Below are 57,671 nucleotides of genomic sequence, written 5' to 3' on the forward strand. Positions count from 1 at the left end.
GGGGCCTTGCTCCTCATGATTCGCTTCATTCCTCGCTTCGGCTGGGGGCATGGAATCTTTAACTCCATCTTTGTCGCGATTTCAGCTTTTTGTAATGCGGGCTTCGATAATTTTGGGGGCGATAGTATGATGAGTTTTCAGACCGATTGGCTGGTGAACCTGACCTTGTCTGCCCTTATTATTACTGGGGGCTTGGGCTTTATGGTTTGGTTTGACCTCGCTACCAAGGCCCGTAACCAATCAGGACGGCGGACTCTTCGCTTCCATACTAAGGTGGTTCTCTGGTTAACAGCTGCGATCCTTCTCTTTGGGACAGTAACCAGTCTCTTGACCGAGTTTGATAATCCGGCAACCATTGGGGCCCTCCCCTTGGGAGAGAAAATTTTAGTCAGCTTTTTCCAAACCGTCAGCATGCGGACAGCTGGTTTTGCTTCCTTAGATTATACAGCAGTCCGGCCAGTGACGCTCTTCGTCTATCTCTTGCAGATGTTTTTAGGTGGAGCACCAGGAGGGACAGCAGGGGGCATGAAGATCACCACCTTCCTGGTCCTCTTGCTCCTGGCTCGGAAGGAACTATTGGGGCTACCACATACCAATTTAGGAAAACGTACGATTTCACCAGACATTGTTCAACGTTCCTTTGGGACGGCGGTGATTTTCCAGTTGACCTTCTTAGTGGGGCTATTAGGAATCTGTTTGGTGACGCCGGATGGCCAACGCTTTATTTATTTGGTCTTTGAGGTGGTATCCGCTCTAGCGACAGTGGGAGTGACCGCCAATGTAACCTCAACCTTAAATGGAGCGGGACTAGGCATTATCATGGTCCTCATGTTTATCGGACGGATTGGTCCTTTGACCCTCATGGTTAGCTTGAACAATTACCAAGCCAAGAAAGCAGATACCTTGCAGTATGCCAAGGCAGACATCATTATTGGATAGGAGAAACTTATGGAGAATCGAACCATTGGAATTTTAGGATTAGGAATTTTTGGACAGAGTATCCTGAAAACTCTGCAGGATCAGGATGTGGATATTATTGCAATTGACGATCACGCAGATGTGATCAACCAATATGAATCCATGATTTCGACTGGAATTGTTGGAGACATTACAGAAATGGACCTCTTGGATGCGGCTGATATCGGTACCTGTGACACAGTCGTGATCGCGACGGGAGAAAACTTGGAGTCCAGTGTGCTGGCGGTCATGCATTGTAAGGCCCTTGGTGTTGAGCGAGTCATTGTCAAGGTCAAGAATGAAGTGACCAAGGAAGTCCTTGAGAAGATTGGGGCTGATTTGGTCATCCTACCAGAGGTAGAAGCGGGGATGTCTCTGGCCAAGATGATCCTTTTCCAACACGGGATTGAAGTCTTCCAGTTGGATGAAGCAGTGGTGGTGGTCGAGTTTACAGTTCCAGCTAGCTGGGTAGGAAAAAGCATTCGAGACTTGGAAATCAGAGACCAATATCAACTCAATATTATTGGCTATCGAGATGCGGAAGATCAGCCTTTGCGAAGTCAGATTGGTCCCGACTTTATCTGGCCAGAAGGGGTGCGCGTGATGGCGGTGACAGACAACCAGTATCTGGATAGAATCCAAGACCTCTTAGAGGAAACAAACTAGGAAAACGACCGAAAGGTCGTTTTTAGGTTTTATAAAATTTCCAAAGTATTATTGGAAACAACAAAAAATTGACAACATTAATTTGTTAGATTATAATAAAAAAACATACCATTAGTATGATAAGGAAGAGTTATAATGGCAAGGAATAGAAACTCACATGAAACTAGAAAAAAAATCCTAGAGGTCTCTAAAAATCTATTTTTAGAAAAAGGATTTGATAATACGTCAATACAAGATATCATAGATGGCTTAGGTGGATTAACAAAAGGTGTTATCTATCATCATTTTGAGTCTAAATATGATATACTGCAAACAATCATTAGCGAAAATAATCAAGAAATTTTAAATTATAATTGGAGAGGAAATACTGGATTAGAAAAGATACAAAATTCTTTGATGGACTCTTTCTCTAATTTTGAGCACCAAAGGCTCGTTTACTCTGCCTCAATCATGCTAAGAAGTCCACGTTTGTTAGGAGAGCAGTATCTAGGTCTATTTTCTGATTTTTTACTCGAAATTAGAGAAAAAGTTCACGAAGGTGTTAAAGATGAATCAATAAAAACCGAATACCCAGAAGAACTAGCAGATTTAATCATTTTAACTCTAGATGTTTGGATTGGATTCCAAATTTCTGTTTTTTCAGTAGAAGAATTAAAGCGGAAAATGAATTTCATTAAACTTACTTTTGAAGGGTTAGGAGTGCAGTTGATTACTGATGAAATGATGGAAGTAATTTTCAAATTATTTGATCACTTAAAAAGTAGTAAATAAGTTTTACGTATAGAATTTTAAAATAATACCATACTCTAGATATGGTATTAAAAATTTTATTATACATACCTTTAGTATGTATAATTTTTAAGTTTAAACATACCAGAAGTATGTAAAGTGTTTTTTGAATAGTGTAATTAATATTAACAAAATTTTTTGGAGGAAAAATCTATGTTGTCGCTTATTAAAATAGAATTAAATAAGGTTTCAAAATCTAAATTATTTTTTGCTTGGTTGTGTACTATATTTATAGTATTAGGTATTTCAGGAATCATAATCATGGGGTTAGCTACATATAATAAACTGGGTGAATTTGTAGGGCAGAGTTCTAAGAATTTTAGAATTGCTGATAAATGGGAAGGTTGGGCAATTGCAGCTTCATTGTTTTCATCTTTATTTACAAAAGCAGCATTTTTGATTTTCGAATCTTATTTATTATCTAGGATTATTATTGATGAATTTAAACGAAGAATAATTTTTCAGTTGTTTTCTTACCCTATTCCTAAAAGAAAGTTACTATGGGGAAAAATTATTTCAGTCATTCTAATAGCATGTATTGCCCAATTTTCTGCATATTTAGTTATTCAATTATTAATTAAATTAGTAGCAATTTTAACTGAATCAAATTATATTTCAGTAGCTAATCAATTGATTAACTTAGCTGGAATAACGTTTGGAACAGTACTAATAGGCTTACTACCATTTGTTTTAGGTATGATTAAGCATTCGACAGCTATAACAATATTTACTGGACTTGGTTTAGCAGCATTACTTTCGAATGCCAGTCCAGGAAGTTTATCTAATAATATTGCTGATAACCTATTCTTTTTGATATTTGCAAGTTTCATAAGTTTAATGATTACTTCTTTTTTAATCTCTAGTATTTCAAGACAAGATCTTAGTATCAAGTAGCATACCTGAGTTTAATTGAAGAAAAGTGATAATTCCTTGATGATTTCTATAAAAAAGAGACTGTATAAGTTGGTATTTATGCACCGGAAGAAAAATCCTGGCATTTAAAGCTAGATATAGAAAGAGAGATAGAAATGAGAAATATTGTTGAAATAAAAGAAGTTTTTAAAACAATTGATAAAGAAGAAATTTTAAGTGGTATCAACCTTCAAATTGCTGAAGGAGAAATCTATGGTTTTTTAGGACCGAATGGTGCTGGAAAAACAACGTTAATGAAATGTATGTTATCCTTATCAACAATTACATCAGGTAGTATTGAAATTTTTGGGAAAAATCTACAAGAACACAGAGAAGAAATCCTAAGTCAGATTGGAAGTATTATTGAATCACCAATTTTTTATGATAATTGCACTGCAAAAGAAATCTTGGAAATTCACGCTCAGTATATGGGAAAAAATATTATTGAATCAGATATAATAAGAGCCTTAAGAATGGTCGGATTAAAAAATACGACTAAAAAAGTAAAAGATTTTTCGTTAGGAATGAGGCAAAGGCTTGGTTTAGCTCGTGCCTTTCTAACAAAACCTAAATTGTTAATTTTAGATGAACCAATCAATGGTTTAGATCCAATAGGGATTCAAGAAATTCGAAATCTTTTGTTGTCGCTTTCTAAGGAGCATGGAATTACTATTCTAATATCTAGTCATATATTATCGGAAATTTCACAGATAGCAGATAAAATTGGTTTTATCAAAAATGGAGAAATTGTAGAACAGGTTTCTATGAAAGAGATTAGGAGAGAGAATATTGACTTAGAAGAATATTTTATGTCACATTTTCTAAATGAAATTAAGAATTATGAGGTAGATTAAGGATGAAACAATTGATAAAGAACCATCAGAAGGCTTTTTATGCTTTCATGATATTTAATATACTGGTCCCTTTAACTAACGTTGCTTTTGCTTATTCTATTAAAGGTATTATTGATAGTGGCATGTCCCAAAATAAAGAAGCCTTAACTCAACCAGTACTAGTAGGAGCTACTGTTATTTTCGTCTATGCAGCACTCAACTTTATATCTCTTCGATTGAGAAATAAACTTGTTAGGCAAATCATGTCAAGATACAAAAACAAGGTGTTCCAATCTATTTTAGATAGCGATTATAGAGACTTTTCTAAAGAAAAATCAGGGAAATTTATTTCTGTATTAACCGAAAATATGAAGAAAATTGAGCAAGATTATCTACACCAGTATTTTAATATTTCAAAAAATTTTTCCTTAATGATTTTTTCACTCCTAGCTATGTTTATAGGTAATTGGTTTTTGACATTATTGGTTATCATTGCTAGCATCATTCCAATGATGATTTCTGGATTCATTGGACAAAAATCAGCGTATATTCAAAAGAGAACTATGCTTACCGATCAGAAGTATTTAGCGAAGGTTAAAGATATTTTAGCAGGGTTTCTAGTTATAAAAAGTTTTAATGTGAAAGAGGCTATCCGTCAAGATTACAGAAATGAAAGCGAAAAATTGGATGAGATATATTTTATGAAAGGAAAATTTGATGTCTTAGCTAATGTTATTTCGCAGCTTTCAGGGATGATTGTTTTTTTGGTAGCCTTTGGTGGAGGAATGTATCTTGTTTTTAATGGCTATACCACAATTGGAAGTGTGACAGCTATTGTTCAACTGGTCAATTTTGTAGTAATGCCACTAAATGAAGTTGGTATGGGAATGAGTAAATTCCGTGAAGGTCAGGCAACACTAGATGCATTTGAGGTAAAAGATGTAATCGAACTTCAAACTGGTAAAACGAAAGAATATTTCGATGATGTTATTTCTTTTTCAAATATAGATTTTTCTTATCCTAATACTGAAGAAAAGATTTTTAATCATTTATCTTTGAAGATTCAAAAAGGGGAAAAAATTGCAATTGTAGGAATGTCAGGGAGTGGAAAATCAACTTTGCTCAATCTATTGCTGCGTTTTTATGATGTAACAAGTGGACATATTTCAATTGATAATCAAGATATACAAGCTATTTCAGCAGAGAGTCTTTATAACTTGATGACGATTGTTCAGCAAGATGTTTATATCTTTGATGATACTTTAAGAGCAAATATTACTCTTAATCAATCCTTCACTGATGAGGAAATAAAGAAAGCTGTACAGCAGTCAGGTTTAGAAAGTTATGTTTTAGAAAATGAATTAGGTCTACAAGCTTTATGTGGAGAGAATGGATCGAATTTATCTGGCGGACAAAAACAAAGAGTTAGTATTGCGCGTGCCTTGATTCGAAAAACACCAATCTTATTATTGGATGAGGCTACTTCATCTTTGGATAATCAAGTAACTACTGAAATTGAAAGTTCAATCTTGGATATTCAAAATTTGACTGCACTTGTAGTAACCCACAAGTTGAATGAGAACATTTTGAAAAAATACGATAGAATTCTCTTTATGAAAGATGGCGTTATTGTTGAAGATGGTTCTTTCAGTGATTTGATGGATAGGAGAGGTGAGTTTTATAGGTTGTTTGAGTTGAGTGTGTAATGATAATATATATTTCAAATACCAATATTACTAAATCGGATGAGCTCTACATAGAAAATCGTATCCCACTTAATTTTTTGAAAGAAGTGAGAAAATATAAATAGGTTCAAAACTAATTCATGTAACTTCGAAGAAGTTCACTGATGTCCATACTCACACAAGGAAAGTTATTAAGAAGATTTATCTTCATGTTGAAATAACAGAAGGTTTTTTATAAAAAAATTATTACTAGCTAAAAATTAAATTTATTTTAAGCTATTTCTTTTATAGTAGAACTATCAAAAACACTTCCATTATGGGAATAGAAGGATGAATGATGAAAATTTTAAAGTTGATACGACCTGAAAAGCCTTTAAAAGAGCTTAATTGGTTTGATATCGCTATTGTGACTGCGATCATGTTTGGGCAGTTTATTGTTTGGTCTACAGAACTCTTCCTTACCAGTCTTCAGCCAGTCGCCCAAACCGTCACCGCAGCTACTGAAACGGCTACCAATACAGCTAGGGATGGGGCAGCATACTCGAGCAACTTTACCCTGCAGATCATCTTATTAACTCTCGCCTTGGCCTACTTGATTCTACGGAATTTCGATTTTAAACAGCTTCCGATTCGCTTTAAATGGTCCGTCCTCTTTTGGGTACCCTTGATTTTTGCCATCGTCGGTCTGTTTGGGGATATCGTGACAACGGTGAGTGGAGAGTATGATTACTTCAATATCAATCTCCTCCCATTTATCGATCCCATGCAGATTATTCACAAGTTCTTAGCGCTTAGTCCCATGGCGATTGCTTATGCCTTGCTGAATGGTTTCTACGAAGAGTTCTTCTTCTTAGGAGTCATGACATCTGTTAATCAGAAGTACAAGTGGTGGGCACTGGCTTATTCGACCTTGATTCGGATTTCCTTCCATACCTACCAAGGTTTGCTTTGGGCAGTGGTCATCGGAGTGATTTATGGACTCTTCTACTATGTCCTCTACAAGAAGGTGATCAAAAACCTTTTGCCATTCTTCCTCATGCATGCTTTGGCCGATATGTTTGGCTCTAGCATACTCTATCTCTTGATCAACTGGGGAAGCTAAAAAAATAGTTGAAAAGAGAGTGGGACAGAAATCGGTAATTCGATAGAATTCGATTTCGTTGTCCCACCTCCGCACAGTTGAGTAGGGCTGTAAAAGCTGATGAAAATCAGCGTAGAAGAGCCCACTCAACCACTGCGTCTTGCTCGATAATTCAAAGACAATTGATAGGCTAGGATTTTTGTCCCAGCCTCATTTTTATCTGCTTTGACTTGCTTGAACTCTAGGAAAATCCCTGTAGAAAAGGACTAAAGATGGTATAATAGAACTATCATTTTACAGGAATCATAACATTATGAAATTAGTCTATACAGATATTCGAACCCCTTTAACCCAGGTCTTGGTGGATGAGGCCAATCGATTGGTTGAAGAAGGGAAGCGGGTCTTTTATATCGCACCCAACTCTCTATCTTTTGAGAAGGAGCGCAAAGTCTTGCAACTCATAGACCAGAAGGCTTCTTTTGCCATCACCATTACGCGCTTTGCTCAGATGGCACGCTATTTTACACTTAATGAAAGCCACCAGAAGCAAGCGCTAGATGATATCGGTCTTGGCATGCTCTTTTTTAAGGTGCTTTCTCAGATGCCGGATGAAGAGCTCAAGGTTTATGCCCGTCTTAAGAAGGATCCCCAGTTTATCCAACAATTGATCCAGCTCTTTCATGAGTTGCAGACAGCCCAGATGACAGCATCCGACTTGGATTCCTTGCCTGATCAGGAGAAGAGAGAAGACTTGATCCATATCTTGAAGGCTGTTCAAGACCAGTTAGTTGCAGGTTCTTTTGAGTCTGAGTCTAAGTTGGCTAGTTTTGCCTCTCATCTTATCAAGGGAGATTTGGATGAGGAGTTGAAAGACTTGGCCCTAGTAATTGACGGTTTTACGCGTTTCTCAGCCGAGGAGGACTACCTGGTTCATTTACTGCACGACAAGGGCGTCGAGATCATTATTGGGGCATACGCCAGTGAGAAAGCCTATCGCTCGACCTTTCGTGAGGGAAACCTCTACCAGGCCAGTGTCGACTTCCTGCTAGACTTGGCTAGGACCTACCAGGTCACGCCAAGCTATGTTGGTCAAGGAAAAGAGGATGCCTTTAGTCGTATGACGCGGATCTTGGAAGCTCGTTATGACTTTACAGAGGTAGAAGGTGAGCTGTCTGATCAAGACAGAGAAGCAGTAGAGATTTGGACCTGTAACCATCAAAAGGAAGAACTTGAGGCTGTAGCCCGCTCCATTCGTCAGCACCTGTATGAGGGCGCTCGTTACAAAGATATTCGAGTCCTCTTGGGGGATGTGGATGCTTATCAGCTCCAGCTCAAGACCATCTTTGACCAGTACCAGATTCCCTTTTATCTTGGAAAGAGTGAGTCCATGTCCCAGCATCCCCTGGTCCAATGGGTGGAATCCTTGGACCGTCTTCGTCGCTATCGGTTTTTGACCGAGGATGTGGTCAATCTCTTGAAGACGGGGCTCTATGGGACGCTAACACGAGAGGACATCGACCATTTTGAACAATATGTTCGCTTTGCAGAGATCAAGGGTCTTGCTGCCTTTTCACGTGACTTTACAGCCAACCACCAGGATAAATTTGACCTAGAGCGTCTCAACCAGATTCGCCAGCAGGTCATCGGTCCCCTTCAGGATTTTTATAAGACCAAGAGCCAGACCAGCCAGGGCCTATTGAAAAAGTTTGCCCAGTTTTGTCAAGATGCCCAGTTGACGCAAAACATGCAACAGTTAGCCAGTCGTGGCTCTGAACAGGAAATGGAACGCTATGATCAGGTATGGAAGTCTTTTAGCCATGTGCTAGAACAATTTGTCCAGGTCTTTGATCAAATCAAGGTGACCTTAGATGATTTTCTTAGCCTTCTCTTGTCAGGGATCTTGTTGGCAAGTTATCGAACGGTCCCGGCGACTGTGGATGTAGTGACAGTCCAGTCCTATGATTTGATTGAGCCTTTATCAGCTCCTTATGTCTATGCCATTGGCTTGACCCAGGAGCGCTTCCCTAAGATTGCCAAGGACCAATCCTTGCTGACAGATGAGGAGCGTCAGGTCTTGAACCAAGCTTCAGACCAACAGGCTAATCTCCAAATTGCCAGCCAGGACAACTTACGGAAGAATCGCTTCGTCGCCCTATCTCTCTTCAATGCGGCCACCAAACAGTTAGTCTTGTCCAGTCCTATCCTTGTCAATGAGGTGGACGATAAGATGTCCCCTTACTTGTTCGAGCTGACCAAGGCACCGCTTGCTCTACCCGTCATTGAGAAGAAGGCAAGGACTTCTAGTAAAGATATGGGGTCTTACCAGGCCCTCTTAGCTCGACTGATCGAATTGCACCAGGGAGAAATTGACCAGGAGTTGAGCAAGGAAGAAGCAACCTTCTGGGCAGTTGCCATTCGCGTCCTTCGGAAGAAATTGGCTTCAGAAGGCTTGAATATCCCGCAAATCAGCCACAGTTTGACGACCAAGGTCTTAGAGGATGAGACGCTGGAAGTCCTTTATCCAAAAGGGCAGGCTCTGTCTTTATCTGCCTCAGCTCTCAACACCTACTACCAAAACCAATATAGCTATTATCTTCACTATGTCCTAGGTTTGCAGGAGGAGTGGCACTTGCGCCCAGACGCGAGAAGCCATGGGAATTTCTTGCACCGTATTTTTGAACGGGTGCTGAAAGATCCTTCAGGAGGGGATTTTGATGAGCGTTTGACCAAGGCCATTCGCGAAACCAGCCAGGAGACAGAGTTCGCTCTCCTTTATCAGGAGAATGCCATGGCCGCTTTTTCAAAAGAATTGCTCCTGGATACAGCTCGGGCGACTGGTCGTGTCCTCGCCCACAATGACAGTATTGAAACCATTGGAGAGGAAGCTCTCTTCGGCCGAGAAGATCGCCCCTTCTTAACCTTAGAAGATGGTCGTCCGCTCTTGGTCAAGGGCAAGGTTGATAGGATTGATCGGCTGTCTGAGACAGGGGCCTTGGGAGTGGTGGACTATAAGTCCAGTGAGACTAAGTTTAACTTTGAGAAGTTCTATAATGGCCTCAACTCCCAGTTGCCAACTTATCTGTCTGCTATCAAAGACTTTCAGGCGTTTGATCCTGACAAGGGGATTTTCGGTGCCATGTATTTGCAGATGACGGATCCTTTGGTGCCTCTCAAGGATACCAAGGCGGTCGAAGATGCTGTCCAAGCGGTTCTAAAATCCCAACAATACAAGGGGCTCTTCTTGGCAGACCAAGCCAGTCAATTAGGGGAGAGCTATGAGAAAAACAAGGCCATGTTGCTGAGTCAAGAGGAGCTAGATCTGCTCTTGCTCTACAATGCCCATCTCTATCAACAAGTAGCCCAGGGCATCTTATCGGGTGACTTTGCTATCAACCCTTATACTGAAAATGGTCGAAGCATTGCTCCATATGTAGAACAATACAAATCGATTACGGGATTTGAAGCCAATCGCCACCTAGGACAAGCCCGTTTCTTGAAGAAACTGGACCTAAGTCAGTATGACAAACGCCCAGTCGGTGACAAGCTCCGTCAGGCCTGGATAGAAAAAATGAAGGAGGAATTGAATCAATGAAACCAATTGAATTTTTAAGTCATAGTCAGATTCAAGACCTCCAAATCCAGGAGGCCCTGTCTGACAAGGAACAAAAACGGACCCCTGAGCAAATAGAAGCCATCTATTCGTCAGGAACCAATATCCTAGTATCAGCTTCGGCTGGTTCTGGGAAGACCTTTGTCATGGTCCAACGGATCCTGGATCAATTGCACCGAGGGGTTTCCATCCAGCAATTGTTTATCTCGACCTTTACGGTTAAGGCAGCAACTGAGCTCAAGGAACGCTTAGAAAAGGAGTTGGAGAAGAGCCTCAAGTCTACCAAGGATGAGGAGCTCATGCGCCACTTGGCTCAACAAATCGCAGAAATACCAACTAGTGATATCGGGACCATGGATGCCTTCACGCAGCGACTGGTCTCCAAATACGGCTATTTATTAGGCCTCTCGCCGACTTTCCGCATCCTTCAAAGTGCGAGCGAGCAGTCCTTACTCAAGAATGACTGTTTTGAACAAGTCTTTGAGCGCTTTTATGAGGAGCAAGGTCCTGACCGCCTCTTTAGTCGTCTAGTTAAGAACTTTACAGGAAAGGGCAAGTCGCTAGCTGGCTTTAAGGAGCAGGTTTATGCACTAGTAGACTTCCTCCAATCCACTGCGGATCCCCAATCCTGGTTGGAGGAGTCCTTCCTCAAAGGTTATCAGGATCTGGACTATAATGAAGCCTTGGACAAGTTGGCCCAAGAAGTAAAAGAGCAGCTTTTTGAACTGGAATCTTTCTTTACCTTCCACCTGGCTAATGAAGGCCAAGCCTTTTCAGGTGCCAAGTACCAAGAGAATGTCACCGCTATTCAAGACTTGATCGCTAGTCTCAATGAGAAATCCAGCCAGGAAACCATCTTTGAGGTCTTGGAGCGGGTGGTCTTGATCTCCCGTGCCAGCGGAGGACGAAGCCTGACCATCACGACACGAAAAGAAGACCTGAAAGAGCTAGCTACGGCATTCAATGATGAACGCAAAGAACGCATCGAAGCTTTGCGGGTAGCAGCTTCCCAGCACTACCAGCTAACCTATCAGATTCGCTTCAAGGATGAACCCTTGCCTTTGCTGGTCTTGCTCAGGGACTTTGTCCAAGCCTTTTCAACCGATTATTTAGAGAGCAAGAAGCAGGAAAATGCCTTTGAATTTGGCGACATCAGCCATTTTGCCATCCAGATTCTTGAAGAATTCCCCCATATCCGTAGTCTCTATCAGGAGCGTTACCACGAGGTCATGGTCGATGAGTACCAGGATACCAACCACACCCAAGAGCGGATGTTGGAGCTCTTGTCTAACGGCCACAATCGCTTCATGGTGGGAGATATCAAGCAGTCTATCTACCGCTTCCGTCAGGCAGACCCACAGATTTTTAATGACAAGTTTAAGGCCTACCAAGAAGAAGGGGCAGATGGCAAGTTGATCCTGCTCAAGGAGAATTTCCGGAGCCATGTAGAGGTTTTAGAAGCGACCAACCATGTCTTTGAACGCCTCATGGATGAGGAAGTTGGAGAAATTCTCTATGACCAGAGCCATCGCTTGATTGCAGGAAATCCGGATAAGAAAGAGCCGACACCGGCCTATGAGACAGAGTTTCTGCTCTATGATGGCAGTCAGGAAGTGGATGAAACAGGTGAAGACGAGGAGCAAGAAGGGGATAGTCTATCCTCAGGTGAAGTCCTTTTGGTCATCAAGGAGATCATCCGCCTCCACAATGAAGAGGGGGTACCTTTCAAGGATATGACGCTTTTAACGGCTTCTCGGACCCGGAACGACAAGGTTCTTTCAGCCTTTGAAGCCTATCAGATTCCTATCGTTGCGGACGGGGGAGAGGAAAACTACCTCCAGTCCGTTGAGGTCATGGTCCTCTTGGATACCCTCCGCACCATTAACAATCCCTTACAGGACTATCCTTTGGTGGCCCTCATGAAATCAGCCATGTTTGAATTTGACGAGGACCAGTTGGCCCGTTTAGCCTTACAGAGAGGTGAAGGCAAAAAAGCAGAAAATCTCTATGAGAAACTGCAACATGCCTTAGACCAGACTGGAAGTGCTCCTCAGTTGATCGATGCGAGCTTAAAAGAGAAACTCACTCGCTTTATGGAGACACTGGATGCCTGGCGTGACTATGCCCAGACGCACTCCCTTTACGATCTGCTTTGGAAGATTTACCAAGATCGCCACTATTATGATTATGTGGGTGCCTTACCAAATGGTGCCCAACGGCAGGCCAATCTCTATGCCTTGACCCTTCGGGCAAATGACTTTGAAAGCTCTAGCTTCAAGGGGTTGCCTCGTTTTATTTCCATGATTGATAAGATTTTGGAAAATCAGCACGACTTGGCCAATGTTGCCCAGGCAGTTCCTAAGGATGCTGTCCAGCTTATGACCGTTCATAAGAGCAAGGGGCTTGAGTTTCCTTATATCTTTATCCTCAATACTGACAAAAAGTTTGTCGGCAAGGAACTGTCTACCAATGCCGTCATCAGCCGGAAGAATGGAGTGGGCATCAAGTATATTGCGAATCTTCCTGTCGAGTCTGATCAAGCAGGTCTCCCTGAGTCGGTACGCTTGGTCATTGAGACCCTGCCTTACCAGCGAAATGTCGAGGAAATTCGTCTGGCAGCCTTGTCGGAGCAGATGCGCCTCCTCTATGTCGCTATGACCCGGGCAGAGCGCAAGCTCTACTTGGTCGGTAAGGGGCGGCAGGATAAGTTGGAAGAGAGAAAATGGGGAGCCAGTGTCAATGGACGCTTGAGCCCAGCTCTTCGCAAGGAGATCAATTGTTTCCAAGACTGGCTCTACGCTATTCAGGCAGTTTTTGCCCAGCAACACTTGGCCTATCAGACCCACTTTGTGACCGACCAAGACTTGACGCCGGAGCAAATCGGTCACTTGGAGTTGAAGACATCTCTCCCAGTCGATGACCTCAAGGACAACCGCCAATCAGAAGAGATTCGTCGTGCCTTGGATGTCTTAGAATCTGTGGACCGGCTCAATACCCAGTACCAAGCTGCTATCCAACTCCCTAGTGTACGGACACCGAGTCAAATTAAAAAATTCTATGAACCCATCCAAGATATGGAAGGAGTGGATCTCATGGAAAAAGCGGACGTCCCATTACCAAGCTTTGAGTTTCCAAACTTTGGCAAGGAAGAAGCTGTAACAGGAGCAGCAGTCGGTAGTGCTCTACACGAACTGATGCAACGGATTCCATTAACGATGATGCCAACGATGGAGAGCCTAGCAATGGTTCTCAAAGAGGTCAATGCCAGCCCAGCAGTCAAGGAGCGGATCGACCTCAAGAAGGTCTTGGCCTTCTTCCAGACTGACTTGGGCCAACTCATGCTCAAGGAGGCAGACAAGGTCCATCGTGAAGCCCCATTTGCCATGCTCAAGACGGATCCAACTAGTGGTCAGGATTTTGTGGTCCGGGGGATCTTAGACGGTTACCTCCTTTTGGAAGATCAGATCCTTCTCTTTGACTACAAGACAGACCGTTACCGCAACCCTCAGGACATGCTGGGTCGCTACCAAGCCCAACTGCAACTCTACGCAGAAGCCCTCCGTCGCTCCTATGGTGTAGACTGCATCGAATCGTATTTGATCCTACTAGGAGGAGAGCAATTGCAAGTCGTTTCTCTATCAGATAGAAAGGAACAATCATGACCCCTATCGAACGAATCCAAGAGATGGAAGGCCATCTCAACGCCTACCAAGGCTTAATCGAAGAGCTTGAAGCCTGTTTGCAACGAGTGGAAGCTGGCCAATCTCGCTATATCGCCCTTCGCGATTACTACACCAGCCAGGTCTATATGGAGGATGTCGAACTGTCCAATCAACCAGACTTTCCTGAAGAGGTCTATTGTGGTGTCCTGTCGGAAGATGCCGTCTACGATTTGTTGGACGAACACTACCAAAAGGCAGTGGAGATGCTAGACCTTGCGACTAAGATGTTAAAAGAACGATAAGAACACAAAAAAACTCCGGTTTCCCGGAGTTTTTCTTTTGATTAGTGTGATACACGACGACGTGCTGCTTTTTTGCGGTTTTCTTCGATGAAAGCTGCTTTTTGTTCTTCAGGCTCGATTACTTTTTTCTTGAATGTGTAAACTGCACCTGCTACAGCCGCAACTGTACCAGCAACACCAGTAACAAAACCTTTACCAAATCCTTTAGCCATGAGAATTTCTCCTTTTCTGAACTTTAAATATTTATGTTATAATATATGGTAACGAAAAAATGCGATTTTTGCAAGGAAAAACGATGAAAAACAAGATAATTGTGATAGTGGGGCCGACCGCTGTTGGAAAAACAGCCCTCGCTATCGAGGTGGCCCAGCGCTTTCAGGGCGAGGTCATCAGTGGGGACAGTCAGCAAGTCTACCGTACACTAGATATTGGAACGGCCAAGGCTAGTTCAGAGGAGCAGGAAGCAGCTCCCCATCATCTGATTGATGTGCGTGAGGTGACAGAGACCTACTCAGCCTATGATTTTGTCAAAGAGGCCAGCCAAGCCATCGAAGAGATTCAAGAACGGGGCCATCTTCCCATTATTGCTGGAGGGACAGGTCTTTATGTCCAAAGTCTGCTAGAAGGTTATCATCTAGGAGGGGATGTTGCTCATGAGGATATCCTAGCCTATCGGGAGTCCTTGTCTCCTCTTACAGATGAAGAACTGTTTGACCAAGTAGTGAAAGAGGGAATGGAGATCCCGCAGATCAATCGTAGACGGGCCATGCGAGCTTTGGAGATCGCCCATTTCGGTCAGGACTTGGAAAATCAAGCTCCAGCCTATGAGCCCTATATCATCTGTCTAGACGATGATCGCCAAGCTTTGTATGACCGCATTAACCGACGGGTGGATCTTATGGTTGAGCAGGGCTTGCTTGAAGAAGCCCAGTGGCTCTATGACAACCATCCTGAGGTTCAGGCAACCAAAGGGATTGGCTACAAGGAGCTCTTCCCTTATTTCAAGGGGGAGCAAAATTTAGAAGAGGCCCTGGAGCAACTCAAACAAAATACACGCCGTTTTGCTAAACGCCAGTTGACCTGGTTCCGCAATCGGATGATGGTCCATTTTTACCAGATTGGAGAAGAAGGCTTTAAGGAGCGGGTTCTTCATGATATAGAAAGATTTTTAGATGATAGAAACTGAGAAAAAACAGGAGCGGGTCCTCATTGTCGGTGTCGAGCTCCAAGGGATGGAAAACTTTGACATGTCCATGGAGGAGTTGGCCAGTCTAGCCAAGACAGCCGGGGCAGAAGTCGTAGGTGTCTACACTCAGAAGAGAGAAAAATACGACAGCAAGACCTTTGTCGGTTCTGGAAAGCTAGAAGAAATTGCCCAAATGGTCGATGCAGATGAGGTTTCGACAGTTGTTGTTAACAACCGTTTGACTCCTCGGCAGAATGTGAATTTAGAAGAAATTTTGGGTGTTAAGGTCATTGACCGGATGCAACTGATCTTGGATATCTTTGCCATGCGGGCAAGGAGCCACGAAGGGAAGTTGCAGGTGCACTTGGCCCAGCTCAAGTACCTCTTGCCCCGTCTCGTTGGTCAAGGAATCATGCTCAGCCGGCAGGCCGGGGGGATTGGTTCCCGTGGTCCAGGGGAAAGTCAGCTGGAGTTAAACCGCCGGAGTGTCCGCAATCAAATCACTGATATTGAGCGTCAACTCAAGGTGGTCGAGAAGAACCGTGAAGTGGTCCGGGAAAAACGCCTAGAATCCCCCATCTTTAAGATTGGCTTGATTGGCTATACCAACGCTGGCAAATCAACCATTATGAATGCCTTGACCAGTAAGACCCAATACGAGGCAGATGAACTCTTTGCGACCTTGGATGCCACCACCAAGAGCATCCATCTAACAGGCAATCTACAAGTAACTCTGACAGATGCAGTTGGTTTTATTCAGGACTTGCCGACAGAGTTGGTGACCAGTTTTAAGTCGACCCTGGAAGAAAGCAAGAATGTGGATCTCTTGGTCCATGTCATCGATGCCTCTGATCCCAACCATGAAGAGCATGAAAAGACAGTTCTTCAGATTATGAAGGATTTGGAGATGCTGGAGATTCCACGCTTGACTCTCTACAATAAGGCTGATAAGGTCGAGGACTTTACACCGACCCAGACACCTTACCGCCTGGTTTCGGCCAAGGATCCCGATAGTCGGACTAAACTGCAGGACATTCTACTTGAAAAGATGCAGGAGCTCTTCCATCCCTTTACGATTCAGGTTCCTTTTGATCAAGCCTACCGCATCCATGAATTGGAGACCATTGCCATATTGGCTGAGCGTTCCTATGAGGAGACTGGTGAGGTCATAACAGGCTACATCGCCCCTAAAAATGCATGGAGACTAGAGGAGTTTTATCATCATGGATTATCTTAATATCGCTCTCAGCTATGGGGGCTATACCAGTCTAGACAAGGTCTATTTGGAGCGGGTCTTAGCGGGATTGACAGAAGAGCAAAAGCTCCAGTTTATCACGCCACCGCCCAGTGTAATCAATGCCTACTTCGCTGAGCTTTACCAAAAGAAGAGCCCCGATGCAGCAACAGACTACTATGAACAAGTCACTGAGGTCTTTGATCTCTATCAGACCAGTCCCAGCTTCGAGGAGGACAAACCCTTTGTCCGTCTCAATCTCTCTGGCAAGGCCTATGGCTTTTGCTACCGAGAAAAGGGATTAGCTCAAGTCTTTGCCCAGCAAGCAGAAGCCATCAGCATGGACCTCTTGTTTGAGATTGCGCAAATCTTCCCTCACTATCTGGTATATGATGAGGAAGGCTTCATCTTGATGCGTCATGTTACGGATCAAGAGGTGGTGGATACCAAGGAGTTGTCACCTCTATCTAATCTTGAAGAGTTGGCAGATGGCAGCATCCGCCTGACTGGCTACAACCAGGACGAATTGGCTCAATTAGCTAAGGCCTACCCAGGAAAAATCGCCGTTCGATCAAAAAATCGGACTGCTATGATCTATATTAGTTAGAAAGAATACAATGGAAATTCAATTTTTAGGAACGGGTGCGGGACAGCCGTCCAAATCTCGTAATGTCTCAAGTCTAGCCCTCAAACTCTTGGATGAAATCAATGAAGTTTGGCTCTTTGACTGTGGGGAAGGAACGCAAAACCAAATCTTAGAAACCAGCATCCGTCCTCGAAAGGTCAGCAAGATTTTTATCACCCACTTACATGGGGACCATATCTTTGGTTTGCCAGGTTTCCTCTCTAGTCGCGCCTTTCAAGCCAATGAAGAGCAGACGGATTTAGAGATTTATGGACCGGTTGGGATCAAATCCTTTGTCTTGACCAGCCTTCGAGTTTCCGGTTCACGCCTGCCTTACAAGATCCATTTTCATGAGTTCGATGAAGGTTCACTTGGGAAAATCATGGAGACCGATAAGTTCACGGTCTATGCCGAGGCCTTGGACCACACCATTTTCTGTGTCGGCTACCGGGTCATGCAGAAGGATTTGGAAGGGACCCTCGACGCAGACAAGCTCAAGGCAGCAGGGGTTCCATTTGGACCACTTTTTGGCCAGGTCAAAAATGGGCAGGATGTTACCCTGGAAGATGGTACCAAGATCATTGCTGCGGATTATATCTCAGCCCCTCGACCGGGTAAGATCATCACCATCTTGGGCGATACCCGGAAGACCAATGCCAGCGTCAGACTTGCCGTCAATGCAGATGTTCTCGTGCATGAGTCTACCTATGGCAAGGGCGATGAGAAGATTGCTCGTAAGCATGGCCACTCGACCAATATGCAGGCAGCAGAAGTGGCGCGTGAAGCAGGAGCCAAACATCTTCTACTCAACCATATCAGTGCCCGCTTCCTCTCCAAGGACGTCAGTCAATTGCGCAAGGATGCGGCGACTGTGTTTGAGAAGGTCCATGTGGTCAAGGACTTGGAAGAAGTGGAGATCTAAGATGCAAACTATCGTCATTACAGGCGCGAGTGGAGGCCTGGCACAGGAAATGGTTAAGCTCCTTCCTGAGGACCGGCTTATTCTCCTAGGGAGAAATCAAGAGAAACTGGAACAACTCTATGCTGACCATCCTCAAGCCGAATGCATCGGGATCGATATCACCGATTCATCATCTGTCCAAAAGCTCGTCCAAGAGCTCTATCAGCGCTATGGGCAGATTGATGTCTTGGTCAACAATGCAGGCTATGGGATCTTTGAAGAGTTTGACCAGATTACCAATGAGCAGATCCATGCCATGTTTGAGGTCAACACCTTTGCCCTCATGCAGCTTTCACGCTTGATGGGTGCGCACATGAAGGAAGCAGGCAAGGGGCACATCGTCAACATCGTCAGCATGGCGGGTCTCGTCGCAACAGCCAAATCCAGCCTTTATTCAGCTACTAAGTTTGCGGCCATTGGCTTCTCCAATGCCCTGCGGCTAGAACTGATGCCCTTTGGTGTCCATGTGACGACGGTCAATCCAGGCCCTATCCGGACCACTTTCTTTGATCAGGCAGACCCAGACGGAAGCTATGTCAAAGCTGTGGACCGCTACATTTTGGAACCAGACTTTGTAGCCAAGAAGATTGTGAAGAACTTTGGAAAAGCAAAACGTGAGCTCAATCTGCCTTGGCTTTTGAACTTGACCCACAATCTCTATACCCTTTTCCCACGCATCTCAGACAAGCTGGCTAGCAAGATGTTTAATTTCAAATAGGAGGAACCAGATGGCCGCGAATATTCAAGCTTATTTAGAAAATCTCCAGCAACCCTGGGGACAGATCTATTATGATATCCTTTTTGAACAATTAAAAGACATCAAGGGAAAGCGGGTCCTTGATTTTGGCAGTGGATTTGGCCTGGTGGCCAACCACCTAGCGAAAGACAATGATGTTCTTGCTGTGGAGCCCAATGAGGAAATGGTGGCTTTGCGGGCCCAGGATTATCCCTACCAGCAAGTAGTTGGAAGTCTAGATCAGTTGGCAAGTCTTGAAGATGCCAGCTTTGATGTTATCCTCTGCCACAATGTCTTGGAGTATGTGGAGGATCGCAAGGTGATTCTCAGGGAATTCACCCGCCTCTTGAAACCAGGTGGCCTACTCTCCATTGTCAAGCACAATGAAGTTGGCCGCGTCCTGCAGACTGTCGTCTTTGAAAATGATACTCAGAAGGCGCTTGATCTCTTAGCCGGCCAAGACCTGGAAACCCACTCCATGGGCTTGGCCCAGGCCTATGATCTCGGTGCAGCAGTAGAAGATCTAGCCCTCGAAGTTCAGGACTACCAAGGAATTCGTGTCTTTTATGGCTTACAGGATAATCGCTTCAAAGGCCAAGAAGGCTGGCGAGAGTCTATGCTTCAGATGGAGCGTGCTGTTTGTCAGGACTCCCCTTATCGGGATATAGCCTTCTTCCAGCACTATACCTTAAAAAGGAGTTAAGATGTTAGAGTACAAACAAGAGATTCCAGCGATGACAGACCTAGTCGCACTCTACAGCTCGGTCGGCTGGACCAATTATACCAACAACCCAGTTATGCTAGAAGAAGCTGTTAAAGCCAGTCTCTGGCAGTTGGGAGTCTATGATGAGAAAGAGCTCGTCGCCTACATTCGCTTGGTAGGTGATGGCCACTCTGTCATTTTTGTGCAGGATCTCCTGGTACGACCAGATCACCAGCGCCAAGGTATCGGAAGGAAACTTTTAGAAGAGGCTTTAGCGACCTTCCCCACCGTCTATCAACGGCTTCTCGTCACTGAACGGAGCGAGAAAAATCTTGCCTTTTATCAGTCCTTAGGATTTGTCGAACTTTCAGAGCAAGCCTGTACAGGGATGATTTATAAAATTTGATGGAGAGGATTTCCGGATAGGGAATCCTTTCTTCATTTCTTCTGTAAAATCATTTTTTCGCATTTGAAAAAATAATTCATGTTATAATAAGAAGACTAGATGACAGGGAGAAAAGAAAAACAGATGATCACGTCAAAATATGAATGGCAGTTTGCTGCGCCGTTTTCAGATGATACTTTTTTGGCGCAAGCAAAGAAGAGAGGATTAGAAGCATCTGCAGCCAAGTTGTTGGGAGAACGAGGGATCCAGACGGAAGAGGCGCTGGATCGTTTTCTTGAACCTCGGCTAGAAGATCTGCATGATCCCTACCTGCTTCACGATATGGACAAGGCAGTGGATCGCATTCGCCAAGCCATTGAAGACTATGAACAAATCCTAATTTATGGAGACTATGATGCGGACGGGATGACGGCCGCTTCTATTATGAAGGAAACCCTGGAGCAGATGGGGGCGGAAGTAGCTGTCTATCTACCCAACCGCTTTACGGATGGCTACGGTCCCAATGCCAGTGTCTACAAGTATTTTATTGAACAGCAGGGGATTTCCCTCATCATCACGGTGGACAACGGGGTAGCAGGCCACGAAGCCATTGAATTGGCCCAAAGCATGGGAGTAGATGTTATTGTGACAGACCACCATGCCATGCCAGAAGTCTTGCCCGATGCCTATGCCATCATTCACCCCGAGCATCCAGATGCTGATTATCCTTTCAAGCACCTAGCGGGCTGTGGGGTTGCCTTTAAGTTGGCTTGTGCCCTCCTAGAAGAGGTGCCCCTAGATTTCCTTGATCTGGTAGCCATTGGAACCATTGCGGATATGGTTAGTCTGACAGACGAAAACCGCATCCTAGTCAAGTATGGCCTAGGTGTCCTTCGTCAAACCCAACGGATCGGTCTCCAGGAAATGCTCAAGCTGGCCACCATCGCTCCTCAAGATGTAAATGAAGAAACGGTTGGTTTTCAGATTGCCCCTCGTCTCAATGCGCTGGGTCGCTTGGATGACCCAAATCCAGCGGTCGAGCTCTTGACGGGCTTTGACGACGAAGAAGCGCTGGAAATTGCGCTGATGATTCAAGCCAAGAATGAAGAGCGCAAGGAGATCGTCCAAACCATCTACGATGAGGCCAAAGCCATGGTCGACCCAAGTCTTCCCGTTCAAATCTTGGCCAAGGAAGGCTGGAATCCTGGTGTCCTAGGGATCGTAGCCGGTCGCCTACTTGAAGAGCTCCATCAGCCTATCATCGTCCTCACCATAGACCAAGGCAAGGCCAAGGGAAGTGCACGAAGTCCCGAAAGTGTCCATATTTTTGAAGCCCTAGATCCCCATCGTGATCTCTTTATCGCCTTTGGGGGCCACGCGGGTGCAGCTGGTATGACTTTGGAAGTGGACAAGCTCCCTCGTTTGACCGAGATTTTTTCTGACTATATTGTAGGAAAAGGGATTGACCTGACGGCCAAATCCACACTCTTCGTGGATGAGGAGTTGGACCTAGAAGAGCTGACCTTGGATACCTTAAAGAGTTTTGACCGTCTCGCTCCTTTTGGGATGGACCATAAGAAGCCAGTCTTTTACATTCGTGATTTTCAAGTGGAGTCTAGTCGGACCATCGGGGCTGGTAATAGCCATCTGAAGTTGAAGATTCAAAAAGGCGATGCCCATTTTGATGTGGTGGCTTTTGGCCAGGGCCATTTGGAATTGGAGTACTCCCAAGCGAAAAACTTGGAGTTGGTGGTATCCTTGTCCGTCAATCAGTGGAATGGACAGACCACCCTGCAACTGATGGTCGTGGACGCCCGTGTAGAAGGAGTTCAACTCTACAATATTCGAGGGAAAAATGCTCCTCTCCCACAAGCCCTCCCCCTCTTTAGTCAGTTTGAAGAAGGGGAAGATTGCCCTGCTATTGTCATCGATCGCATCCCGGATGATCTGGCTGACTTAAAAGCCTTCTTCCAAGAACAGAGCTTCCAAGCGGTCTATTTTAAAAATGAACTAGACAAGGCCTATTACCTGACGGGCTACGGCAGTCGGGATCAGTATGCTAAACTCTACAAAACGCTGTATCAGTTCCCTGAGTTTGATATTCGCCATAAGCTCAGCCAACTATCTGACTACCTCAAGATTCCACAAGTTTTGTTGATCAAGATGATCCAAATCTTCCAAGAGTTGGGCTTTGTCCAGATTGAAAATGGCATCATGACGGTCAACAAGGATGCAGAGAAGAAGGAGATTGCCTCTAGTTCCACCTATCAGGACTTGGTGCAGACGGTCAAAGACCAGGAACTCATGGCTCTAGGATCTGTGCAAGAAATTTATAATTACTTGCTTTCTGATGATAAGTAAGGTTTTGTCAACAATTACACTAAAGTATGCTTTTTTAAGACTTTCAAGTGCATCTCATAAATTTTCATGGTATAATGAAATGTAAACATAAATTTTGAAAGAAGTTAGAAATGAATTTAAAAGATTACATTGCAAGCATTGAGAACTATCCACAAGAAGGAATTACCTTCCGTGATATCAGCCCTTTGATGGCAGATGGCAATGCTTATAGTTATGCGATTCGTGAAATCGTTCAATACGCAACGGATAAGAAAATCGACATGATCGTCGGCCCTGAAGCGCGTGGATTCATCGTTGGATGTCCGGTCGCTTTCGAGCTCGGTATTGGTTTTGCGCCTGTTCGTAAACCTGGCAAATTGCCTCGTGAAGTCATCTCAGCTGACTACGAAAAAGAATACGGTGTGGATACCTTGACCATGCACGCCGATGCTATCAAACCAGGTCAACGCGTTCTCATCGTCGATGACCTCTTGGCAACAGGTGGTACCGTTAAAGCAACCATCGAAATGATCGAAAAACTCGGTGGAGTGGTTGCAGGTTGTGCCTTCTTGATCGAGCTCGATGATCTCAAAGGCCGCGAAGCAATCGGAGACTACGATTACAAGGTCTTGATGCATTACTAATATAGTTTAGAGCTATATCTAGATAGAGAAAAACCATAATTGAAAACTATATGCTCCTGTCTTATAATAAGAGGTAACAACTTGTAAGATGGGAGCTTTTTATGCCAATTACCTTAGATAAGAAATTACCAGCAGTTGATATTCTTCGCTCAGAAAATATTTTTGTCATGGATGATATTCGGGCAACTCACCAAGATATTCGTCCGATGAATGTTCTGATTTTGAATCTCATGCCGACTAAGGTAGCCACTGAGACTCAACTCTTACGCCTCCTGGCCAATACTCCCTTGCAGATCAATGTGGATTTCCTCTATATGACCAGCCATGAGTCCAAGACGACAGCGGCAGAACATATGGAAGTTTTCTACAAATCCTTCGATGATATTAAAGAGAACTATTATGACGGTTTGATCATTACGGGAGCTCCAGTAGAGAAATTAGCCTTCGAGGAAGTGGATTACTGGGAGGAGTTAACAAAGGTCTTTGCTTGGTCGAAGCGCCATGTCTTTTCCACCTTACATCTTTGTTGGGGTGCCCAAGCTGGTCTCTATTACCGCTATGGGATTGAAAAAGTAGCTCTCTGCGACAAGCTATCTGGGATCTATGAGCAAACAGTCATGAATCCTCAGAATCGCTTAATGCGTGGCTTTGACGATGCTTTTTTGGCCCCTCACTCACGTTATACAGATGTCCCCCTCAAGGAAGTGCTAGAGAAGAGTAACTTGCAAGTCCTGGCTCAGGGGGGTGAAGTAGGACTATCCATCCTGGCCAGTCCAGACCTTCGGGAGGTCTATAGTTTTGGCCATTTGGAGTATGACCGTGATACCTTGGCCAAGGAATACCAGCGGGATGTCAAAGCAGGCTTGAATCCAGATCTTCCAAAGAATTATTATGATCAGGATGACAGTAGTCGGGACCCTCGGATGCGGTGGAACTTAGCGGCAGCCAACTTCTTTAGTAATTGGATCAATTATGCAGTTTACCAAGAAACTCCTTATCGTTTGGAGGAGTTAGAAAAAGATATTTCATTTTATGGTTACCTATAAAGGGGTAGTATGACATATTCACAAGCATTTAAGTCGGGCAATTTGGTTTTACCAAGTGCCTTACTTTTCCATTATCACCATTTATTTAAAGACGCAGAGGATTTTCTGGTTTGGCAGTTCTTTTATTTGCAAAACACGACCAACCAATCCAGCCTCACACCTAATCAAATTGCAGATGCGATTGGCAAGTCTGTCGCAGAAGTCAACCAGTCCATGTCTCGCCTGACTAACCAAGGTTTGCTCCAATATCGGACCATTGAGCTAGATGGGGAGATTGAAGTTCTTTTTGATGCGACCATTGCCCTTGAACGCTTGGATGACTTGCTTCAAAGCAAGACAGAAGTAGCACAGCGAGGGCAAGACAAGCAAGCAGAAAATGAACTCGCTGATTTGGTCAAAACCTTTGAGCAGGAGTTGGGACGTTTATTGACGCCATTTGAAATCGAAGATTTGACGCAGACAGTCAAGCAGGACCAAACAGACCCTGATATTGTAAAGGCTGCCTTGAGAGAAGCTGTCTTTAATGGCAAGCCTCACTGGAAATATATCCAGGCCATCCTGCGCAATTGGCGACGGGAGGGCATTACCAGTTTGACACAATTAAAAATCAAACAACAAGAACGCGAAGCCCTTCAGCCTGAAAATGTCACAGTTTCAGATGATTTCTTACAGGCCATGGATTTGTGGAAAGATTAAAAGAGGAGATTCGGTTTATAGATGAGAAGGGGAGATAGAAAGGAAAATAGTTCGCACAAACGGATCTATTTAGCCTTATTTGTATTAGGAACAGTAGTCATTCTTGCTTTTCTTGGTTTGTATATTAGTAAATTAAGCATGATTTCGTCTGGCTTGTATCCAGTTGAAGAATCTTTGGTCCAAGCAGGTTATAAAAAGACATCGGATGGTTTTGAAAAGAAACAATCCAATGTCACCATTACAATTAAATGGAATAAAGAAAAAAAGCAATTTGATAAAAATCATTACCTCATTTCTACTCAGCAAGAAGCCAAATTATTGACTTCTCAGTATGTGGATAAAGAAAGTCTAGAAGTGCTTACCAACGGGAAACTTTCAAACACCTTTGGATTTGTCCAATATACGGAGAACAAGAAAAAGAATTGGTTAAAGGATTCGCCAAGATTGGTTGCCCATGCGGGTGGTACCATCCGTGAGAAAGAATACAATACTTTTTATACCAACTCACTTGAAGCTCTACAACAGAATTATGGTCTGGGGCATCGCTTGTTTGAAATGGATTTCTATCTGACTAGTGATAAAAAATTGGCCGCAGTTCATGATTGGCATCAGTTTGGAAACAAAGATGATGTTGCTCTTTCTTCAGAGGAATGGAAAAACTTCCAAGCCTATGGTTCTCCAGAGACTCCAAGTCGCTTTACAACTATGTTGATTGGGGATGTTTTAGATCAGATGGTCATTAACTCAGATATGGTATTGATCACAGATACCAAATCGATGGAAATCCCTAAGGAAGATACTATCACGCAATTTGAGCAAATTGTAACCGAAGCTAAAAATCGAGATGAGTCTCTGTTGGATCGTGTCATTCCTCAGATTTACAATCAAGAAATGTATCAGGAGATTACTTCGATTTATCCATTTCAACATATTATTTATACCTTGTATGCGTCTCCTGATAGTGCAGAAGAAGTGCTTGATTTCATTTCAAAACATAAGGAGATCGAGGCAGTGACAATTTCGTTTGCTGATCCTCGCTTCAATCAGGACTTTATTGATGCTGTTCATCGACTGAATAAACGAATTTACGTTCACACCATTCATACTTATGATGATTTAACCAAGTATGCCAATGTAAATGTAGACGGTTTTTATACCGGTTTGCTAACGCCTAGAGACGTAGCCTTGTATGAATCAGTTTCTAAATAATAGAAAAAAACTAGCACTTTACAAAAGTGCTAGTTTTTGAATGTAGTCGAACTTTTTTCGAATAAAAACCTTGCATAATTAAGTAAAATATATAGGTGCTTTTGGAGGCAGATAAGCGAATATTGGAACTTTCCACCGCGAGAAAGATACTAGAAACATTATTGTTTCTAGTAACCGGGAGTTTTGAAACTTTAGATTCAAAACTAAGTCATGGAACTTCTATGAAGTTCGCTGACGTCCGTACTCACTTAAGGAAAGTTTCAAATAAGTCTCTGTCGTCAATCTTACACCAGTGCTTAATCAAATAGAAGATAATGCGTTTATAAATAATCAGCGTAAGCTTTTTCTAGTTTGGCAAGGAGTTCTTGCTTTTCTTCGTCACTAGCAAAGGAAGCTTGGATGGCATCGACATTGTGCTGGTAAAAGTCAGCTGGCGTTGTTTGGAAGTGGCGGTGGTAGAGGGTATATTCCTTGGTGAGATCGGTATCAGAGACGGTCCGGTTATCGGTGTTGATACTAATTTGGGCTTGTGCTTCTTTCATCTTGAGGTAAGGGAAGTCCGCCACAGTGGCAGCAGCTTTGGTTTGAAGGTTACTGGTCAAGCAGAGCTCACCGGTGACCTCATTTTTCACAAACTCTTTTAGAAGCTTTGGTTCATCCGCTAGCAAGGTCACGTGACCATTTCGTTTGATGACATAGGCCATGGATTGAGCGACATTGGCTGGACAGTGGCACTCTCCAGCATGTAGGGTCATGGGACGGTTGTAACTTTTAACCTGTTGGATGAGGGCATCAATGGCTTGTGGTGGGTAGTGGTGTTCATCCCCAGCGAAGTCAAAGCCGACAAAATCTTGATCCCTAACTTGGTTGGATTCTGCCAGGATACGAGAAGTGAGTTCTTGATCAGACTGGCGCATACCACAAACGAGGGCTTTTGCAACAATGCCAAATTCATCCTGGGCTTGGCGCAGTCCTTCACAGACAGCATCGATAGTTTCTGGAACGGTGAGCCCTTGGTCCATAGACAATTCTGGGGCAAAGCGGACCTCGATGTAGACGACATTTTCCAAAGCAGCTTGCTTGGCCACATCGTAAGCAGCAAGGGTCAAGGCTTCCTTGGTCTGAAGAAGAGGGCGAATGTAGTCAAAGGCCTCCAAATAGTCCAAAAGATTCTCACAGTGGGCAGGTGCAGTGACATGGTGCTTGAGCTCTTCATCACTAGCAGGAAGGTCAATATTGGCCATGGCTGCTAATTGGCGAATGGTCGGAAGAGACAAGGAACCGTCTAAGTGGCAGTGTAGTTCTGTCTTTGCCAAACTATGAAAGTCGATCGTGGACATGATTTTTCTCCTTCAAAAATGTATTTTTTCTATACTATCATTTTGCCAAGAAAAGTCAAGTAAAGCTAGTGTAGCAGATTTTTGAAACTAGAGGCAGGATTTGATATGCTAGTAGTAACATAGACAAAGGAGAAAAGAGATGTCAGATTATCAATTACCAGAAGTATGGGAAGCACCGAGCCAGATGGGAGGAGCCTGGGGTGGCCTGAACCAACCAACAGCAGGTGCCCGCTTTGAACAAACTCTTCCAAAAGGGGATCAGCCTTTCCAACTCTATACCCTTCCAACTCCAAATGGGATTAAGGTAACCATTATGCTGGAGGAATTGAAAGAGCTGGGAGTGGATGCAGGCTACGACGCTTATCGCATCAAGATTGGTGAGGGAGATCAATTTGGCAGTGACTTTGTAGCCATCAATCCAAACTCGAAAATTCCAGCCATGTTGGATCAATCAGGCGACCAAGACATTCGGGTCTTTGAATCAGCCAATATTCTCTTGTATCTAGCTGAGAAATTTGGCAAATTGATCCCGACTGATCCAGCTAAACGGACAGAAGTGCTCAACTGGCTCTTCTGGCAGACAGGGGCTGCGCCATTTTTAGGTGGAGGCTTTGGCCATTTCTTCCACTATGCGCCTGAGAGAATCGAGTATGCCATCAACCGTTTTGCTATGGAAGCCAAACGCCAATTGGACCTACTGGACAAGGAATTGGCGACCAAACCTTATATTGCAGGAGATGACTACACCATTGCGGATATTGCCATCTGGTCTTGGTATGGCCGTCTAGCCCAAGACAAGGTTTGGGACCGAGCAGGAATTTTCCTAGATGTGAAGGAATACAAGCATTTGCAAGCTTGGACAGAGAAAATTGCTAATCGCCCAGCTGTCAAACGTGGCTTGGAAGTGGACTATAAGGAAATTAATGCATAAGGATAAGGCGCTATCGCGCCTTTTTTTAATGGTGCAAACATGGTATACTTAGGGGTGGAATAAAAGTTTAGAAAGTAGCACATGGAATTTACAAAATTATCAAATCGCTTGGACTTGGTGGCTAACTTCGTCCCAGCTGGAGCGCGTCTGTTGGACGTGGGGAGTGACCATGCTTATCTGCCAATCGCCCTCTTACAAGAAGGTAAGATTGAGGCTGCTATTGCTGGTGAAGTGGTTGAGGGACCTTATCAGTCTGCCCTTCAAAATGTCGCAGATAATGGCTTGGAGGACAAGATTGAGGTCCGCCTAGCCAATGGATTGGCTGCCTTTGAACCAACAGATGGCATTTCCTGTATCACCATTGCTGGCATGGGCGGACGCTTGATTGCAGATATCCTAGCCGCAGGTCTAGAAAAAATAGCCAGTGTCTCTCGATTGGTCCTCCAGCCCAATAACCGGGAAGATGAACTGCGGGCTTGGTTAGTCGACCATGATTTTCGCATTGTTGATGAAGCTATCTTGGAAGAAAATGAGAAGTTCTATGAGATCCTTGTGGTCGAACAGGGTCCTCAAGAGTTGACAGCCAAGGAACTACGCTTTGGTCCCCATTTGATGCGGGAACAAGCTCCAGCATTTGTCCAGAAGTGGTCCAAGGAAGTGGAGAAATTAGCCTTTGCCTTGGAGCAGGTCCCAGTTGAGAATCAATCTGCCAGAGCATCGTTAGAAGAGCGCATCGCACAAATCAAGGAGGTCCTACATGTTAGCAAGTGAAGTTATCAAACGCTATGAAGCCTACTGTCCTCAGGAGCTTTCCATGGAGGGAGATGTCCGTGGGCTACAGGTCGGTACGCTACAAAAAGACATCCATAAGGTCATGGTGGCCCTGGATATTCGCGAGCAGACGGTAGCTGAAGCTATCGCCCATGGGGTGGACTTGATCATCGTCAAGCACGCGCCCATTTTCCGTCCGATTAAGGATTTGGTAGCTGATCGGGCTCAAAATCAGATCTATATCGATTTGATCAAGCATGATATCGCAGTCTACGTCAGCCATACCAATATTGATATTGTCCCAGATGGGCTCAACGATTGGTTCTGCCGGCTTTTGGACATTGAAGATACAGAGCCCCTCAGCATGACAGGGGAAGGACTCGGAATCGGCCGGATTGGTCGGATAGCTACCCAAACCTTTGGCCAGTTGGCTCAAAATGTCAAAGAAACCTTTGGCTTAGATGCTTTGCGCTTGGTCGGTTATGATCAGACTGACCTGGAACGGGTCATTGAGCGCGTCGCTATCTGTGGAGGAAGTGGCCAGTCCTTTTACAAGGATGCTCTTGCTAAGGGGGCTGAGGTCTATATCACAGGAGATATCTACTACCACACAGCTCAGGACATGCTGAGTGACGGGCTCTTGGCCTTGGATCCGGGTCACCATATCGAAGTTCTCTTTGTCTCGAAACTAGTAGAAAAGCTCAATCAGTGGAAGGCTGAAGAAGCGTGGGAGATTGAAGTGATTGGCAGTCAAGCCAGTACCAATCCTTTTTACCATATCTAAGGGGTCATGATGAAAGTTGCCATTATCGGTGCAGGGATCGTAGGGTCCACTGCAGCCTATTATTTATCCAAAGAAGCACAAGTGGATGTGACCGTCTATGACCATGGAGTCGGCCAAGCGACTAAGGCGGCAGCAGGCATTATTAGCCCTTGGTTTTCCAAACGGCGAAACAAGGCCTGGTATCGCCTGGCTCGTCTGGGAGCTGATTTTTACCAAGAATTGGTAGAAGACCTGGCCAAGGACGGAATCAAAACAGATTTTTACCAGCAGACCGGTGTCTATCTCCTCAAGAAAAAGGAGGAGAAATTAGACGAACTCTATCAGTTGGCGCTGAGCCGTCGGGGAAAATCTCCCTTGATTGGAGACTTGGCAATGTTAACCAAAGAAGAAGTCAGTGAGCAATTCCCAGGTCTAAATGGTTTTGAACAGCTCCTTTATGCATCAGGTGGGGCCCATGTAGAGGGAGCCCTTCTAACGGAAACCCTTCTAAAGGCAAGTGGGGTACGAGTGATCAAGGAAGAGGTTGCTCTCTCCGTCTCGGATCATGTCTATCAGATAGCAGGAGAAAGCTATGACCAAGTTATCCTAGCGACAGGAGCCTGGCTGAGTCAGGTGCTCGAGCCACTTGGCTACCAAGTCGATGTCCGTCCCCAAAAAGGACAGTTGCGGGATTATCAGCTAGACCTAGATACTGATGACTATCCTGTGGTCATGCCGGAAGGAGAGCTGGATATCATTCCCTTCCAAAAGGGCAAGATCAGTATGGGAGCCACTCATGAGAATGAGATGGGCTTTGACCTGACGGCGGATCAAGCTCTGCTCAATCAGATGGAAACAGAAGCCTTGGCCTACTATCCAGAACTAGCTCAAGCGACAGTTGTCAGCGAGCGCGTGGGTACTCGGGCCTACACCAGTGACTTTTCACCATTTTGGGGAGCGGTTCCTGATCAAGCAGGCCTCTATGTCGCTAGTGGACTAGGTTCGTCCGGCCTCACAACAGGTCCCCTCATTGGGTGGCATCTAGCCCAACTAGTGGCAGGAGGAACGGTGCGCTTAGATCCAGCAGATTATCCAGTTGAACAATATGTGAAGAAGAGAGTGGGACAAAAGTCCTAGCCTCTCAATTGTCTTTGGATTGTCGAGCAAGACGCAGTGGTTGAGTGGGCTCTACTACAAGGTAAGGTTTTCAGACGGCTCAGTCAAGGAGCAGTAATCTATTTGAATTATGAGTAAGACCAATGCTAACAATTCTACAACTCTCATATCCGGTCATCACCTTGCAACACAAATGCAAGGTGACTTTTTTATATAAACATGATAAAATAGGGGTAATGAATACGTAGAAAGGCCTAACATTATGAAAGGTATTATTTTAGCCGGTGGTTCGGGTACTCGTTTGTATCCTTTGACTCGTGCCGCTTCCAAACAGTTGATGCCCATTTACGACAAGCCAATGATTTACTACCCATTGTCAACTCTTATGTTAGCAGGGATCAAAGAAATCTTGATCATCTCAACTCCGCAAGATCTTCCTCGTTTTGAAGAGCTTCTTGGAGATGGTTCTGAACTTGGGATTTCCCTCTCTTATGCAGAGCAACCAAGCCCAGACGGCTTAGCACAAGCCTTTATCATTGGTGAAGAGTTCATTGGTGACGATCATGTTGCCCTCGTTCTTGGAGATAATATCTTCCATGGAAATGGCCTAACCAAGATGTTGCAACGGGCTGAAGCAAAAGAAAAAGGGGCGACTGTCTTTGGTTACCAAGTTAAAGATCCAGAACGTTTTGGTGTGGTAGAGTTTGATGCAGATATGAATGCTATCTCTATCGAAGAAAAACCAGAACATCCAAAATCCAACTTTGCGGTGACAGGACTTTATTTCTATGACAATGATGTAGTAGAGATTGCTAAAAACATCAAACCAAGTCCTCGTGGAGAGCTTGAAATCACCGATGTCAACAAGGCTTATTTGGAGCGTGGAGGTCTCTCTGTTGAGCTCATGGGTCGTGGCTTTGCTTGGTTGGATACAGGAACTCACGAAAGTCTCTTGCAGGCTTCTCAATATATCGAAACTGTTCAACGCTTGCAAAACGTCCAAGTTGCCAACCTTGAGGAAATTGCCTATCGCATGGGTTATATCAACAAAGAACAAGTCCATGGATTAGCGCAATCACTGAAGAAAAACGAATACGGACAATACTTGCTCCGTTTGATTGGAGAAGCTTAATGACAGAACAATTTTTCGAAAAAGAATTAGCAGCCCGCAAGATTGAAGCCATCCCAGGCTTGATGGAGTTTGATATTCCAGTGCGTGGGGATAACCGTGGTTGGTTTAAAGAAAACTTCCAAAAAGAGAAAATGCTTCCTCTTGGCTTCCCTGAAAGCTTTTTTGCAGAAGGTAAGTTGCAAAACAATATTTCATTCTCTCGTAAGAATGTTTTGCGTGGCTTGCATGCAGAGCCTTGGGACAAGTACATCTCTGTAGCAGATGAAGGCAAAGTTCTTGGAACTTGGGTAGACCTTCGTGAAGGCGATAGCTTTGGGAATACCTACCAAACCGTGATCGATGCTTCAAAAGGCATCTTTGTTCCTCGTGGTGTAGCCAATGGTTTCCAAGTTTTGTCTGACAAAGTTGCCTATACTTACTTAGTTAATGACTACTGGGCACTGGAACTCAAGCCAAAATATGCTTTTGTCAACTATGCAGACCCAAGCCTAGACATTCAATGGGAAAACTTGGAAGAAGCAGAAGTCTCAGAAGCAGACAAGAATCACCCATTGCTCAAAGACGTCAAACCCCTAAAAGCAGAAGATTTGTAAAAATGAACCTTGCATAGCAGTATCGCGACTGCAAGGAGCCTGGTAGGATCGTTCCTGCCCTAGTGGCTACAAGATTCCCGTAGGGAATCTTGTAGGGAAATCCGGAGACATTGGCTCCGGATTTAGCCATGAAACCGAAGGGTTGCTGGCGTCCCTCACTAGCGAAAGGAACAATCTAAACTAAAAACTATTTGGAGAAAAAATGACTGAATACAAAAACATCATCGTAACCGGTGGCGCTGGTTTCATCGGTTCAAACTTCGTACACTATGTTTACAACAACCATCCAGACGTGCATGTGACTGTCCTTGACAAACTCACTTACGCAGGTAACCGTGCCAACATCGAAGAAATTCTTGGGGACCGAGTTGAATTGGTTGTGGGTGACATTGCTGACGCAGCATTAGTTGACAAATTGGCTGCCAAGGCTGATGCAATCGTTCACTATGCGGCTGAAAGCCACAATGACAATTCATTGAATGACCCATCACCATTTATCCATACGAACTTCATTGGTACCTACACACTTTTGGAAGCGGCTCGCAAGTACGATATTCGTTTCCACCACGTGTCAACAGACGAAGTGTATGGAGACCTTCCATTGCGAGAAGATCTTCCTGGACATGGGGAAGGTCCTGGTGAAAAATTTACTGCAGAAACCAAATACAACCCATCATCCCCTTATTCATCAACCAAGGCTGCTTCAGACTTGATTGTGAAGGCTTGGGTTCGTTCCTTCGGTGTTAAGGCAACCATTTCAAACTGTTCAAACAACTATGGTCCATACCAACACATCGAGAAGTTCATCCCACGTCAAATCACCAATATCTTGTCTGGTATCAAACCAAAACTTTATGGTGAAGGCAAGAACGTCCGTGACTGGATCCACACCAACGACCACTCAACTGGTGTTTGGGCGATTCTTACTAAGGGCTGTATCGGTGAAACTTACTTGATCGGTGCTGACGGTGAAAAGAATAACAAGGAAGTGCTTGAGCTCATCCTTGAAAAAATGGGACAACCAAAAGATGCTTACGACCGTGTAACAGACCGTGCTGGTCACGATTTGCGTTACGCTATTGATTCAACAAAATTGCGTGAAGAATTGGGTTGGGAACCACAATTTACAAACTTCGAAGCAGGTTTAGAAGAAACCATCAAGTGGTACACAGACAACCAAGACTGGTGGAAAGCTGAAAAAGAAGCTGTCGAAGCCAACTACGCGAAAACACAAGAAGTTCTCAAGTAAAAACAAGCCTCTATCGATCAGGATTTCTGGTCGACAGAGGCTTTTCTATATTTTTAAAATAGACTATACTGTTTTTTAGAATGCATACAAACTTTTTTTGCATAAAATAACTAGTTATTTTTTTAAAAAAAAGTGATGTCTAATGGTTCGATTCATTTATGTAGTTATAAAACTTTCCGCTGTGAGAAAAGTGCTTGAAACAATAGTGTTTCAAGCACTCGGGAGTTTTGGGAGTAAAACAGTTTGGGAAACTGTTTTAGCCTGAGCCCGGAAATTAAAGAGCGAGGGGGTTCAAAACGAATTGAACACAGGCTGCGGATTGTGTCAAAAAGATAAGTTCTCCTAGAATCTAAAGATTCTGCGTCAAACTTCCTATTTTGACTTTATCCGCAGACGCCCTTTGTATCTTAATTAGTCATGGAACTTCTTCGAAGTTCGCTGACGTCCGTACTCACCTAAGGAAAGTTCTTTTAAAAAATACTCTTTTCTATAATAAAAAGACCAACTGGTCTTTTTATTAATTAGCAGATGATTCGGTATCTGTAGCAGATGGTGTTGTGTCTGCAGGAGCTTCACTGGCACTGGTTTCTACCTGTGACGAGTCAGTTTGTTCAGAGCTTGCTTCCGATGCTTGGCTGCTGCTAGCACTGGTATCTGTTCCCGTAGCACTTGAATCAGTAGCAGATCCATCCTTTTCATGGACAACAACAACGCTAGTGGAGCCATCTTTTTTCTCCTCTGTCTTAGTCGTCGGTTTCATGATACTGTAAATAGTAAAGGAAGTAACGATAATACCGAGAAGACTAGCAATCGTTGCGACAATCATCTGGAATAAAGAAAGGCTCTGTTTCACTTTTTCGCTTCTCGATGGTCTGTTGCTGTCTTGGTGTTTTTCTTTTCGTGAGTATTGTGACATAATCTGTTCCCTCTTCATTTCATATTTGGTTCTTTTATGTGAACACTTTAGTCATTATACGTTATTTTTATGAAAATGTCTAAGAAGAAATGAAAGAGGTTTTAAAATTTCAAATTGCTTTCAAACTGGACGCTTTGAGTCTCGCTGGCTTCAGAGGACGTTGCAAAGTTTGCCTGTCCTTTTTCAGAGACGGAAATCGGTTGGCTTGTTTGACTAGGTTGGCTGATGATTTCATGGTTATTAAAACTAGAGGAGTCATTAGGAGAGATAAACTGGCCATTCGCCTGAATCTCTATCTTGTTTGGATCCGGGATAGAGTAGTCAATCTTACCCTTGAATTCCTTGGTTTTTGAAATCACTGTTACATCTTTGACACGGATGATACGACGGAACCAGCCATTGTATTCGACCAAGCATTTGAATTCGATGTGGCTATCGGATTCACCTGGGATTGGTTGGATAAGGCTCATTTCACGAAGGCTACCTTCATCTTCCCTAAAGTAAGGTGGCTTCTCCAAGGGCTGTTGTAGGTCACACTGTCCTTTACCGTGACAGGCTAGTTGGGCAGAAGGGAGGGCAAATGGAAGTGGTGGTAGGACAGCGAGCAGTCCTCCAAGAGCAAGGCTTCCAGCTAGGGCAATGGAAAGATAGATCGGTCGTTTCATGCTTGTCTCCTTGTAACTTCAATCAGTTCCAGTTCTGGACTTGAGTAGGTCATAAAAAACAACAGGGTATATTGTAAGCGTTTTACAAAACTCTCCATCTTCATCATAAGCTATTTTGAGAAATTTACAAGTTTTCTGTCTGAAACTAGGAACAAAATGAAGCCTGCCAAATCCTTGTCCCTCCAACCTATAAATGTTACAATAAGATGATTGAAAATTGACTAGGAGAGAGTGGAAGATGATTTACTTTGATAATTCAGCAACAACCAAACCTTATCCCGAGGCCTTGGCTACCTACACGGAAGTCGCAAGCAAAATTTGGGGCAATCCATCTAGCTTGCACAACCTGGGAAGTCAAGCGACCCGGATTTTGGAGGCATCCCGCAAGCAGATTGCTTCCCTCCTAGGAAAGAAAGCAGAAGAAATCTTTTTCACCTCAGGTGGAACAGAAGGGGACAACTGGGCAATCAAGGGAGTTGCTTTTGAAAAAGCTCCTTATGGAAAGCACGTCATTGTCTCAGCTATTGAGCATCCGGCTGTGAAGGAATCGGCCCTTTGGCTACAAGGTCAAGGATTTGAAGTGGATATTGCTCCAGTTGATGCGCGTGGCTTTGTCCAAGTAGAAGAGTTGAAAAAACTCTTGCGCCCTGATACGACCCTCGTTTCGATCATGGCCGTCAATAATGAGGTGGGCTCTATCCAGCCTATTCAAGCCATTGCGGACCTATTGGCAGATCGTCCGACCATCACCTTCCACGTCGATGGGGTTCAGGCGCTGGCTAAGGTTTCAACCGGGCTCTACCTACCAGAACGGGTGGATCTAGCCACCTTCTCCAGTCATAAGTTCCATGGACTTCGTGGCGTTGGCTTTCTCTACCTCAAAGAAGGCAAAAAAATCAGCCCTCTCTTAACCGGTGGAGGACAAGAAAAGGACCTTCGTTCGACAACTGAGAACTTAGCTGGAATTGCAGCAACAGCCAAGGCCTTGCGCTTGGCGATGGAGCGTCAAGAGGAATTTGCACGCAAATGCCATCAGTTGAAGGAAGTCATTCGTGAAGAACTAGTCCATTATCCAGATGTGACTGTCTTCTCTGGAGATGAAGGATTTGCGCCTCATATCTTGACCTTCGGTATCAAGGGAGTGCGAGGAGAAGTCATCGTCCATGCTTTTGAAGAGTACGAGATTTATATCTCGACAACCTCTGCCTGCTCTTCCAAGGCTGGCAAACCAGCTGGAACCCTGATTGCTATGGGAGTCGATAAGGCTCTGGCACAAACAGCAGTCCGCCTTAGCCTCGATCTCGAAAATGACATGAGTCAGGTCGAGCAATTTTTGACCAAGTTCAAACTGATCTATGAAAAGACGCGAAAGGTGCGTTAAGGAAAAGAAAAGGAAGTTACTATGCCATTAACTTATTCAGAAATTATGATCCGCTATGGAGAGCTTTCTACTAAAGGAAAGAACCGGATGCGCTTTATTAATAAATTGCGTAATAATATCTCAGATGTTTTGTCCATTTACCCAGCTGTCAAAGTGACAGCCGATCGGGATCGGGCCCATGCCTATCTAAATGGAACGGATTATGAACCGGTGGCTGAATCACTCAAACAGGTCTTCGGGATTCAAAACTTTTCACCCGTTTACAAGATTGAAAAATCAGTCCCAGCTCTAAAAGCGGCGGTGCAAGAAATCATGCAGGACATTTACCTGGAAGGGATGACCTTCAAGATTTCCAGCAGACGAAGTGACCATTCTTTTGAGTTGGATAGCCGTGAGCTCAACCAAACCTTGGGTGGAGCTGTCTTTGAAGCGATCCCAACCATCCAAGCCCAAATGAAAAAACCGGATATCAACCTCCAAGTAGAGATCCGGGAAGAAGCAGCCTATATCTCTTATGAAACCATTAAGGGAGCGGGTGGTCTGCCGGTTGGAACTTCTGGAAAAGGGATGCTCATGCTATCTGGTGGGATTGACTCTCCAGTAGCGGGTTACCTAGCCTTGAAGCGGGGGGTGGACATCGAGGCTGTTCACTTTGCTAGCCCACCTTATACCAGTCCTGGTGCTCTTAAAAAAGCCCATGATTTAACTCGTAAGTTGACCAAGTTTGGGGGCAATATCCAGTTTATCGAAGTACCTTTTACTGAGATTCAAGAAGAGATTAAAGCTAAGGCACCGGAAGCCTATCTCATGACTCTTACACGCCGCTTTATGATGCGCATTACAGACCGCATCCGTCAAATCCGTGGTGGCTTGGTCATCATCAATGGGGAAAGTCTTGGACAGGTAGCTAGCCAAACGCTAGAGAGCATGCAGGCTATCAATGCCGTGACCAATACACCCGTCATCCGTCCAGTGGTGACCATGGACAAGTTGGAGATTATCGATATCGCCCAGGCCATCGATACCTTTGAAATCTCTATCCAGCCTTTCGAAGATTGCTGTACCATCTTTGCGCCTGACCGTCCAAAGACTAATCCAAAACTAAAAAATGCAGAGCAGTATGAGCAACGTATGGATGTGGAAGCTTTAGTTGAGCGTGCGGTAGCAGGCATCATGATTACTGAGATCAGACCACAAGCAGAGACTGATGAAGTTGACGAGCTGATTGAAGGGCTGTTGTAGGAGTTTAGAAGTAGCTTTTTACTGAAAGAATCTGGAATTGTATCCATTAATGCTGAAGATAAGAGGGGGTATTTATGAACGAATGGGATTCCTTTTTGAGTGGGCTCATGGGAGCATTGTCTTGGAAAGATGGACAAGATAATGCTTTGCTGTTTGGAATGCCCAGTTGGACTTATTTACTTGGTCTCTTAGTTCATTTTCAGATTTTTCTGAGCTTGTATGCTCTCTTATTTTGGGGATTTCATTTAAGTATTAAGGAAGCTGGCTCTGTCAAGAGGGCCATGAGAAATAAATGGGAAATCATACGTCAAAGCCATAAAAGTAAGGGCAGAGCTATTTTTGCTACAATAATTGGCTCTCTTCTTATATTTATTATCTTTCCTGCTTATGAAGGATATCGTGTGACCAATGGTGTTTGGCGCTATAATTATTTTACTAATCAGACAACCGAGCTAAAAACGGCTTTAGTTACTGGTGTTGATACGGAGACAGGAGGAAGCAAGTCTACCTATTCTCGAATTACCTTCACTATTACGGTTGATGGGAAAGAGCGAAAGGTCAATGTTTCAGATAGTAATAAAAGTCTTGCCAGATCAGCTAAAAAACATTTGAAGCCTCCGATAGCTATTGAGGTTCATGTCAATCAAGAAGGGCAGATTGTATATTTGAAATAAATGGAAGTAAAGAATGAGGCTATTTACTTGAAAATCCGTTTTCATTAAATGAAATCACTTGCCAAAGGTTAGTAGAAGTGCTATACTTAGAGAGTTGACTATGCACATGCCTGTGCAACCGCTCGAACATCGTCGCTCATTTCCATGAGAGTAAGTGGTTCGTCCCACGATGCTAGGCGAGTCTTCACAAAATACGGGGAAACCCAAAAATACATAGGAGGTGCATAATGAGCACATACGCAATCATTAAAACTGGCGGAAAACAAGTTAAAGTTGAAGTTGGTCAAGCAGTCTACGTTGAAAAATTGAACGTTGAAGCTGGTCAAGAAGTTACATTTAACGAAGTTGTTCTTGTTGGTGGTGAAAACACTGTTGTCGGAACTCCACTTGTTTCAGGAGCTACTGTTGTTGGAACTGTTGAAAAACAAGGAAAACAAAAGAAAGTTGTTACTTACAAGTACAAACCTAAAAAAGGTAGCCACCGTAAACAAGGTCACCGTCAACCTTACACTAAAGTTGTCATCAACGCAATCAACGCTTAATTTTTAGGAGAACACATGATACAAGCAGTCTTTGAACGAGCCGAAGATGGCGAGCTGAGGAGTGCAGAAATTACTGGTCACGCCGAAAGTGGCGAATACGGCTTAGATGTCGTGTGTGCATCGGTTTCTACGCTTGCCATTAACTTTGTCAACTCAGTTGAGAAATTTGCAGGCTATGAACCGGAACTAGAATTAAACGAAGAAGAGGGTGGCTTCATGCGGGTCACAATCCCGACAGACATTCCACCTCATCAAAGAGAAATGACCCAACTATTCTTTGAATCATTTTTCTTAGGGATGGCAAACTTATCGGAGAACTCATCCGAGTTCGTCCAAACAAGAGTTATCACAGAAAACTAACTGGAGGAAAACAATTATGTTGAAATTGAATCTTGCTAACTTGCAACTTTTCGCCCACAAAAAAGGTGGAGGTTCTACATCAAACGGACGTGATTCACAAGCTAAACGTCTTGGAGCTAAAGCAGCTGATGGACAAACTGTAACAGGTGGATCTATCCTTTACCGTCAACGCGGTACTCACATCTACCCAGGTGTGAACGTTGGACGTGGTGGAGACGATACTTTGTTCGCTAAAGTTGAAGGCGTAGTACGCTTCGAACGCAAAGGTCGCGATAAGAAACAAGTTTCTGTTTACCCAATCGCAAAATAAAAAGCGAAGAAACGGATTTAAAAACTCTCTGATTCATCAGAGAGTTTTTTTGCTATGTGTAAATTATTAGTTGCTTATCTGATTTCTAATAAGTCTTTTTATTTTTCATAAATTCAGATCATAAAAAAATTTTTAAAACTTTCCTTAGGTGAGTACGGACGTCAGCGAACTTCTACGAAGTTCCATGACTTAGTTTTGAACCTAAGGTTTCAAAACTCCCGAGTGCTTGAAACATGATTGTTTCAAGCACTTTTCTCACAGCGGAAAGTTTCAAAATTTGCTTGAAATACTCCATCAAATAGAAATTATTTAATACTTAACACTTTTCTTATAATATTTATGAGTAAAAATTCCACTCCTAGTATCTCTCTCTCGATTGATGCCCCCATCTTTTTTCATCCTCTAGATTATGGTATAATGGAGTGATATTGTTAGAAGGAAGAAGACATGAATATTCAACAATTACGCTATGTTGTCGCGATTGCCAATAGTGGTACTTTTCGTGAAGCAGCTGAAAAAATGTACGTCAGTCAGCCGAGTCTGTCCATCTCTGTGAGAGACTTGGAGAAGGAACTGGGCTTTAAGATTTTCCGTCGGACTAGTTCAGGGACTTTCTTGACCCGCCGCGGGATGGAATTTTATGAAAAGGCCCAAGAATTGGTCAAGGGCTTTGATGTTTTTCAAAACCAGTATGCCAATCCTGAGGAAGAAAAGAAGGAATTCTCGATCTCGAGTCAGCACTATGATTTCCTTCCCCCTTTGATTACCCAATTCTCAGTCCTTTATCCGGAGAACAAAGACTTCCGGATCTTTGAGTCGACCACGGTTCAAATCCTAGATGAAGTGGCTCAGGGTCATAGTGAACTGGGGATTATCTACCTCAATAAGCAAAATACAAAAGGGATCATGCAACGGGTGGATAAACTGGGCTTGGAAGTCGTTGACCTGATTCCATTCCAGACTCATATCTATCTGCGCAAGGGTCATCCATTAGCCAAGAAAGAATCCTTAGTGATGGAGGACTTGGCACACCTACCGACTGTTCGCTTTACCCAGGAAAAGGATGAGTACCTCTACTATTCGGAGAACTTCGTCGATACGAGTAGCAGTTCCCAGCTCTTCAATGTGACGGACCGGGCAACTTTGAATGGGATCTTAGAGCGGACCGATGCTTATGCGACCGGTTCTGGCTTCTTGGATAGCCAGTCAGTGAATGGCATTACCGTTATCCCTTTGATCGATGATCTGAATAATAAAATGGTCTATGTCAAACGGGAAGAGGTAGATCTCTCGCCAGTGGCTGAGAAGTTTGTACAAGTTATGGAAGCCTACTTTGATGAGAAGAGGTAGGTAATGAAGAGAAAAGTAAGTATTTTTATTAGTATCCTCCTCTTGATTCTTCTGGATCAAGCGGTGAAGGGATATGTCGTCAAGGAGATCCCGCTAGGGGGTATGCGTCGCTTCATTCCCAAAGTGGTCAGTCTGACCTATCTCAAGAACTCTGGAGCAGCCTTCTCCATGTTGGAAAACCAACAGTGGTTCTTTACCATCATTACCCTGATTGCGATGGGAGCAGCCTTTGTCTATCTCTATCGTCATATCGAAGGTTCCATTTGGCTCTTGTTGGGATTGACCTTGATTATTTCTGGTGGTATTGGTAACTTTATTGACCGGCTCCGTCAGGGCTTTGTCGTCGATATGTTCCACTTGGATTTTATGAATTTTGCCATCTTCAATGTAGCGGATATCTATTTAAGCATCGGTGTGGGACTGCTACTGATTTATCTTTTGAGAGAGGAGAGCCATGGAAGTTAGAGTAGAAGTCGCTGGAGCGCGACTGGATAAGGCCGTCTCAGAGTTGACTGAACTCTCACGTGGCTTGGCCAATGAGCAGATCAAGGAAGGAAAAATCCTCGTCAACGGTCAAGTCAAAAAGGCCAAATATACTGTAAAAGAAGGGGATGTTATCAGCTACGAAGTCCCTCAAGTGGAAGAAGTGACCTACGAGGCAGAAGATATCCCCTTAGAGATTGTCTATCAGGATGCGGATGTCGCAGTGGTCAATAAACCCCAGGGCATGGTGGTCCATCCTAGTGCCGGCCATACCAGTGGGACCCTAGTTAACGCCCTTATGTATCACATTAAGGATTTGTCAGGGATCAATGGCGAGCTTCGTCCAGGGATCGTCCATCGGATTGACAAGGACACCTCTGGCCTTCTCATGGTGGCTAAGAATGATGCGGCCCATGTAGCCTTGGCAGATGAGCTCAAGGCTAAGAAGTCCCTGCGCAAGTATTGGGCCATTGTCCACGGCAATCTTCCCAACGATCGGGGTGTCATTGAGGCGCCGATTGGGAGGAGTGACAAGGACCGTAAGAAGCAGGCTGTGACAGCCAAAGGAAAACCAGCTCTGACCCGTTTCCATGTCTTGGAGCGTTTCGGGGATTATAGCTTGGTCGAGTTGCAATTGGAGACAGGCCGGACCCACCAGATTCGGGTTCACATGGCCTACATTGGCCATCCAGTCGCTGGTGATGAAGTCTATGGCCCTCGCAAGACTTTGAAAGGCCATGGGCAATTTCTACATGCTAAAACACTGGGCTTTACTCATCCACGGACGGGAGAAGTCATGGAGTTTTCAGTGGAGGTACCAGAGATTTTCCAAGAAACCTTGGAGCAGCTTCGCCAAGGATAAGCAGATCATCAAAACGAGTTTAACTCTTGTGGTTCAAACTCGTTTTTTTGTGGGCAAATGGGGGTTTCCCCTGGTCCGCTCTTAGTATTTTTTAAGGCTTTCATGGTATAATGTTACAATCGAATACTCTGGAGAATGAATGGATGAAGAATAAGAGAATTGTGTTTAAGGTAGGGACCTCTTCCCTGACCAATCAAGATGGGAGCTTGTCTCGGAGCAAGGTCAAGGCCATCACCCAGCAACTGGCTCTCTTGCATGAGCAAGGGCATGAATTGATTTTGGTCTCTTCGGGGGCGATTGCGGCTGGTTTTGGTGCGCTTGGCTTTAAAAAACGCCCGTCCAAAATCGCAGACAAGCAGGCTTCTGCAGCAGTTGGCCAAGGTCTTCTGTTAGAAGAATATACCTCTAATCTACTGGTACGCGACATCGTATCTGCCCAGGTCCTCTTGACCCAGGATGACTTTGTCGACCAACGCCGCTATAAAAATGCCCACCAGGCTCTCTCTGTCCTATTGCAAAGAGGGGCCATTCCGATCATCAATGAGAACGATACAGTTTCGATTGAAGAACTCAAGGTTGGAGATAATGATACCCTGAGTGCCCAAGTGGCAGCTATGGTCCAGGCGGATCTCTTGGTCTTGCTGACGGATGTTGATGGTCTTTATACAGGCCATCCCCAAAAGGATCCGACTGCCAAGCGTTTGGAACGGATTGACTCAATCAGCAAGGACATTATCGAGATGGCCGGTGGAGCAGGCTCAAGTAATGGGACAGGTGGCATGCTGACAAAAATCAAGGCAGCCACCATCGCTACAGAATCAGGAGTTCCTGTTTACATCTGTTCATCCTTGAAAGAAGATGCTCTTCTTGAAGCGTCAGAGAAAACTCAGGATGGTAGCTATTTTACAGCTCAGGACAAGTTTTTGCGTAATCAGAAACAATGGCTGGCCTTCTATGCCCCTAGCCAAGGGTCTGTATGGCTGGACCAAGGAGCGGTTAAGGCCGTCAAAGAAGAGGGCAAGAGTATCCTTGTGTCTGGTGTGGTAAAGGTTGAGGGAGCCTTCTCTTTCTCCGATATTATCACGGTTCATGATGCAGAGACTGGACAGGTCATTGGGAAAGGGCGTACCCGCTTAGGGGCTGCAGCTATTAAGGATTTGCTCCATGGGCAAAAGCCAAAGGGCATCGTCATTCACCGGGATGATTGGATTACCATCACACCTGAGGTAGAACTCTTATTTACAGAATTTTAAAGGAGGGATTAGATGGAGACGATTGATCAGATTCGCCTGGCTAAACAGGCCAAAAAAAGTATAAATACTTCAACAAGTGATGAGAAAAATAAAGCCTTAAGAGCGATGGCCGACTCCTTGGTTGAAGCCACAGGTGACATTTTGGCTGCTAATCAATTGGATATGGAAGCAGCTCAGGGACGGATTTCTGAGGTCATGCTGGATCGCCTGCTCTTGACAGAAGAGCGGATTCAAGCCATGGCTGATGGGATTCTCCAAGTGGCTGCCCTACCCGATCCAGTGGGAGAACTCTTGGAGGAGCAGACCCTGGAGAACGGTTTGGTCATTCAGAAGAAACGTGTGGCCATGGGGGTCATTGGGATTATCTATGAAAGTCGTCCTAATGTGACCTCTGATGCAGCAGCCTTGGCCCTGAAAAGTGGGAGTGCGGTTGTCTTGCGCAGTGGCAAGGATGCCTATCAGACAGCCCATGCCATCGTTAGTGCCTTAAAAACAGGCTTGCAAGCAACCACCATTGATCCTGCTGTCCTCCAGTTGGTCGAAGATACCAGTCGGGAGAGTAGTCTGGTCATGATGAAGGCCAAGGGGGATCTAGACCTTCTCATCCCACGTGGGGGAGCGGGCTTGATCCAGGCAGTTGTAGAGCAAGCAATTGTCCCTGTGATTGAGACAGGAACAGGGATTGTCCACGTCTATGTCGATCAAGCGGCAGATTTTGACAAGGCTCTCAGTATCATTCAGAATGCCAAGACCAGCCGACCATCCGTCTGCAATGCCATGGAAGTCCTCTTGGTGCATGAAGCTATTGCAGGGGACTTTCTGCCACTAGTGAAGAAAGTCTTGGTAGACGAGGCTCCGGTACCAGTGGAGATGCGCTTGGATGCTCAAGCCCAGCAAATCATTGACGGTTCACCAGCTTCTGAGACTGACTTTGATACGGAATTCTTAGATTATGTCATGGCCGTGAAGGTCGTCCCTTCTGTAGAAGAAGCCATCGTTCATATCGAAGCCCACAGTACCCACCATTCAGATGCCATTGTCTCTGAAGATGCGACAGCCATTGAACTCTTCAGTAACCAGGTAGACTCGGCGGCCGTTTATGTCAATGCATCGACCCGCTTCACAGATGGCGGAGAGTTTGGCCTAGGTTGTGAGATGGGCATCTCGACCCAGAAGTTGCATGCGCGTGGTCCCATGGGCTTGCGTGAGCTGACCAGTTATAAGTATCTGGTCACTGGAAATGGTCAAGTGAGGTAAGTCATGAAAGTAGCATTTATCGGTCTTGGGAATATGGGAGCTAGTCTGGCCAAAGCGGTCGCAAAAGAAGTAGCAGCTACAGACCTGCTTTTGGTCAACCGCTCCCCTCAAAAGGTGGAAGAGTTTATCGGCCAGTATGGGGGGACAGCGTCTGATCTTGAAGAGGCCTTTAAAGAGGCGGAGGTCATCTTTCTAGGAGTCAAACCCTATCAGATCTGTCCTCTTCTAGAAGAGTACCAAACTGTCCTATCTCAACGCTCCAATCTCTTATTGGTTTCCATGGCTGCAGGCTTAGAGCTGGACAAAATGGCGGGTGTGGTTAAAAATGATCGCGTGGGGCTCATTCGTATCATGCCCAATACGCCCGTAGCCATTGGTCAAGGGGTTATCAGTCTGGCGCGCTCCCAAGCAGTGACAGACCAGCAAGTAGCCCAAGTCAACCGGCTCTTAGCAGGAGCAGCGGCTCTCTACGAAATCGAGGAAACATTAATGGATGCTGCAACGGCTGTTGTAGGCTGTGGGCCAGCCTTTGTCTATCAGATGATCGAAGCCATGGCAGATGCAGGAGTAGGCTTAGGACTTACACGAGAGCAAGCTTTGCAAATGGCGGCCCAGACCTTCCAAGGCGCTAGTCAAATGGTCCTAGAGACAGGTGAGCACCCAGCCCGCTTGCGAGATGCGGTTTGTAGCCCAGGTGGCTCTACCATCGCAGGAGTCAACCGTTTAGAGCAAGTCGGCCTACGGGGCGACATTATTGCAGGAGTGGAAGCAGCCTACAAACGTAACCAGGAAATGGGACAAGAGGCAGCGAAGAAATAGAAAAAAAGATTGGTTTTGGCCAATCTTTTTTTGCATTAAAGCGACTCTACCTCTACCAACCCATTTTCGGTCAGACGATAGATCTTTTGGCAGACTTCTTTGAGGAAGGTCCGGTCGTGGGAGACCGTGACTAGTCCGCCTGGGTAGTCTGCGAATAGGCGACGAATTTCTGGTTGGGAAGTGGGGGAAAAATTACGAGTAGGCTCGTCCAAGAGCAGAAACTGGGGACTTGTGAGTACTAATTGAAGGAGGAAGAGTTTTCCTTGCTGGCCACCAGAAAGTTCAGAGATAGGATGGTGCATTTCAGAATAAGTAAAGTTGAGGGAGGCTAAATGCAATTGAATGGTGTTGATTTCTTCGCGATCACCTGAATGCTGTAGAAATTGAACAGGTGTCTGAGTCAGAGGGAGGCGTTCAGTGTAATCTTGAGGCATATAGGCAGTGCGGATACTCTTATTCTCCTGTAAAAGATCCCAGATCATTTTTAGGAAAGTGGATTTCCCAACACCGTTGGAACCGATAATCCCTATCTTATCCTGCCCTTGAAGTGTGAGGGAGAGGTTCTTGACTAGGACACGATCACCAATTATGAGCTCTTCCTGATCTAAGAGAAGGACAAGTTTTTGAGGAGACAAGGGAGTGAGGGAAGGGAAATGTAGATTGATGATTTCCTCATCATAGGGTTGGGAAGTCATGGATTGGAATTCTCGCTCGTAGCGCTTTTCTTGTGAGAGGAGGGACTTCATTTTCTTTGCCAGGAGACGTCCAGCAGTGCTATCTTTGGTATTTCGTAAGGAGGTTTCGACTTGCTGACGGACGCGACGGTGCTTCTCCATTGTTTTTTGGTAGGCTCGTTGATCGTTGGCTGCTTGCTGAGACTGTTGCTTAAATTGTTGTTCCCTCTGGCTACTGTAGTCTTGATAGCCTAGGTGCTCTACGATGGTTTCAGCCTCCTTGCGGTGTTTGATCTGTCTGAGGTGTATGATCGTATCCGCCGTCTGAGTCAAAAAATCCTCATGATGGGAAATAAATATTATGGTTTGGGGGCTCGTTTGGATCATATGCTGGAGCCAGTCCAAGGTCTCCAAATCCAGATCATTTGAAGGTTCATCTAAAAATAGCAATTCATGAGGACAACAAAGTTCGTGAAGCAGTTGGACTTTGAGGGCTTCTCCTCCAGATAGACTTCCGATAGCTTGATCGCTTGCAAAGCGCTCGCTATTAAAATGCAATTGATCTGCCAGTCTGTAGAGGGTGGCATAGTCTAGTTCGTCCTCTCCAAAAAAATATTCTTCCAAGGTTTTTCCCTTCAAAGCTTCCGGTAAAGTTTGGGGAATATAGGCATAGGAGTGAAAGGAAGTGGTGATTTCTCCTTCTATGGTCAGATAATCTGGTAGAGATTTTGGGGACATAAGGACCTGAAGTAAGGAAGATTTTCCATTCCCTTCTTCGCCAATAATGGCAACTTTTTCTCCTTCATGAATGGTCAGGGAAAGATTTCGAACCAGATCTCGTAAATCTTTTGTATGTCGGATAGTGAGGTGGGATAGTTTTAGCATAAGATTCCTTTCTACTGGGACAAAAAATAGCTCTACCTATTTAGTAGAGCTGTATTCAAGTGAAACCCAAGCAGAAAAAGACCTTATTTAGCCAACAAAAGGCTGGAAATTAGGCGAGAGGGTACACAAAAAGAGATAGAACAAACAGTCCACTAAATAAAGTATCTTATTTAACGAAACTTAGTTGTTCATATCTCCTTACCTCCGAATGTGATTAGCTTTATTCTAATCCTTTCATTCCTTCTTGTCAAGGAAATCCTTGTTTCCCCCTCTTTTTTCTGCTCGGGCTTTGGTAGGAAATGTGGTATAATAAAGGTTATGCAAGCTAAACCGTCTTCTGCCTATGTGCATATTCCATTTTGTACCCAGATTTGTTATTATTGTGACTTTTCTAAGGTTTTTATCAAGAATCAACCGGTCGATGCCTATCTGGAACACTTAATCCAGGAGACTCGATCGTATGAGATTGGCAAACTTCGGACTCTCTACATCGGTGGAGGGACTCCGACAGCTCTGTCCGCCCAACAACTGGCCTATCTCTTGACAGAATTGCCCAAGGTTATGGACCTATCGGAAGTAGAAGAGTTTACCATCGAAGCCAATCCTGGCGATTTGGATCCGGATAAGATCGCAGTTCTCAAGGAGTCTCAGGTCAATCGGGTCTCTCTGGGTGTCCAAACCTTTGATAACAAGATGCTGAAAAAGATCGGTCGGAGTCACCAGGAGCAGGATATCTATGACAATATCCGCCACCTCAAGCAGGCAGGATTTGACAATATTTCGATTGATTTGATCTATGCTCTGCCGGGTCAGACCATGGACCAGGTCAAGGAAAATGTCGCCAAGGCGATCGACTTGGACATCCCCCACATGAGTCTCTATAGTTTGATTTTAGAAAACCACACGGTCTTTATGAACCGCATGCGACGGGGCAAGCTTCCTCTCCCCAAAGAAGAGTTGGAAGCGGAGATGTTTGAGTACATCATTGAGGAACTGGAAAAAGCAGGCTTTGAGCACTATGAGATTTCCAATTTCTCCAAGCCTGGCTTTGAAAGTCGCCACAATCTGGTCTATTGGGATAATGCAGAATACTATGGCCTAGGGGCTGGTGCTTCTGGCTATGTCGATGGGATTCGCTACAAGAATCATGGACCAATCCGGCATTACCTGGAGGCTGTTGAGGCTGGTAAGGCTCGGATCACAGAGGAACACCTGGCACTGGAAGAGAAGATGGAAGAGGAGTTGTTCCTCGGTCTACGGAAAAAGACAGGTGTGTCCAAGGCGCGTTTTGAAGAAAAATTTGGTATCTCTTTTGACCAACGCTATGGACAAGTGGTGGCCAGTCTAACGGAACAGGGACTCTTGGTTCCTGATGACAAGCAAGTTCGGATGACCAAGAGAGGCTTGTTCCTTGGTGATACCGTAGCAGAGAAATTTATATTGGAGTAAACGATGGCTAAAATTTATCAGTATGACATGAAAGTTCCTTTTGATATGAGCGATGTGAATGGCTTTATCAAGATGCCACAGCTCATCCTCTTGTCTTTGCAAGTCTCAGGTATGCAGTCGATGGAGATTGGTATTAGTGACCGGGACCTGCTCGAACAGTACAATCTAGTCTGGATTATCACTGACTATGACATCACGGTTCATCGCCTACCAGTCTTTGATGAAAAAATCACTATCGAGACCAAGGCCCTGGCCCACAATCGTCTCTTTTGCTACCGTTCCTTTGTGGTCAGAGATCAGAATGGGGAAGCCATCGTCGAGATGGTGGCAACCTTTGTCTTGATGGATCGGGATAGTCGCAAGGTCCAATCCGTACCGGAGGAGATCACCGATCCATATGAGTCACCGTTTGAGAAGAAAATCCGCCGTGGTCCACGCTATCCAGAACTGAATGGGGCCATGGAGCAGGACTACCATGTGCGGTTCTATGATCTAGACATGAACGGTCATGTGAACAACAGCAAGTACCTAGACTGGGTCTTTGAAGTGATGGGAGCAGAATTCCTAACCCAGCATATCCCCAAACGTGTCCATCTCAAGTATGTTAAGGAGGTCCTGCCTGGGGGCATGATTACCTCTAGCGTTGAGCGAGAAGGGATGATCAGCAATCATGTCATCTCATCAGAAGGCCAAGTACACGCCCAAGCCCTCATCACTTGGGAAGAAATAGATAAGGAAACATTATGGAAAAAAGAAGATTAAAACAGAAAAAAGAAGACTTGATGGAGGTTCAACGACGGGTTGTTGCCTATGCTCGTCGTAAGAAAAATCCTCTCTATGTATTGGGAGATGGTTTCTTAACCTTAGTCGCAGCCTTTTATATCTTTATTGAGGAAGCGATTCGTTTTGTACGCTATCGTTTGAGTTTTGAAGTCTTTCTTCGTTTTCTCAAGGAAGATGTCCGCTGGTATCGTGTCTGGATTCATTTGATTTTGGCCTTTATCCTGCCTGTTGTCGTTTTTTCTTTGAGTATCACCAGTCAATCAGGAAGCTTCTGGAGTAACTTCTTTGACAAGCTCTCCCAAGGTGTCCTCTTCAGTACGACTGTCAGCCTCGCAGCGACCTTAATGACAGACTTCATTGAGACCATGAAGCCTATCCAGGCCGGGAAAGAAAGCAATGAGAAAAAAGAAACTGGCGTCTATACCATTACCATCGATCAGGCTAAGATTGGTGGTTTAATGGTGACCATCGTCATCTTGATGATTTCCTCCTTCCTCTTTACTCAGGCTGGAAAAGCAAGTATCAATTTCTTCGGTCTGGTCCTTCAATTTGCCTTATATGGGGCTTGTTTGCTTCTGTATGGAGCAGGAGGCCAGTTTCAAGATCGGGAGAAAGTAGCAGAGGAAGCAAGTGAAAAAGGAGACCAAGAATCCCATGACTTATAAGGGTTATTTAATTGACTTAGATGGAACCATCTACAAGGGCAAGGAGCGGATCCCAGCCGGGGAAGCCTTTGTCCACCAATTGCAAGAGCGTCAGATCCCCTATCTCTTTGTGACCAACAATACTACCAGGACGCCGGAAATGGTCCAAGAGATGCTGGCAGGCCAGTTCAATATCGAAACGGCACTGGATACTATCTATACAGCGACGCTTGCAACCATTGATTATATGGTGGACATGAATCTTGGGAAAACTGCCTATGTCATTGGAGATGTAGGCTTGAAACAAGCTATTACTGAAGCAGGCTTCGTCGAAGATACCGTGAATCCAGCCTATGTCGTGGTGGGTCTCGACTGGGAAGTGGACTATGAGAAATTCTCTATCGCGACCTTGGCCATTCAAAAGGGAGCCCATTTTATCGGGACCAATCCAGATCTCAATATCCCGACTGAGCGGGGAATGATGCCAGGGGCAGGAGCTCTTAATGCCCTGATTGAAGCGGCAACGCGCGTGAAGCCGACCTTTATCGGTAAGCCCAATGCCATCATCATGGATAAGGCCATCGCTCACCTGGGACTAGAGCGCGAAGAAGTGGTCATGGTAGGGGATAATTACCTGACCGACATCCGAGCAGGGATTGACAATGGCATCCCTACTTTACTGGTGACAACTGGATTTACCAAGCCAGAAGAAGTGCCAGACCTGCCCTTGCCACCAACGCATGTCCTATCTAGCCTAGCGGAGTGGGATTTCGATGCGTGATCGGTTAAAAGTAACGGGCTTTGTCCTCTGGCTCTTAGCAACGGTGATTTTGGGGACCCTTCTAGTTGCCTGGTTGATCTATCCCATGGAGATCAGCTGGTTACGAATTCAGAATCGGACCGGTTTGGCTCCAACAGTCATTCAGAAGAATTTTCAAATCCTCATGCGGTATTTGACCAGTCCTTTTACTTGGAAGTTGGAGATGCCAGATTTTCCATCCTCTGCAGATGGTCTCCATCATTTTCAAGCAGTCAAGTACCTCTTTCACCTGACCCAGGCCCTGTTCCTGGTCTTATTGCCAGTGGCTATACGATTTATTCGAACAGTGATGCGTAAGGGCTATGCAGGCCTCTATCGCCGCTTATTTGGCTGGATGGTTCTCTTGCCGATCGTCATAGGAGGAGTGACCCTCTTTATTGGCTTTGATCAATTCTTTACCCTCTTTCATCAAGTCCTCTTTGTCGGAGATGCTACCTGGCTCTTTGATCCCTATCGGGATCCGATTATTTTAGCGCTTCCGGAGGACTATTTCCTACATGCCTTTCTGATTTTCTTTGTTCTCTATGAAGGGGCTTTTGGATGGTGCTACGGGTGGAGTCGGAAAACAAAAACAGTAGATTAGTGGAGTGAATGGATGAAACAGTTCAATCGATTTATAGATCCCAAAAAGGATTTGGGAAGCTTTTCAGGGATGGTTTGCCTCTATCTCTTGGTCATGGTCTTTGTCAGCATCATTTCGACCTTTGTCATTACCCTCTTTATGTTTGGACGGTATGGATTGGAGATGGCAGAGAAGCAGGAGTATGTAGAAAAAATCATCAATGGGAACGGGATTAGCTACCTGATATCTGTCAGTATCGGTGTCCTCCTATTTGCCCTTTATCGGCAAGGATCCCTCTTTAAAGGAGATGTGAGACAAAAGGGACGCAAGATGACCTGGCAGACTTTCTTAGTCTTCATTGCCTTCTTGGGGTTTGCTCAGTTGGCTTCTAGCGCCTTATCTCAACTCTTAGACCACATGATGGGAACCCTGGGCTTTTTCAAGCCTCAAGAGGACATGTCTGAGCAACTCAGCCAGTCTTGGAGTCTCTTGCTCTATGCGACCCTGATTGGTCCCATCACAGAGGAGTTGGTTTTCCGGGCCGCTGGACTGAGAGCCTTAGAAAAGTATGGAAAAGTCTTTTCGATCGTTATGACAGCGGTGGCTTTTGGATTGTTCCATGCTAATTTTGATCAGTTGTTCTTTGCGACCATTATCGGCTTTGGCTTTGGCTACTTGACCTTAGAATATTCGATCTGGTGGGCTATTTTCTACCATATCTTTAACAACCTGGTCCTCTCTCAAGGGCTTCATTACCTCGGTACGCATGTGAGTATGAATGTAGCAGAGTGGGTTCAAATTATCGTCTTTTTAGGTGGAACCATCGCCTTTACCATCGTCTTGATTTTAAAGAGAAAAGCTATTTTTCACTACATTCAAGAAAACCGACCAGCACCAGGCGTCTTCCAAAGAAGCTTGTATTCCTTCTGGTTCTGGGTCTTGGTCCTTGGGACAACTCTTATGTCCTTACTTCCATATATAAGAGGCTATTAATATCAAGAGGCTGGGACAAAAGTCCTAGCCTCTCAATTTTTTTTGATTGTCGAGCAAGGCGCAGTGGTTGAGTGGGCTCTACTACGCTGATTTCATCAGCTTTTACAGCCCTACTCAACTGTGCGGAGGTGGGACGACGAAATCGAATTCTAACGAATTTCCGATTTCTGTCCCACTCTCTTTTTGCTATAATAGAGGTAGTAGAAGTGATGGTAAGCGATCGGGTTGATTGGAAATTGTTTGTTACGTTATCGCTTGGTCTAGTATTACTAAGAAGGATTCGAAAGAAATTGTCAATGAAATAAGGAGTTTTATGGTTAAAGATTATAAAGAACTAAGAAGACGTTACAATATTCCAGCAATCGTCCTATTGGTTATTCTAGCTCTACCATTTTTATATATCGTGCAAGTGACCCAAAGTAAAATTATTGCAGCCATTTGTTTTTTGATTTACCTAATGATTGAGCTGGTTCTAGCTATCATTAAAGATACGCTTTTAGTTAAAAAGTTGTATAGTCTCATCTATCAGGATATCAATCTAGACCTGATGGCAAGCTATATTCTGACTCAAAAAAGAAAAAGTATCAAAACGATTAAGGTGAGAGTACAGATTGCCACACTTTTCTATTATTATCGGATTGGTGACTTTGGATCTATTGAAGCAGTTGTAAAGGAACTCAAGGAGAATCAGAAGTTTACAGATGTTGAACAAGTAAAATTAAACGAAATTCTACTGAATGCGAACCTATTTTCAAGGCCGGATCTGAAGGAAGATGAGTTTGAGGAGTTACTCTCTAATTATTTAGTAGATGATGAATCACTCAAGATGGCTTACAGAGCCCGCTACGATATTCTGGTCAAAAAAGAAGCTAATGATGCCATCTTAAAGGAAGTAACGACTACCAAATTCTCTCAATTGGAATCCATGTACCTAAGGGCAGTCAATGAGTACCTCAATGGGAATAGAAATAAGGCAATGGAGCTATTTGCTACCATTGTGAAAGAAGATGAGAGACTGTATCTGGTCAGAATGGCTCAGGCCTATCTAGGTAGTGAAAACTCAGGAGGAAAGAGTGTTTCGCTTGATGCAAGACAAGAAGAAGTCACTGTAAAACTATTGCGTTTGAAGCTGGTAGAAGAGGAGCCGGTCAAACGAGATATAGCAGCTAAATCTAATAGAGGGCTTGCTTTTTTCAGAGGCTGGAAAATCGCTCTTCTTTTAATCCCGCCATTTTTAATGTATGCGATAATTTTAGTGGCCCTAGCTGTCCTCAAAAAAATAGGGTCATTCCTTCCCCAAAAATTTAAAATATGGCTGCTTTTATTAATTCCTGTCGCAATGATCATATTCTATATTAAACAAGAACAAGAATTGAATGCTATTAAAGATGGCCGGTATTATCTAGTGGTTAAGAGTAAATCTTCTAGTACAGCTTCTATAGATAAGTCGACTTGGGTAGAGTTTTCTGGGGATTATATTATTCTCAAAGAAGGAAATACAACGACTACAATTCTGTATAATAGTGAGGATCGAAGTTTTGAAAAAGAAGGAATAATTTATAGGTTTACTGATGACCATGGAGACTTATCAATCAGTGACATGGTTTCACACGAGTCAGTGTCATACGTCAGTACAGAGAGTTCAATGTTCCCTAAATATGAAAAAGGTAGAGTAATAGTTTTTGATTGAGAGTTAGAACATGCCCAGAAATTATAGCTTTGGTTCTACTGTACTTCAAGAAAGGATCTGTTTAAATCGTGAAAATTACAAAGAAAAAATGGATACTAGCCTTACTGGTATTGCTTTCGCTCATGGGTGGGATTTGGCTTTATTTACGTTTTTCAACTGAGAGTTATTACAAGCAATTTTATGAATACAGTGGAAAAGCAAAAATTGAGGACTATGAGATGATTGCGGATGGTGCAGGTATTATCACCCACTGGAAATCAACTGATCCTAAGGAAGATCGCTTGATGAGGGAATATGGGTCTTATTATTATTTTGATCCTGTCAGAGTCGGTTCAAAACATATTTTGCATATGAATGTGAAATTGAGAGAGGATATGTACTATCAGAAAAAACGTCCATCTAAGGATGAATATTGGACTGTTAATGTCTACAAGGTTGAGGGAGAACGATTAAAAGAAGAGAAAGAGATTGATTTGTTTAAAGTTGTTAAACAGTTCGATCCGGATTATATTCCTACAGAATTAGGCTCAGTGTATTCATGGAATGGACGTGAGTTAGCTGCTTTACAAATTCGTAGTACAAAAGATGACTCGATTCGGAAGAAGATGTATTTAAATCTAGATACTCGTAAATTGGAAAGAAATGAATCCTTAGAGAATGATCACCAAAGAAAACCGGTTCCGGCTTTCAATGTACCAATTGATCGTGAGACGAGCAGTATTGAAGAATTGAAATTTTTTGATAATTGGTTTTCGATTGAGCCCAAGGATCTCTCAAAAACGCAATTTAAGAAATCTTCCAAGGCCTATCAACTCTTGAAGGAAAAAGATACTAAAGTCATAGTAATAAAACCCCAGAATAGTGCGGGTCAATATGCAAAAAGTATTGCTGTATTTGAACTCTTTATGAAGAAGGGTGTGAATCTCTATCAAGATGTCACGATCCCGGCTGAGATATCTAAAGATGGTCAAGTCCATACCACACAGACAAAAGAAGAGTTCGATCAATATTACGATCTGGAAAAGGCTCGAAAAGCCTACCATGAGATTGATTAAAGTAAGAAGCTACAAAGGACAAGAATTATGATCGAAGAACGAATTCTTGCTGCTAAGCAGTATGTTAAAACCTTATTTGCTGATCGAGCGGATGGTCATGATGTAGAGCATACCCTCCACTTTTATAGCAATGCTATGAGAATCGCACAAGCTGAAGGTCCATGTGATCTGGAGATAGTGGGTTTGTCAGCTCTTCTTCACGATGCTGATGATGATAAATTGTTTCAGACAGAGAATCATGCGAATGCTCGCATGTTTCTAGAAGAGGTTGGTAGTCCTAAAAATCAAATCGACCAGATTTGTCGGGTTATCCATGCTGTTTCTTTCAGCAAAAATTGTGGTAAACATCCAGAAACCTTAGAAGGCAAGGTTGTCCAGGATGCAGATCGCCTGGATGCGATAGGAGCTGTAGGAATTGCGCGAACTTTTTCCTATGGTGGCCACAAAGGGAGGTCTCTCACTGATACCGTCCAACATTTCCATGACAAGTTGCTTCTCTTAAAAGATGAAATGAACACGGAGACTGCCAAACAAATGGCAGAAAGTCGCCATCAATTTTTAATCACCTTTCTAAAAGAACTAGAGAAGGAATTGAACTGAGTAAAATATTGAAATTAATTTTTATAAAAGACTCATTTGAAAGGAAGATATGCTAAATCGACTATTGAAAACCCCCATTTTAAGTTGTTCAATTATATTTGTTATCTGCTCAGTAGTAAGGGTAATTGAATATTTCTATATGAGGACAGATGAAACTTTTTTATCGGAGAATTTTCTACACAAGCTTTTTGGAATACTTTTATTGTGGGGAATTCTTTCAATTAGCAAATTAGGATGGAAAGATATTGGTTTTACTTCTAACGGAATCATGAGTGGTGTAGGAAAGGGACTGCTCTTTGGTTTAGTATGCGCCATCTTTTCATATGTAGTTGAATGTCTTACCCTCTTTTTTCTTCACGGAAATGTTTACTTATCGTTTTACGCCAGTGGTTTTTCCTTAACCAATGAAAAAGGATCACATGCAGGAATCTTATTTATCCTCTTAAGTGCTTTATTTAACCTGATAAATGTCTGGATGGAAGAAGGAATATTTCGTGGCCTTTTCACAAAAATTCTTGAAGGAATTTCTTACCGTAGAAGTCTATTTTTCATAGCCTTTTTATTTGGAATATGGCATTTGGTAATGCCGTTTAGAGATTTTCTTCAAGGAGAATCTTCTCTCACAAATCTTATTGTTATGGGAATTGGATATGTCATCCTAGCAGGAATGATGAGTATCAAGTGGTCCTTACTTTACAAAATGACAGGTTCCTTGTGGCTAGGATTAGGAGACCATCTTTTCAACAATCTTGCTTCAAATCTGGTTCATGTTGTCTCAAATTCTGAATCGGATAGTTTGCAGATAGTGAGAATTCTTCTGTGGCAGTTGTTGTCATTTGCAATTGTTTTGAGCATCTATAAAAGAAAGTCGAAGACTATAGTGAATCAATGATGAAGCCCTTTTAGTAATTTTTTAATCCTATTATAGTTTATGAAACTACGGTTTAAAACGAATGACATCATATAACAATATAAAGAGGGGAATTGCCCCTCTTTTTTGCTATAATAGAGAGTATGAACAACTTGATTAAATCCAAGCTCGAGCTTCTACCGACGAGTCCGGGCTGTTACATTCACAAAGATAAGAACGGTACCATCATCTATGTGGGGAAGGCCAAAAATCTCCGCAATCGGGTGCGGTCCTATTTCAGAGGGAGCCACGATACCAAGACGGAAGCGCTGGTATCTGAGATTGTGGATTTTGAGTTTATCGTTACCGAGTCCAATATTGAGGCCTTGCTTCTT

Annotated in this window: 57 protein-coding genes and 1 other annotated feature (2 of these 58 only partly in view); of the genes, 52 read left to right on the top strand and 5 right to left on the bottom strand. The window is 44.0% G+C overall.

What is annotated here, in order from left to right:
- From L0M85_RS01465 to L0M85_RS01510, 10 genes are all read left to right on the top strand, one after another.
- Positions 1–939, top strand: the 3' portion of a protein-coding gene (locus L0M85_RS01465; protein ID WP_125335478.1) for a potassium transporter TrkG. It extends 444 nt beyond the left edge of the window; only the last 939 of its 1,383 coding nucleotides appear in the window; its start codon lies beyond the left edge, outside the window; its stop codon occupies positions 937–939.
- Positions 940–948: 9 nt separating this feature from the next.
- Positions 949–1,623 carry a TrkA family potassium uptake protein gene (locus L0M85_RS01470; protein ID WP_125329521.1) on the top strand — a complete coding sequence of 225 codons (675 nt, stop codon included), beginning with the start codon at positions 949–951 and terminating at the stop codon, positions 1,621–1,623.
- A 135-nt stretch (positions 1,624–1,758) separates the two neighbouring features.
- Complete coding sequence (locus L0M85_RS01475) at positions 1,759–2,394, top strand: TetR/AcrR family transcriptional regulator (RefSeq protein WP_125335480.1); 636 nt, start codon at positions 1,759–1,761, stop codon at positions 2,392–2,394.
- 171 nt (positions 2,395–2,565) lie between these two features.
- Complete coding sequence (locus L0M85_RS01480) at positions 2,566–3,306, top strand: hypothetical protein (protein ID WP_238656262.1); 741 nt, start codon at positions 2,566–2,568, stop codon at positions 3,304–3,306.
- 134 nt (positions 3,307–3,440) lie between these two features.
- Positions 3,441–4,178: an ATP-binding cassette domain-containing protein gene (locus L0M85_RS01485; protein ID WP_238656265.1), complete on the top strand. Its 738-nt coding sequence runs from the start codon at positions 3,441–3,443 to the stop codon at positions 4,176–4,178.
- Positions 4,179–4,180: 2 nt separating this feature from the next.
- Positions 4,181–5,863 carry an ABC transporter ATP-binding protein gene (locus tag L0M85_RS01490; protein WP_238656267.1) on the top strand — a complete coding sequence of 561 codons (1,683 nt, stop codon included), beginning with the start codon at positions 4,181–4,183 and terminating at the stop codon, positions 5,861–5,863.
- A 316-nt stretch (positions 5,864–6,179) separates the two neighbouring features.
- Positions 6,180–6,944 carry a CPBP family intramembrane glutamic endopeptidase gene (locus L0M85_RS01495; RefSeq protein WP_238656419.1) on the top strand — a complete coding sequence of 255 codons (765 nt, stop codon included), beginning with the start codon at positions 6,180–6,182 and terminating at the stop codon, positions 6,942–6,944.
- Between the two features lie 292 nt (positions 6,945–7,236).
- Positions 7,237–10,515, top strand: a complete 3,279-nt coding sequence (gene rexB / locus L0M85_RS01500) for an ATP-dependent nuclease subunit B (protein WP_238656269.1) — start codon at positions 7,237–7,239, stop codon at positions 10,513–10,515.
- A complete protein-coding gene (addA, locus tag L0M85_RS01505) occupies positions 10,512–14,195 on the top strand; it encodes a helicase-exonuclease AddAB subunit AddA (RefSeq protein WP_238656271.1) in 3,684 nt (1,227 codons plus the stop codon). The genes rexB and addA overlap by 4 nt, the downstream gene beginning before the upstream one ends.
- A complete protein-coding gene (locus L0M85_RS01510) occupies positions 14,192–14,497 on the top strand; it encodes a DUF4298 domain-containing protein (protein ID WP_048690060.1) in 306 nt (101 codons plus the stop codon). Before addA ends, L0M85_RS01510 begins: the two co-directional genes overlap by 4 nt.
- Before the next feature lie 41 nt (positions 14,498–14,538).
- Here L0M85_RS01510 and L0M85_RS01515 read toward each other — a convergent pair whose 3' ends face one another.
- Positions 14,539–14,709: a DUF3042 family protein gene (locus L0M85_RS01515; protein ID WP_003002781.1), complete on the bottom strand. Its 171-nt coding sequence runs from the start codon at positions 14,707–14,709 to the stop codon at positions 14,539–14,541.
- Between the two features lie 83 nt (positions 14,710–14,792).
- On the opposite strand from L0M85_RS01515, the gene miaA reads away from it, so the two are divergent.
- From miaA to L0M85_RS01575, 12 genes are all read left to right on the top strand, one after another.
- Positions 14,793–15,683, top strand: coding sequence for a tRNA (adenosine(37)-N6)-dimethylallyltransferase MiaA (miaA, locus tag L0M85_RS01520; protein ID WP_342751242.1), 891 nt, complete (start codon positions 14,793–14,795; stop codon positions 15,681–15,683).
- The gene (gene hflX / locus L0M85_RS01525; RefSeq protein ID WP_238656276.1) at positions 15,670–16,920 is read left to right on the top strand and encodes a GTPase HflX; all 1,251 of its coding nucleotides are present in this window, start codon (positions 15,670–15,672) and stop codon (positions 16,918–16,920) included. Before miaA ends, hflX begins: the two co-directional genes overlap by 14 nt.
- The gene (locus L0M85_RS01530; RefSeq protein ID WP_082781612.1) at positions 16,907–17,524 is read left to right on the top strand and encodes a cystathionine beta-lyase; all 618 of its coding nucleotides are present in this window, start codon (positions 16,907–16,909) and stop codon (positions 17,522–17,524) included. Before hflX ends, L0M85_RS01530 begins: the two co-directional genes overlap by 14 nt.
- Before the next feature lie 10 nt (positions 17,525–17,534).
- Positions 17,535–18,464: a ribonuclease Z gene (gene rnz / locus L0M85_RS01535; protein WP_048788919.1), complete on the top strand. Its 930-nt coding sequence runs from the start codon at positions 17,535–17,537 to the stop codon at positions 18,462–18,464.
- Between the two features lies 1 nt (position 18,465).
- Complete coding sequence (locus L0M85_RS01540) at positions 18,466–19,221, top strand: SDR family oxidoreductase (RefSeq protein ID WP_238656278.1); 756 nt, start codon at positions 18,466–18,468, stop codon at positions 19,219–19,221.
- Positions 19,222–19,231: 10 nt separating this feature from the next.
- Positions 19,232–19,942, top strand: coding sequence for a class I SAM-dependent methyltransferase (locus L0M85_RS01545; RefSeq protein WP_238656280.1), 711 nt, complete (start codon positions 19,232–19,234; stop codon positions 19,940–19,942).
- Between the two features lies 1 nt (position 19,943).
- Positions 19,944–20,348, top strand: coding sequence for a GNAT family N-acetyltransferase (locus L0M85_RS01550; protein ID WP_238656282.1), 405 nt, complete (start codon positions 19,944–19,946; stop codon positions 20,346–20,348).
- A 123-nt stretch (positions 20,349–20,471) separates the two neighbouring features.
- Positions 20,472–22,688: a single-stranded-DNA-specific exonuclease RecJ gene (recJ, locus tag L0M85_RS01555; RefSeq protein ID WP_238656420.1), complete on the top strand. Its 2,217-nt coding sequence runs from the start codon at positions 20,472–20,474 to the stop codon at positions 22,686–22,688.
- 110 nt (positions 22,689–22,798) lie between these two features.
- A complete protein-coding gene (locus tag L0M85_RS01560; protein ID WP_003002788.1) occupies positions 22,799–23,311 on the top strand; it encodes an adenine phosphoribosyltransferase in 513 nt (170 codons plus the stop codon).
- A 101-nt stretch (positions 23,312–23,412) separates the two neighbouring features.
- Positions 23,413–24,357, top strand: a complete 945-nt coding sequence (metA, locus tag L0M85_RS01565; protein ID WP_129268966.1) for a homoserine O-succinyltransferase — start codon at positions 23,413–23,415, stop codon at positions 24,355–24,357.
- A 9-nt stretch (positions 24,358–24,366) separates the two neighbouring features.
- Positions 24,367–25,053: a DnaD domain-containing protein gene (locus tag L0M85_RS01570; protein WP_238656284.1), complete on the top strand. Its 687-nt coding sequence runs from the start codon at positions 24,367–24,369 to the stop codon at positions 25,051–25,053.
- Positions 25,054–25,074: 21 nt separating this feature from the next.
- Entirely contained in the window at positions 25,075–26,262 is a 1,188-nt protein-coding gene (locus L0M85_RS01575) for a glycerophosphodiester phosphodiesterase family protein (RefSeq protein ID WP_238656286.1), read from the top strand.
- Between the two features lie 320 nt (positions 26,263–26,582).
- Here the strand turns inward: L0M85_RS01575 and add are convergent, their stop codons facing one another.
- Entirely contained in the window at positions 26,583–27,602 is a 1,020-nt protein-coding gene (gene add, locus L0M85_RS01580; protein WP_238656287.1) for an adenosine deaminase, read from the bottom strand.
- A 139-nt stretch (positions 27,603–27,741) separates the two neighbouring features.
- Here add and yghU point away from each other — a divergent pair, with 139 nt between their 5' ends.
- From yghU to rfbB, 7 genes are all read left to right on the top strand, one after another.
- Positions 27,742–28,533, top strand: a complete 792-nt coding sequence (gene yghU, locus L0M85_RS01585) for a glutathione-dependent disulfide-bond oxidoreductase (RefSeq protein ID WP_238656288.1) — start codon at positions 27,742–27,744, stop codon at positions 28,531–28,533.
- A gap of 81 nt (positions 28,534–28,614) precedes the next feature.
- Complete coding sequence (locus L0M85_RS01590; RefSeq protein ID WP_238656289.1) at positions 28,615–29,304, top strand: tRNA (adenine(22)-N(1))-methyltransferase TrmK; 690 nt, start codon at positions 28,615–28,617, stop codon at positions 29,302–29,304.
- A complete protein-coding gene (locus L0M85_RS01595; RefSeq protein ID WP_238656290.1) occupies positions 29,291–30,088 on the top strand; it encodes a Nif3-like dinuclear metal center hexameric protein in 798 nt (265 codons plus the stop codon). Before L0M85_RS01590 ends, L0M85_RS01595 begins: the two co-directional genes overlap by 14 nt.
- 6 nt (positions 30,089–30,094) lie before the next feature.
- Positions 30,095–31,204: an FAD-dependent oxidoreductase gene (locus L0M85_RS01600; protein WP_238656291.1), complete on the top strand. Its 1,110-nt coding sequence runs from the start codon at positions 30,095–30,097 to the stop codon at positions 31,202–31,204.
- Positions 31,205–31,445: 241 nt separating this feature from the next.
- A complete protein-coding gene (gene rfbA / locus L0M85_RS01605; protein ID WP_238656292.1) occupies positions 31,446–32,315 on the top strand; it encodes a glucose-1-phosphate thymidylyltransferase RfbA in 870 nt (289 codons plus the stop codon).
- Positions 32,315–32,908 (top strand): dTDP-4-dehydrorhamnose 3,5-epimerase family protein, encoded by a 594-nt coding sequence (locus L0M85_RS01610; protein WP_238656293.1) that lies wholly within the window; start codon positions 32,315–32,317, stop codon positions 32,906–32,908. Before rfbA ends, L0M85_RS01610 begins: the two co-directional genes overlap by 1 nt.
- A 202-nt stretch (positions 32,909–33,110) precedes the next feature.
- Complete coding sequence (gene rfbB / locus L0M85_RS01615) at positions 33,111–34,157, top strand: dTDP-glucose 4,6-dehydratase (protein WP_238656294.1); 1,047 nt, start codon at positions 33,111–33,113, stop codon at positions 34,155–34,157.
- A 517-nt stretch (positions 34,158–34,674) separates the two neighbouring features.
- Here rfbB and L0M85_RS01620 read toward each other — a convergent pair.
- Both L0M85_RS01620 and L0M85_RS01625 read right to left on the bottom strand, forming a co-directional pair.
- Complete coding sequence (locus tag L0M85_RS01620; protein WP_229038968.1) at positions 34,675–35,073, bottom strand: DUF6556 family protein; 399 nt, start codon at positions 35,071–35,073, stop codon at positions 34,675–34,677.
- 101 nt (positions 35,074–35,174) lie between these two features.
- Positions 35,175–35,738 carry a hypothetical protein gene (locus L0M85_RS01625; RefSeq protein ID WP_238656295.1) on the bottom strand — a complete coding sequence of 188 codons (564 nt, stop codon included), beginning with the start codon at positions 35,736–35,738 and terminating at the stop codon, positions 35,175–35,177.
- Between the two features lie 238 nt (positions 35,739–35,976).
- Between L0M85_RS01625 and L0M85_RS01630 the strand changes: the two genes are divergently transcribed.
- From L0M85_RS01630 to proC, 12 genes are all read left to right on the top strand, one after another.
- Positions 35,977–37,119, top strand: coding sequence for a cysteine desulfurase family protein (locus L0M85_RS01630; RefSeq protein ID WP_238656296.1), 1,143 nt, complete (start codon positions 35,977–35,979; stop codon positions 37,117–37,119).
- A gap of 21 nt (positions 37,120–37,140) precedes the next feature.
- Positions 37,141–38,361: a tRNA uracil 4-sulfurtransferase ThiI gene (gene thiI / locus L0M85_RS01635; RefSeq protein ID WP_238656297.1), complete on the top strand. Its 1,221-nt coding sequence runs from the start codon at positions 37,141–37,143 to the stop codon at positions 38,359–38,361.
- A gap of 74 nt (positions 38,362–38,435) precedes the next feature.
- Positions 38,436–39,035 carry a hypothetical protein gene (locus tag L0M85_RS01640; RefSeq protein ID WP_238656298.1) on the top strand — a complete coding sequence of 200 codons (600 nt, stop codon included), beginning with the start codon at positions 38,436–38,438 and terminating at the stop codon, positions 39,033–39,035.
- Positions 39,036–39,141: 106 nt separating this feature from the next.
- Positions 39,142–39,229: a sequence feature (ribosomal protein L21 leader region), on the top strand.
- A gap of 33 nt (positions 39,230–39,262) precedes the next feature.
- Positions 39,263–39,577: a 50S ribosomal protein L21 gene (rplU, locus tag L0M85_RS01645; RefSeq protein ID WP_003007734.1), complete on the top strand. Its 315-nt coding sequence runs from the start codon at positions 39,263–39,265 to the stop codon at positions 39,575–39,577.
- Between the two features lie 15 nt (positions 39,578–39,592).
- On the top strand, positions 39,593–39,937 hold the full coding sequence (locus L0M85_RS01650) for a ribosomal-processing cysteine protease Prp (protein ID WP_006596492.1): 345 nt from the start codon (positions 39,593–39,595) through the stop codon (positions 39,935–39,937).
- A gap of 16 nt (positions 39,938–39,953) precedes the next feature.
- Entirely contained in the window at positions 39,954–40,247 is a 294-nt protein-coding gene (rpmA, locus tag L0M85_RS01655; RefSeq protein ID WP_003002805.1) for a 50S ribosomal protein L27, read from the top strand.
- A gap of 447 nt (positions 40,248–40,694) precedes the next feature.
- Positions 40,695–41,597, top strand: a complete 903-nt coding sequence (locus L0M85_RS01660) for a LysR family transcriptional regulator (RefSeq protein ID WP_048690250.1) — start codon at positions 40,695–40,697, stop codon at positions 41,595–41,597.
- 3 nt (positions 41,598–41,600) lie between these two features.
- Positions 41,601–42,062: a signal peptidase II gene (lspA, locus tag L0M85_RS01665; RefSeq protein ID WP_048690252.1), complete on the top strand. Its 462-nt coding sequence runs from the start codon at positions 41,601–41,603 to the stop codon at positions 42,060–42,062.
- Positions 42,052–42,942 (top strand): RluA family pseudouridine synthase, encoded by an 891-nt coding sequence (locus tag L0M85_RS01670; RefSeq protein ID WP_140813919.1) that lies wholly within the window; start codon positions 42,052–42,054, stop codon positions 42,940–42,942. Before lspA ends, L0M85_RS01670 begins: the two co-directional genes overlap by 11 nt.
- A gap of 143 nt (positions 42,943–43,085) precedes the next feature.
- Entirely contained in the window at positions 43,086–44,195 is a 1,110-nt protein-coding gene (proB, locus tag L0M85_RS01675) for a glutamate 5-kinase (RefSeq protein WP_238656299.1), read from the top strand.
- A gap of 12 nt (positions 44,196–44,207) precedes the next feature.
- A complete protein-coding gene (locus tag L0M85_RS01680) occupies positions 44,208–45,452 on the top strand; it encodes a glutamate-5-semialdehyde dehydrogenase (RefSeq protein WP_238656300.1) in 1,245 nt (414 codons plus the stop codon).
- A 3-nt stretch (positions 45,453–45,455) separates the two neighbouring features.
- Positions 45,456–46,271, top strand: coding sequence for a pyrroline-5-carboxylate reductase (gene proC, locus L0M85_RS01685; protein WP_238656301.1), 816 nt, complete (start codon positions 45,456–45,458; stop codon positions 46,269–46,271).
- Positions 46,272–46,306: 35 nt separating this feature from the next.
- Here the strand turns inward: proC and L0M85_RS01690 are convergent, their stop codons facing one another.
- The gene (locus tag L0M85_RS01690; RefSeq protein ID WP_238656302.1) at positions 46,307–47,830 is read right to left on the bottom strand and encodes an ATP-binding cassette domain-containing protein; all 1,524 of its coding nucleotides are present in this window, start codon (positions 47,828–47,830) and stop codon (positions 46,307–46,309) included.
- A gap of 318 nt (positions 47,831–48,148) precedes the next feature.
- Here L0M85_RS01690 and hemW point away from each other — a divergent pair, with 318 nt between their 5' ends.
- The 11 genes from hemW to uvrC form a co-directional block, all read left to right on the top strand.
- Positions 48,149–49,279 carry a radical SAM family heme chaperone HemW gene (gene hemW, locus L0M85_RS01695; protein ID WP_129269002.1) on the top strand — a complete coding sequence of 377 codons (1,131 nt, stop codon included), beginning with the start codon at positions 48,149–48,151 and terminating at the stop codon, positions 49,277–49,279.
- Positions 49,280–49,282: 3 nt separating this feature from the next.
- Positions 49,283–50,041, top strand: coding sequence for an acyl-ACP thioesterase domain-containing protein (locus tag L0M85_RS01700; RefSeq protein ID WP_129269004.1), 759 nt, complete (start codon positions 49,283–49,285; stop codon positions 50,039–50,041).
- Positions 50,023–50,727 (top strand): hypothetical protein, encoded by a 705-nt coding sequence (locus L0M85_RS01705; protein WP_238656303.1) that lies wholly within the window; start codon positions 50,023–50,025, stop codon positions 50,725–50,727. The genes L0M85_RS01700 and L0M85_RS01705 overlap by 19 nt, the downstream gene beginning before the upstream one ends.
- Positions 50,717–51,487: a TIGR01457 family HAD-type hydrolase gene (locus L0M85_RS01710; protein WP_238656304.1), complete on the top strand. Its 771-nt coding sequence runs from the start codon at positions 50,717–50,719 to the stop codon at positions 51,485–51,487. Before L0M85_RS01705 ends, L0M85_RS01710 begins: the two co-directional genes overlap by 11 nt.
- On the top strand, positions 51,480–52,109 hold the full coding sequence (locus L0M85_RS01715) for a TIGR01906 family membrane protein (RefSeq protein WP_238656305.1): 630 nt from the start codon (positions 51,480–51,482) through the stop codon (positions 52,107–52,109). The genes L0M85_RS01710 and L0M85_RS01715 overlap by 8 nt, the downstream gene beginning before the upstream one ends.
- Positions 52,110–52,121: 12 nt before the next feature.
- Complete coding sequence (locus tag L0M85_RS01720; RefSeq protein ID WP_238656306.1) at positions 52,122–53,081, top strand: CPBP family intramembrane glutamic endopeptidase; 960 nt, start codon at positions 52,122–52,124, stop codon at positions 53,079–53,081.
- Positions 53,082–53,394: 313 nt separating this feature from the next.
- The gene (locus L0M85_RS01725) at positions 53,395–54,771 is read left to right on the top strand and encodes a hypothetical protein (RefSeq protein WP_238656307.1); all 1,377 of its coding nucleotides are present in this window, start codon (positions 53,395–53,397) and stop codon (positions 54,769–54,771) included.
- 68 nt (positions 54,772–54,839) lie between these two features.
- Positions 54,840–55,826 carry a hypothetical protein gene (locus tag L0M85_RS01730; RefSeq protein ID WP_238656308.1) on the top strand — a complete coding sequence of 329 codons (987 nt, stop codon included), beginning with the start codon at positions 54,840–54,842 and terminating at the stop codon, positions 55,824–55,826.
- A 27-nt stretch (positions 55,827–55,853) separates the two neighbouring features.
- On the top strand, positions 55,854–56,426 hold the full coding sequence (locus L0M85_RS01735) for an HD domain-containing protein (protein WP_238656309.1): 573 nt from the start codon (positions 55,854–55,856) through the stop codon (positions 56,424–56,426).
- A 49-nt stretch (positions 56,427–56,475) separates the two neighbouring features.
- Positions 56,476–57,318: a CPBP family intramembrane glutamic endopeptidase gene (locus L0M85_RS01740; RefSeq protein ID WP_006596478.1), complete on the top strand. Its 843-nt coding sequence runs from the start codon at positions 56,476–56,478 to the stop codon at positions 57,316–57,318.
- Between the two features lie 122 nt (positions 57,319–57,440).
- A protein-coding gene (uvrC, locus tag L0M85_RS01745; RefSeq protein ID WP_238656310.1) for an excinuclease ABC subunit UvrC crosses the window boundary here: on the top strand, positions 57,441–57,671 show its 5' end (the start). Its footprint extends 1,602 nt past the window's final position; only the first 231 of its 1,833 coding nucleotides appear in the window; it begins with the start codon at positions 57,441–57,443; its stop codon lies off the right edge, out of view.

Source organism: Streptococcus sp. DFI.7.26, from assembly GCF_022240605.1.
Classification (GTDB): Bacteria; Bacillota; Bacilli; order Lactobacillales; family Streptococcaceae; genus Streptococcus; species Streptococcus xiaochunlingii.

Coding starts and splice junctions, on each gene's coding strand:
- L0M85_RS01470 (WP_125329521.1), top strand. CDS start 949: ATGGAGAATCGAACCATTGGAATTTTAGGATTAGGAATTTTTGGACAG.
- L0M85_RS01475 (WP_125335480.1), top strand. CDS start 1,759: ATGGCAAGGAATAGAAACTCACATGAAACTAGAAAAAAAATCCTAGAG.
- L0M85_RS01480 (WP_238656262.1), top strand. CDS start 2,566: ATGTTGTCGCTTATTAAAATAGAATTAAATAAGGTTTCAAAATCTAAA.
- L0M85_RS01485 (WP_238656265.1), top strand. CDS start 3,441: ATGAGAAATATTGTTGAAATAAAAGAAGTTTTTAAAACAATTGATAAA.
- L0M85_RS01490 (WP_238656267.1), top strand. CDS start 4,181: ATGAAACAATTGATAAAGAACCATCAGAAGGCTTTTTATGCTTTCATG.
- L0M85_RS01495 (WP_238656419.1), top strand. CDS start 6,180: ATGAAAATTTTAAAGTTGATACGACCTGAAAAGCCTTTAAAAGAGCTT.
- rexB (WP_238656269.1), top strand. CDS start 7,237: ATGAAATTAGTCTATACAGATATTCGAACCCCTTTAACCCAGGTCTTG.
- addA (WP_238656271.1), top strand. CDS start 10,512: ATGAAACCAATTGAATTTTTAAGTCATAGTCAGATTCAAGACCTCCAA.
- L0M85_RS01510 (WP_048690060.1), top strand. CDS start 14,192: ATGACCCCTATCGAACGAATCCAAGAGATGGAAGGCCATCTCAACGCC.
- L0M85_RS01515 (WP_003002781.1), bottom strand. CDS start 14,709: ATGGCTAAAGGATTTGGTAAAGGTTTTGTTACTGGTGTTGCTGGTACA.
- miaA (WP_342751242.1), top strand. CDS start 14,793: ATGAAAAACAAGATAATTGTGATAGTGGGGCCGACCGCTGTTGGAAAA.
- hflX (WP_238656276.1), top strand. CDS start 15,670: ATGATAGAAACTGAGAAAAAACAGGAGCGGGTCCTCATTGTCGGTGTC.
- L0M85_RS01530 (WP_082781612.1), top strand. CDS start 16,907: ATGGATTATCTTAATATCGCTCTCAGCTATGGGGGCTATACCAGTCTA.
- rnz (WP_048788919.1), top strand. CDS start 17,535: ATGGAAATTCAATTTTTAGGAACGGGTGCGGGACAGCCGTCCAAATCT.
- L0M85_RS01540 (WP_238656278.1), top strand. CDS start 18,466: ATGCAAACTATCGTCATTACAGGCGCGAGTGGAGGCCTGGCACAGGAA.
- L0M85_RS01545 (WP_238656280.1), top strand. CDS start 19,232: ATGGCCGCGAATATTCAAGCTTATTTAGAAAATCTCCAGCAACCCTGG.
- L0M85_RS01550 (WP_238656282.1), top strand. CDS start 19,944: ATGTTAGAGTACAAACAAGAGATTCCAGCGATGACAGACCTAGTCGCA.
- recJ (WP_238656420.1), top strand. CDS start 20,472: ATGATCACGTCAAAATATGAATGGCAGTTTGCTGCGCCGTTTTCAGAT.
- L0M85_RS01560 (WP_003002788.1), top strand. CDS start 22,799: ATGAATTTAAAAGATTACATTGCAAGCATTGAGAACTATCCACAAGAA.
- metA (WP_129268966.1), top strand. CDS start 23,413: ATGCCAATTACCTTAGATAAGAAATTACCAGCAGTTGATATTCTTCGC.
- L0M85_RS01570 (WP_238656284.1), top strand. CDS start 24,367: ATGACATATTCACAAGCATTTAAGTCGGGCAATTTGGTTTTACCAAGT.
- L0M85_RS01575 (WP_238656286.1), top strand. CDS start 25,075: ATGAGAAGGGGAGATAGAAAGGAAAATAGTTCGCACAAACGGATCTAT.
- add (WP_238656287.1), bottom strand. CDS start 27,602: ATGTCCACGATCGACTTTCATAGTTTGGCAAAGACAGAACTACACTGC.
- yghU (WP_238656288.1), top strand. CDS start 27,742: ATGTCAGATTATCAATTACCAGAAGTATGGGAAGCACCGAGCCAGATG.
- L0M85_RS01590 (WP_238656289.1), top strand. CDS start 28,615: ATGGAATTTACAAAATTATCAAATCGCTTGGACTTGGTGGCTAACTTC.
- L0M85_RS01595 (WP_238656290.1), top strand. CDS start 29,291: ATGTTAGCAAGTGAAGTTATCAAACGCTATGAAGCCTACTGTCCTCAG.
- L0M85_RS01600 (WP_238656291.1), top strand. CDS start 30,095: ATGATGAAAGTTGCCATTATCGGTGCAGGGATCGTAGGGTCCACTGCA.
- rfbA (WP_238656292.1), top strand. CDS start 31,446: ATGAAAGGTATTATTTTAGCCGGTGGTTCGGGTACTCGTTTGTATCCT.
- L0M85_RS01610 (WP_238656293.1), top strand. CDS start 32,315: ATGACAGAACAATTTTTCGAAAAAGAATTAGCAGCCCGCAAGATTGAA.
- rfbB (WP_238656294.1), top strand. CDS start 33,111: ATGACTGAATACAAAAACATCATCGTAACCGGTGGCGCTGGTTTCATC.
- L0M85_RS01620 (WP_229038968.1), bottom strand. CDS start 35,073: ATGTCACAATACTCACGAAAAGAAAAACACCAAGACAGCAACAGACCA.
- L0M85_RS01625 (WP_238656295.1), bottom strand. CDS start 35,738: ATGAAACGACCGATCTATCTTTCCATTGCCCTAGCTGGAAGCCTTGCT.
- L0M85_RS01630 (WP_238656296.1), top strand. CDS start 35,977: ATGATTTACTTTGATAATTCAGCAACAACCAAACCTTATCCCGAGGCC.
- thiI (WP_238656297.1), top strand. CDS start 37,141: ATGCCATTAACTTATTCAGAAATTATGATCCGCTATGGAGAGCTTTCT.
- L0M85_RS01640 (WP_238656298.1), top strand. CDS start 38,436: ATGAACGAATGGGATTCCTTTTTGAGTGGGCTCATGGGAGCATTGTCT.
- rplU (WP_003007734.1), top strand. CDS start 39,263: ATGAGCACATACGCAATCATTAAAACTGGCGGAAAACAAGTTAAAGTT.
- L0M85_RS01650 (WP_006596492.1), top strand. CDS start 39,593: ATGATACAAGCAGTCTTTGAACGAGCCGAAGATGGCGAGCTGAGGAGT.
- rpmA (WP_003002805.1), top strand. CDS start 39,954: ATGTTGAAATTGAATCTTGCTAACTTGCAACTTTTCGCCCACAAAAAA.
- L0M85_RS01660 (WP_048690250.1), top strand. CDS start 40,695: ATGAATATTCAACAATTACGCTATGTTGTCGCGATTGCCAATAGTGGT.
- lspA (WP_048690252.1), top strand. CDS start 41,601: ATGAAGAGAAAAGTAAGTATTTTTATTAGTATCCTCCTCTTGATTCTT.
- L0M85_RS01670 (WP_140813919.1), top strand. CDS start 42,052: ATGGAAGTTAGAGTAGAAGTCGCTGGAGCGCGACTGGATAAGGCCGTC.
- proB (WP_238656299.1), top strand. CDS start 43,086: ATGAAGAATAAGAGAATTGTGTTTAAGGTAGGGACCTCTTCCCTGACC.
- L0M85_RS01680 (WP_238656300.1), top strand. CDS start 44,208: ATGGAGACGATTGATCAGATTCGCCTGGCTAAACAGGCCAAAAAAAGT.
- proC (WP_238656301.1), top strand. CDS start 45,456: ATGAAAGTAGCATTTATCGGTCTTGGGAATATGGGAGCTAGTCTGGCC.
- L0M85_RS01690 (WP_238656302.1), bottom strand. CDS start 47,830: ATGCTAAAACTATCCCACCTCACTATCCGACATACAAAAGATTTACGA.
- hemW (WP_129269002.1), top strand. CDS start 48,149: ATGCAAGCTAAACCGTCTTCTGCCTATGTGCATATTCCATTTTGTACC.
- L0M85_RS01700 (WP_129269004.1), top strand. CDS start 49,283: ATGGCTAAAATTTATCAGTATGACATGAAAGTTCCTTTTGATATGAGC.
- L0M85_RS01705 (WP_238656303.1), top strand. CDS start 50,023: ATGGAAAAAAGAAGATTAAAACAGAAAAAAGAAGACTTGATGGAGGTT.
- L0M85_RS01710 (WP_238656304.1), top strand. CDS start 50,717: ATGACTTATAAGGGTTATTTAATTGACTTAGATGGAACCATCTACAAG.
- L0M85_RS01715 (WP_238656305.1), top strand. CDS start 51,480: ATGCGTGATCGGTTAAAAGTAACGGGCTTTGTCCTCTGGCTCTTAGCA.
- L0M85_RS01720 (WP_238656306.1), top strand. CDS start 52,122: ATGAAACAGTTCAATCGATTTATAGATCCCAAAAAGGATTTGGGAAGC.
- L0M85_RS01725 (WP_238656307.1), top strand. CDS start 53,395: ATGGTTAAAGATTATAAAGAACTAAGAAGACGTTACAATATTCCAGCA.
- L0M85_RS01735 (WP_238656309.1), top strand. CDS start 55,854: ATGATCGAAGAACGAATTCTTGCTGCTAAGCAGTATGTTAAAACCTTA.
- L0M85_RS01740 (WP_006596478.1), top strand. CDS start 56,476: ATGCTAAATCGACTATTGAAAACCCCCATTTTAAGTTGTTCAATTATA.